This is a genomic window from Mycobacteriales bacterium, from assembly GCA_030697205.1.
Classification (GTDB): Bacteria; Actinomycetota; Actinomycetes; order Mycobacteriales; family SCTD01; genus JAUYQP01.
Window position 1 is genome coordinate 112570 of sequence record JAUYQP010000034.1, and the last position, 56751, is coordinate 169320.

At 70.6% G+C, this 56751-nt stretch carries 62 protein-coding genes (2 of these 62 cut by a window edge); 24 read left to right on the plus strand and 38 right to left on the minus strand.

The features are described from left to right. Both Q8R60_11220 and Q8R60_11225 read right to left on the minus strand, forming a co-directional pair. Positions 1-155 carry the 5' end (the start) of a glycosyltransferase family 2 protein gene (locus Q8R60_11220; protein MDP3713038.1) on the minus strand. The gene continues 673 nt to the left of window position 1, outside the view, so only the first 155 of its 828 coding nucleotides appear in the window; the start codon lies at positions 153-155; its stop codon lies beyond the left edge, outside the window. Next, a complete protein-coding gene (locus Q8R60_11225; GenBank protein MDP3713039.1) occupies positions 152-724 on the minus strand; it encodes a WcaF family extracellular polysaccharide biosynthesis acetyltransferase in 573 nt (190 codons plus the stop codon). Before Q8R60_11225 ends, Q8R60_11220 begins: the two co-directional genes overlap by 4 nt. 746 nt (positions 725-1470) lie before the next feature. Here Q8R60_11225 and Q8R60_11230 point away from each other — a divergent pair. The 5 genes from Q8R60_11230 (at position 1471) to Q8R60_11250 (ending at position 6230) form a co-directional block, all read left to right on the plus strand. After that, on the plus strand, positions 1471-3075 hold the full coding sequence (locus Q8R60_11230) for a polysaccharide biosynthesis tyrosine autokinase (protein ID MDP3713040.1): 1605 nt from the start codon (positions 1471-1473) through the stop codon (positions 3073-3075). 35 nt (positions 3076-3110) lie between these two features. Continuing rightward, positions 3111-4070: a GDP-L-fucose synthase gene (locus Q8R60_11235; GenBank protein ID MDP3713041.1), complete on the plus strand. Its 960-nt coding sequence runs from the start codon at positions 3111-3113 to the stop codon at positions 4068-4070. 59 nt (positions 4071-4129) lie between these two features. Beyond that, positions 4130-4402 (plus strand): hypothetical protein, encoded by a 273-nt coding sequence (locus tag Q8R60_11240; GenBank protein MDP3713042.1) that lies wholly within the window; start codon positions 4130-4132, stop codon positions 4400-4402. A gap of 234 nt (positions 4403-4636) precedes the next feature. Then, positions 4637-5185, plus strand: coding sequence for a GDSL-type esterase/lipase family protein (locus Q8R60_11245; protein ID MDP3713043.1), 549 nt, complete (start codon positions 4637-4639; stop codon positions 5183-5185). Positions 5186-5240: 55 nt separating this feature from the next. Further along, on the plus strand, positions 5241-6230 hold the full coding sequence (locus tag Q8R60_11250; GenBank protein ID MDP3713044.1) for a GDP-mannose 4,6-dehydratase: 990 nt from the start codon (positions 5241-5243) through the stop codon (positions 6228-6230). A gap of 225 nt (positions 6231-6455) precedes the next feature. Here Q8R60_11250 and Q8R60_11255 read toward each other — a convergent pair whose 3' ends face one another. From Q8R60_11255 to Q8R60_11285, 7 genes are all read right to left on the minus strand, one after another. Further along, a complete protein-coding gene (locus tag Q8R60_11255) occupies positions 6456-7295 on the minus strand; it encodes a WecB/TagA/CpsF family glycosyltransferase (GenBank protein MDP3713045.1) in 840 nt (279 codons plus the stop codon). Between the two features lie 24 nt (positions 7296-7319). Further along, positions 7320-7868, minus strand: coding sequence for an NUDIX hydrolase (locus Q8R60_11260; protein ID MDP3713046.1), 549 nt, complete (start codon positions 7866-7868; stop codon positions 7320-7322). Between the two features lie 73 nt (positions 7869-7941). After that, complete coding sequence (gene rfbH, locus Q8R60_11265; protein ID MDP3713047.1) at positions 7942-9276, minus strand: lipopolysaccharide biosynthesis protein RfbH; 1335 nt, start codon at positions 9274-9276, stop codon at positions 7942-7944. 49 nt (positions 9277-9325) lie between these two features. Next, the gene (locus tag Q8R60_11270) at positions 9326-10165 is read right to left on the minus strand and encodes an NAD(P)-dependent oxidoreductase (GenBank protein ID MDP3713048.1); all 840 of its coding nucleotides are present in this window, start codon (positions 10163-10165) and stop codon (positions 9326-9328) included. Further along, the gene (locus Q8R60_11275; GenBank protein MDP3713049.1) at positions 10165-10983 is read right to left on the minus strand and encodes an aldolase/citrate lyase family protein; all 819 of its coding nucleotides are present in this window, start codon (positions 10981-10983) and stop codon (positions 10165-10167) included. Before Q8R60_11275 ends, Q8R60_11270 begins: the two co-directional genes overlap by 1 nt. After that, positions 10980-11675 (minus strand): HAD family hydrolase, encoded by a 696-nt coding sequence (locus Q8R60_11280; protein ID MDP3713050.1) that lies wholly within the window; start codon positions 11673-11675, stop codon positions 10980-10982. The genes Q8R60_11275 and Q8R60_11280 overlap by 4 nt, the downstream gene beginning before the upstream one ends. Next, the gene (locus tag Q8R60_11285; protein MDP3713051.1) at positions 11672-13453 is read right to left on the minus strand and encodes a thiamine pyrophosphate-binding protein; all 1782 of its coding nucleotides are present in this window, start codon (positions 13451-13453) and stop codon (positions 11672-11674) included. The genes Q8R60_11280 and Q8R60_11285 overlap by 4 nt, the downstream gene beginning before the upstream one ends. A 108-nt stretch (positions 13454-13561) precedes the next feature. Here Q8R60_11285 and Q8R60_11290 point away from each other — a divergent pair, with 108 nt between their 5' ends. Then, positions 13562-14902 carry a lipopolysaccharide biosynthesis protein gene (locus Q8R60_11290; protein ID MDP3713052.1) on the plus strand — a complete coding sequence of 447 codons (1341 nt, stop codon included), beginning with the start codon at positions 13562-13564 and terminating at the stop codon, positions 14900-14902. Further along, the gene (locus Q8R60_11295; protein MDP3713053.1) at positions 14899-15921 is read left to right on the plus strand and encodes a glycosyltransferase family A protein; all 1023 of its coding nucleotides are present in this window, start codon (positions 14899-14901) and stop codon (positions 15919-15921) included. Before Q8R60_11290 ends, Q8R60_11295 begins: the two co-directional genes overlap by 4 nt. Here the strand turns inward: Q8R60_11295 and Q8R60_11300 are convergent. From Q8R60_11300 to rfbF, 6 genes are all read right to left on the minus strand, one after another. Continuing rightward, positions 15889-16833: a class I SAM-dependent methyltransferase gene (locus tag Q8R60_11300; protein MDP3713054.1), complete on the minus strand. Its 945-nt coding sequence runs from the start codon at positions 16831-16833 to the stop codon at positions 15889-15891. The genes Q8R60_11295 and Q8R60_11300 overlap by 33 nt on opposite strands. After that, positions 16830-18056 carry a glycosyltransferase family 87 protein gene (locus Q8R60_11305; protein ID MDP3713055.1) on the minus strand — a complete coding sequence of 409 codons (1227 nt, stop codon included), beginning with the start codon at positions 18054-18056 and terminating at the stop codon, positions 16830-16832. Before Q8R60_11305 ends, Q8R60_11300 begins: the two co-directional genes overlap by 4 nt. Before the next feature lie 146 nt (positions 18057-18202). Further along, positions 18203-18634 carry a GtrA family protein gene (locus Q8R60_11310; GenBank protein MDP3713056.1) on the minus strand — a complete coding sequence of 144 codons (432 nt, stop codon included), beginning with the start codon at positions 18632-18634 and terminating at the stop codon, positions 18203-18205. Between the two features lie 2 nt (positions 18635-18636). Next, the gene (locus tag Q8R60_11315; GenBank protein ID MDP3713057.1) at positions 18637-19584 is read right to left on the minus strand and encodes a glycosyltransferase family 2 protein; all 948 of its coding nucleotides are present in this window, start codon (positions 19582-19584) and stop codon (positions 18637-18639) included. Further along, positions 19581-20561 (minus strand): GDP-mannose 4,6-dehydratase, encoded by a 981-nt coding sequence (locus tag Q8R60_11320; protein ID MDP3713058.1) that lies wholly within the window; start codon positions 20559-20561, stop codon positions 19581-19583. Before Q8R60_11320 ends, Q8R60_11315 begins: the two co-directional genes overlap by 4 nt. Continuing rightward, positions 20558-21340, minus strand: a complete 783-nt coding sequence (gene rfbF, locus Q8R60_11325) for a glucose-1-phosphate cytidylyltransferase (GenBank protein ID MDP3713059.1) — start codon at positions 21338-21340, stop codon at positions 20558-20560. The genes Q8R60_11320 and rfbF overlap by 4 nt, the downstream gene beginning before the upstream one ends. 134 nt (positions 21341-21474) lie before the next feature. Between rfbF and Q8R60_11330 the strand changes: the two genes are divergently transcribed. Further along, a complete protein-coding gene (locus Q8R60_11330; GenBank protein MDP3713060.1) occupies positions 21475-22665 on the plus strand; it encodes a glycosyltransferase in 1191 nt (396 codons plus the stop codon). After that, entirely contained in the window at positions 22647-23519 is an 873-nt protein-coding gene (locus Q8R60_11335) for a glycosyltransferase (protein ID MDP3713061.1), read from the plus strand. The genes Q8R60_11330 and Q8R60_11335 overlap by 19 nt, the downstream gene beginning before the upstream one ends. A gap of 7 nt (positions 23520-23526) precedes the next feature. Here Q8R60_11335 and Q8R60_11340 read toward each other — a convergent pair whose 3' ends face one another. Further along, positions 23527-24996: an O-antigen ligase family protein gene (locus tag Q8R60_11340; GenBank protein MDP3713062.1), complete on the minus strand. Its 1470-nt coding sequence runs from the start codon at positions 24994-24996 to the stop codon at positions 23527-23529. A gap of 17 nt (positions 24997-25013) precedes the next feature. Between Q8R60_11340 and Q8R60_11345 the strand changes: the two genes are divergently transcribed. Then, entirely contained in the window at positions 25014-25577 is a 564-nt protein-coding gene (locus Q8R60_11345; protein ID MDP3713063.1) for a hypothetical protein, read from the plus strand. Positions 25578-25587: 10 nt separating this feature from the next. On the opposite strand, the gene Q8R60_11350 is transcribed toward Q8R60_11345, so the two are convergent. The 9 genes from Q8R60_11350 to rfbA form a co-directional block, all read right to left on the minus strand. Next, positions 25588-27063, minus strand: coding sequence for a sugar transferase (locus Q8R60_11350; protein MDP3713064.1), 1476 nt, complete (start codon positions 27061-27063; stop codon positions 25588-25590). A 17-nt stretch (positions 27064-27080) separates the two neighbouring features. Then, entirely contained in the window at positions 27081-27602 is a 522-nt protein-coding gene (locus tag Q8R60_11355) for a hypothetical protein (protein ID MDP3713065.1), read from the minus strand. A 96-nt stretch (positions 27603-27698) separates the two neighbouring features. Further along, positions 27699-29513 (minus strand): DUF4012 domain-containing protein, encoded by a 1815-nt coding sequence (locus tag Q8R60_11360; protein ID MDP3713066.1) that lies wholly within the window; start codon positions 29511-29513, stop codon positions 27699-27701. Positions 29514-29583: 70 nt separating this feature from the next. Further along, positions 29584-29994 carry a hypothetical protein gene (locus tag Q8R60_11365; protein ID MDP3713067.1) on the minus strand — a complete coding sequence of 137 codons (411 nt, stop codon included), beginning with the start codon at positions 29992-29994 and terminating at the stop codon, positions 29584-29586. 162 nt (positions 29995-30156) lie between these two features. Next, on the minus strand, positions 30157-30561 hold the full coding sequence (locus Q8R60_11370) for a hypothetical protein (protein MDP3713068.1): 405 nt from the start codon (positions 30559-30561) through the stop codon (positions 30157-30159). Positions 30562-30703: 142 nt separating this feature from the next. Then, positions 30704-31183 carry an FABP family protein gene (locus tag Q8R60_11375; GenBank protein ID MDP3713069.1) on the minus strand — a complete coding sequence of 160 codons (480 nt, stop codon included), beginning with the start codon at positions 31181-31183 and terminating at the stop codon, positions 30704-30706. Positions 31184-31358: 175 nt separating this feature from the next. Then, positions 31359-32561 (minus strand): DUF4143 domain-containing protein, encoded by a 1203-nt coding sequence (locus Q8R60_11380; protein MDP3713070.1) that lies wholly within the window; start codon positions 32559-32561, stop codon positions 31359-31361. Positions 32562-32770: 209 nt separating this feature from the next. Further along, positions 32771-34045 carry an ATP-binding protein gene (locus Q8R60_11385; protein MDP3713071.1) on the minus strand — a complete coding sequence of 425 codons (1275 nt, stop codon included), beginning with the start codon at positions 34043-34045 and terminating at the stop codon, positions 32771-32773. A 146-nt stretch (positions 34046-34191) separates the two neighbouring features. After that, a complete protein-coding gene (gene rfbA, locus Q8R60_11390; GenBank protein ID MDP3713072.1) occupies positions 34192-35070 on the minus strand; it encodes a glucose-1-phosphate thymidylyltransferase RfbA in 879 nt (292 codons plus the stop codon). Positions 35071-35266: 196 nt separating this feature from the next. Between rfbA and Q8R60_11395 the strand changes: the two genes are divergently transcribed. Next, entirely contained in the window at positions 35267-35533 is a 267-nt protein-coding gene (locus tag Q8R60_11395; GenBank protein ID MDP3713073.1) for a helix-turn-helix transcriptional regulator, read from the plus strand. Next, positions 35530-37200 (plus strand): type II toxin-antitoxin system HipA family toxin, encoded by a 1671-nt coding sequence (locus tag Q8R60_11400; protein ID MDP3713074.1) that lies wholly within the window; start codon positions 35530-35532, stop codon positions 37198-37200. Before Q8R60_11395 ends, Q8R60_11400 begins: the two co-directional genes overlap by 4 nt. An 18-nt stretch (positions 37201-37218) precedes the next feature. Here the strand turns inward: Q8R60_11400 and Q8R60_11405 are convergent, their stop codons facing one another. Next, positions 37219-38352: an acyl-CoA dehydrogenase family protein gene (locus Q8R60_11405; GenBank protein MDP3713075.1), complete on the minus strand. Its 1134-nt coding sequence runs from the start codon at positions 38350-38352 to the stop codon at positions 37219-37221. Between the two features lie 202 nt (positions 38353-38554). Further along, a complete protein-coding gene (locus Q8R60_11410; GenBank protein MDP3713076.1) occupies positions 38555-39391 on the minus strand; it encodes a PHB depolymerase family esterase in 837 nt (278 codons plus the stop codon). Between the two features lie 511 nt (positions 39392-39902). On the opposite strand from Q8R60_11410, the gene Q8R60_11415 reads away from it, so the two are divergent. Continuing rightward, positions 39903-40217, plus strand: coding sequence for a hypothetical protein (locus tag Q8R60_11415; protein MDP3713077.1), 315 nt, complete (start codon positions 39903-39905; stop codon positions 40215-40217). On the opposite strand, the gene Q8R60_11420 is transcribed toward Q8R60_11415, so the two are convergent. Then, entirely contained in the window at positions 40174-41229 is a 1056-nt protein-coding gene (locus Q8R60_11420; protein MDP3713078.1) for a hypothetical protein, read from the minus strand. The genes Q8R60_11415 and Q8R60_11420 overlap by 44 nt on opposite strands. Further along, complete coding sequence (locus Q8R60_11425) at positions 41219-41782, minus strand: hypothetical protein (protein MDP3713079.1); 564 nt, start codon at positions 41780-41782, stop codon at positions 41219-41221. The genes Q8R60_11420 and Q8R60_11425 overlap by 11 nt, the downstream gene beginning before the upstream one ends. A 514-nt stretch (positions 41783-42296) precedes the next feature. Between Q8R60_11425 and Q8R60_11430 the strand changes: the two genes are divergently transcribed. The 9 genes from Q8R60_11430 to Q8R60_11470 all read left to right on the plus strand — a co-directional run bounded on the left by Q8R60_11430 (position 42297) and on the right by Q8R60_11470 (position 50116). Next, positions 42297-43349 (plus strand): hypothetical protein, encoded by a 1053-nt coding sequence (locus Q8R60_11430; GenBank protein MDP3713080.1) that lies wholly within the window; start codon positions 42297-42299, stop codon positions 43347-43349. Further along, positions 43342-43791, plus strand: a complete 450-nt coding sequence (locus tag Q8R60_11435; protein ID MDP3713081.1) for a hypothetical protein — start codon at positions 43342-43344, stop codon at positions 43789-43791. The genes Q8R60_11430 and Q8R60_11435 overlap by 8 nt, the downstream gene beginning before the upstream one ends. Next, entirely contained in the window at positions 43788-44219 is a 432-nt protein-coding gene (locus Q8R60_11440) for a hypothetical protein (GenBank protein ID MDP3713082.1), read from the plus strand. The genes Q8R60_11435 and Q8R60_11440 overlap by 4 nt, the downstream gene beginning before the upstream one ends. A 4-nt stretch (positions 44220-44223) precedes the next feature. Continuing rightward, on the plus strand, positions 44224-45015 hold the full coding sequence (gene cpaB, locus Q8R60_11445; protein MDP3713083.1) for a Flp pilus assembly protein CpaB: 792 nt from the start codon (positions 44224-44226) through the stop codon (positions 45013-45015). Further along, on the plus strand, positions 45012-46298 hold the full coding sequence (locus Q8R60_11450; GenBank protein ID MDP3713084.1) for an AAA family ATPase: 1287 nt from the start codon (positions 45012-45014) through the stop codon (positions 46296-46298). Before cpaB ends, Q8R60_11450 begins: the two co-directional genes overlap by 4 nt. After that, on the plus strand, positions 46295-47839 hold the full coding sequence (locus tag Q8R60_11455; protein MDP3713085.1) for a CpaF family protein: 1545 nt from the start codon (positions 46295-46297) through the stop codon (positions 47837-47839). Before Q8R60_11450 ends, Q8R60_11455 begins: the two co-directional genes overlap by 4 nt. Then, positions 47836-48795 carry a type II secretion system F family protein gene (locus Q8R60_11460; GenBank protein ID MDP3713086.1) on the plus strand — a complete coding sequence of 320 codons (960 nt, stop codon included), beginning with the start codon at positions 47836-47838 and terminating at the stop codon, positions 48793-48795. Before Q8R60_11455 ends, Q8R60_11460 begins: the two co-directional genes overlap by 4 nt. 1 nt (position 48796) lies before the next feature. Next, complete coding sequence (locus tag Q8R60_11465; GenBank protein MDP3713087.1) at positions 48797-49696, plus strand: type II secretion system F family protein; 900 nt, start codon at positions 48797-48799, stop codon at positions 49694-49696. 207 nt (positions 49697-49903) lie between these two features. Then, positions 49904-50116 (plus strand): Flp family type IVb pilin, encoded by a 213-nt coding sequence (locus Q8R60_11470; GenBank protein MDP3713088.1) that lies wholly within the window; start codon positions 49904-49906, stop codon positions 50114-50116. Between the two features lie 112 nt (positions 50117-50228). Here the strand turns inward: Q8R60_11470 and Q8R60_11475 are convergent, their stop codons facing one another. From Q8R60_11475 to Q8R60_11505, 7 genes are all read right to left on the minus strand, one after another. Next, the gene (locus tag Q8R60_11475; protein ID MDP3713089.1) at positions 50229-50678 is read right to left on the minus strand and encodes a hypothetical protein; all 450 of its coding nucleotides are present in this window, start codon (positions 50676-50678) and stop codon (positions 50229-50231) included. Beyond that, entirely contained in the window at positions 50675-51331 is a 657-nt protein-coding gene (locus tag Q8R60_11480; GenBank protein ID MDP3713090.1) for a signal peptidase I, read from the minus strand. Before Q8R60_11480 ends, Q8R60_11475 begins: the two co-directional genes overlap by 4 nt. Positions 51332-51413: 82 nt before the next feature. Beyond that, positions 51414-51989 carry a TasA family protein gene (locus Q8R60_11485; protein MDP3713091.1) on the minus strand — a complete coding sequence of 192 codons (576 nt, stop codon included), beginning with the start codon at positions 51987-51989 and terminating at the stop codon, positions 51414-51416. 317 nt (positions 51990-52306) lie between these two features. Next, complete coding sequence (locus Q8R60_11490) at positions 52307-52579, minus strand: DUF1416 domain-containing protein (protein ID MDP3713092.1); 273 nt, start codon at positions 52577-52579, stop codon at positions 52307-52309. 28 nt (positions 52580-52607) lie between these two features. Continuing rightward, positions 52608-53450, minus strand: a complete 843-nt coding sequence (locus Q8R60_11495) for a sulfurtransferase (GenBank protein ID MDP3713093.1) — start codon at positions 53448-53450, stop codon at positions 52608-52610. Continuing rightward, positions 53447-53878, minus strand: a complete 432-nt coding sequence (locus tag Q8R60_11500) for a DUF4395 domain-containing protein (GenBank protein ID MDP3713094.1) — start codon at positions 53876-53878, stop codon at positions 53447-53449. The genes Q8R60_11495 and Q8R60_11500 overlap by 4 nt, the downstream gene beginning before the upstream one ends. Before the next feature lie 108 nt (positions 53879-53986). Beyond that, on the minus strand, positions 53987-54409 hold the full coding sequence (locus Q8R60_11505; protein MDP3713095.1) for a thioredoxin family protein: 423 nt from the start codon (positions 54407-54409) through the stop codon (positions 53987-53989). Between the two features lie 56 nt (positions 54410-54465). Between Q8R60_11505 and Q8R60_11510 the strand changes: the two genes are divergently transcribed. Both Q8R60_11510 and Q8R60_11515 read left to right on the plus strand, forming a co-directional pair. Further along, positions 54466-55434, plus strand: coding sequence for a hypothetical protein (locus Q8R60_11510; GenBank protein ID MDP3713096.1), 969 nt, complete (start codon positions 54466-54468; stop codon positions 55432-55434). A 240-nt stretch (positions 55435-55674) separates the two neighbouring features. Further along, on the plus strand, positions 55675-56373 hold the full coding sequence (locus tag Q8R60_11515; GenBank protein MDP3713097.1) for a DUF2993 domain-containing protein: 699 nt from the start codon (positions 55675-55677) through the stop codon (positions 56371-56373). Here the strand turns inward: Q8R60_11515 and Q8R60_11520 are convergent. Both Q8R60_11520 and Q8R60_11525 read right to left on the minus strand, forming a co-directional pair. Next, positions 56370-56645 carry a MoaD/ThiS family protein gene (locus Q8R60_11520; protein ID MDP3713098.1) on the minus strand — a complete coding sequence of 92 codons (276 nt, stop codon included), beginning with the start codon at positions 56643-56645 and terminating at the stop codon, positions 56370-56372. The two genes, Q8R60_11515 and Q8R60_11520, sit on opposite strands and share 4 nt — an antisense overlap. Continuing rightward, positions 56642-56751 carry the 3' end of an alpha/beta fold hydrolase gene (locus tag Q8R60_11525; protein ID MDP3713099.1) on the minus strand. 646 nt of this gene lie beyond the right edge of the window, so the window shows 110 of its 756 coding nt (coding positions 647-756); its start codon lies off the right edge, out of view; it ends in the stop codon at positions 56642-56644. Before Q8R60_11525 ends, Q8R60_11520 begins: the two co-directional genes overlap by 4 nt.

Below are 56751 nucleotides of genomic sequence, written 5' to 3' on the forward strand. Positions count from 1 at the left end.
GCTCCGTGCCCGCGAGCAATATCCTCGGTGCGATCCTTGCTACCGCTGTCGACCACGACGATCTGATCGAAGTCTGCGACGCTTTGTAAGGTCCGCGCGATCACGGGCTCCTCATTCTTGGTCAAGATCAACACGGCAGCGCGGATCTTGCTCATCTCTCCCCCTTCCGTCCATGCACTGAATTCTCCATTTGGCGGGTGACTACGGCGTTGGTTGGTACGTCCCTGCCCACTGTGCATCCGGCTGTCACGACAGCCCCGGGCCCTATCCTTACCCCCGGCAGAACTGTCGAGCGAGCGGCGACCCAAGAGGCGTCACCAAGGGTAATGGGCGCATTGCGGTACTCGAAGGTGGCAGATGTCCAATTGTGCGAGCCTGCGCAGAGGAAGGCCTCCTGCGAAACACAAACCCGCCTACCCAGCGTTACTGGTTCAAGATTCAAGATCCATACACCTTCGCCGAGCCAGGAGTGGTCCCCAACCTCCAGCTTCCATGGCCAAAGCACTTTCACCCTGTGTCGAATAAACACCCCCGTACCGATCTTCGCCCCGAAGGCCCTTAACAGGAGGACTCGGAGCCGCGCCGGGCACCACCATTTCTGCACAATCAAATTGGAGCAAGCGAACCAAAGGGCCTGCAGTGCAACCGGGCGCCCCTTGTCGTAACCCGCTCCCGTAAAATCCTCGAGACGCTGCTCTCGCACCACTCCGCCTTTAGCCGTCATCGCGTCCCTTCAGGTAAACTCGCGCCATTTTGTTCAGAGTCCCGTCGACGCAAGCGGCGCTCGGCGGAATGTGCCCTTTAACAGGAGTTGACATCGCCACCGAGCGCCTCTCGCTTCGAACGACGTGCTTGCCTTCAGCGTGCCACAGGCGTGGTGACCAACACTAAGCGTCCGCGCTCTCCGAGCTTCCTCTGTTGCTGGCGGCGCCGAACGTTCCGCGGCCCGGACCAGGGCGCGCCCGGAGCCGACCCGATGCGCTGCAGGCCGATAAGGCCAAAGCTGCCGCACCCACCGGGCGGGGCTGCGGCGCCACGGCAATCAAGTTCGTCATCTCCGTTCAGAAGACCAGGTCACAACCGTTAGGCCGATGCGGCGAACGACCGGTCAAGGAACGACCGCACTCTCCACAAGAACTGCGGTGTCATAGATCGCGGCTTCAAACTGTTCGAGGCAGTGGCCCAGGCTCGCTGGCCCTACGACCGTCTCGCCCTGCCAGAACTCGGCGGCGCTGGTCTGCGGGCGCTCATCAACTGGGTCACCCGACTTAAGCGCCACGGACTGTTGGACACCTGCGAAGCATCCACCGCGTCGCGTCGCGCCGCGAACGGCGTCGCAGTCGTGAGGCGCGGTCGGCCCCTCACGTCCCGCTCGGGCATGATGAGAGTGGTCGCTTCAACAGGCGTGGCAGCCGACTGGTCGACCATAGAGTGGTTCGACCAGAGACCCACGCGGCAGTAAGGAACCAGTTGAGTATCCGCGACTACCTGCGCGTCCTGCGCGTGCGCTGGCGACTGGTTGTGCTCTGCGCGCTGTTGACCCTGTTCGCCAGCGCAGTGGCGACCTTCGGGGCGACGCCGATGTATCAGGCAAAGGCTCAGGTGTTCGTGAGCACGACCTCCGGGGCCTCGGACACCGTGTCGGGTCTCAATCAGGGCGGGCAGTTCGCTCAGCAACGGGTGAAGTCCTACGCGGACATCGTCGATAGTCCGATGGTCACCGAGGCTGTCATCCGTGAGCTCGGCCTCACCACGACGCCGCGCAGCCTGGCCAAGCAGATCGCGGCCAGTGCACCGCTGGACACCGTGCTGATCAACATCAACGTCACCGACGAGGTCCCCCGCGACGCGCAGCGCATCGCCAACGCGGTGGCGGAGCAGTTCACCCGCGTCGCCACCACGCTCGAGACCCCGACGGGATCCACGACCTCGCCCGTGAAGGTCAGCGTCGTCCGGCGGGCCGACCTTCCCGAGGCACCCGTCTCCCCCCGCCCGAAGCTCAACGTGGCTCTGGGACTGCTGGTCGGTCTGGCCGTGGGCGTAGGCGGCGCTGTGCTCCGTGAGGCGATGGACACGAGCCTCAAGGGAGTCGAGGAGGTGCAGGACACCCTCCACCTGCCGACCTTGGGCCTCATCGGCTTCGACCCAGAGGCGTCCAAGCGGCCACTCATCGTGCACGTGGACCCGCAGTCGACCCGCGCCGAGGCGTTCCGGCAGCTGCGGACCAACCTGCAGTTCGTCGACGTGGACCGGCCCGCCACGTCGATCGTCGTCACGAGCTCGCTACCGCAGGAAGGCAAGTCCACGACCGCCTGCAACCTGGCCATCGCGCTGGCGCAGGCGGGGCTGCGCGTCATCCTCGTCGAGGCTGACTTGCGTCGGCCGCGGCTGGCCTCCTACCTCGGCATGGAGGGGGCAGTGGGGCTGACTGACGTGCTCGTGGGCCGCGCCGAGCTCGATGACGTGCTGCAGCCGTGGGGGGCCACCGGCAGCCTCAGGGTCCTCGCCAGCGGCCCGACGCCGCCCAACCCGAGCGAGCTGCTGGGATCCGCTCACATGCGGGACCTGGTCACACGCCTCGAGGCGCAGTCCGACCTGGTGCTGATCGACGCGCCGCCGCTGCTGCCGGTCACCGACGCCGCCGTCGTCGCGACCCTCACCAGCGGCTGCATCCTCGTCATCCGCGCAGGCAAGACGACCAAGGAGCAGGCGAGGCGGGCCGTCGAGATCCTGCAGGCCGTGGATGCGCACCTCTACGGCGTGGTCCTCAACATGGTGCCGACCAGCGGTCCTGGGGCCTACCGCTACGGCTACTACGGCTACGGCTACGCATCCGCGACCACCGCGAAGGACACTCCTTCGACTCGTGCTGTGCCAGCCCGACCGTTGCCGGAGCCGGCTCCCGTGCCGCCGAGCCCCCAAGCGCGAGTCGCCACCGAGACCGTCCTCCCGCACTCCGGCACCACGATCGTCGAGCCTCCCACCGCACCGTCGTTCTCGTGGCCGGCGACGTTCGCGCTCCCGGCCCCGGCGGAGCCGCCGCCTTCCACCGACGAGCCACGTCGCTTCGAGTAGTCCGACGCGCCGCACGACCCACCTAGACTGTCGGCGTGACCGCGACTCCCCTCGATGAGCAGGCCCGCATCTACGTCGCCGGCCACCGAGGGCTTGTCGGCGGCGCCGTTGCGAGGCTGTTGCAGGAGCGTGGCCACGAGGTCATCGGACGGACGAGCGCGGAGCTCGACCTGCGTGACCGGGCCTGCGTCGAGTCGTTCTTTGGCGAGGTCCGGCCCACCCACGTCGTGCTCGCCGCGGCGAAGGTCGGCGGGATCCTGGCCAACTCCACGGCGCCGGCCGACTTCCTGTCGGACAACCTGCGGATCCAGCTCAACGTCATGGACGCGGCGCACGCCTCCGGCGTACAGGATCTTGTCTTCTTGGGGTCGAGCTGCATCTACCCCAAGCTCGCGCCGCAGCCGATCCACGAGGACTCGCTGCTGACAGGGGCGCTCGAGCCGACGAACGACGCCTACGCGATCGCCAAGATCGCCGGCATCATGCAGGTGCAGTCGATACGGCGGCAGCACGGGCGACCCTGGATCAGCGCCATGCCGACCAACCTCTACGGACCCGGCGACAACTTCGACCTGGAGAAGTCGCACGTCCTGCCCGCGATGATCCGCCGCATGCACGAGGCGAAGGAGTCGGGCGCCCCCTCGGTCACGCTCTGGGGCACCGGCTCGCCGCGGCGCGAGTTCCTCCACGTCGACGACCTCGCGGAGGCGGTGGTGTTCCTCATGGAGCACTACGACGACCCGCAGACGATCAACGTCGGCACCGGGGTCGACGTGACGATCAAGGAGCTGGCCGAGCTGGTGCAGCGGGTCGTGGGCTACAGCGGTGAGCTGGCCTGGGACACCTCCAAGCCCGACGGCACCCCCCGCAAGCTGCTCGACGTCAGCCGGCTCGAGACACTGGGCTGGAAGGCCTCGATCGAGCTCGAGGACGGCGTGCGGTCGACGTACGCCTGGTTCCTCGAGCACGTCGCTGACGGGACGCTGCGGCGCTGAACACGCTGGCCTCCGATCGCGCCGGCATCCTCGCCTTCGGGCTGATGTGCGGCGTGCTGATGGCTGGCGCTGTCCTGCTGGTGCTCGTGCCGCTGCGGCGCCCAGAGCGGCTCGTCGTCGCGGCCCAGGTGCTCGTCACGGCGTTGACCTGGCTGGTGATGAACCGGAGCTTCGAGGGGCAGATCCTCGCCGAGCCCTTTCCCGGCAACGGACTGACCCTGGCCGACCTGCTCGCGCTGCCCTCCGCACTGCTCGCCGGAGCACTGGCGTGGTCGGCTCGCACCGCGCCGGCCCCTCGTCGCAGCTCGGCGACGCACCTTCGGCGGACATAGCCGACCGCTGCGGCCCGCGTGTGGCTGCGACGTTTGCGGGCCTGCATCCGGCAGACTCCCGGTGTGCACCTGAGACTGCGTGATGTCGCCCTGGTCCTCGCAGGGATCGCCACAGTCGGTCTCTGCATCCACGTGGCAACTCGGATACCCCCGACGCCCCAGGGTGCGACCCTGGCGGCGTCCAGCGTCGCGTCACCCCCGCCCCTGGCCGAGACGGTGATCGACGAGGTCGTCGTGATCGGGGACGACGTCGCCGCGGTCACGGGGCACGGTTTCCCGCTCCAGCTGGCCAACCGGACCGGCTGGCAGATCACGACCGACGCCGTGGACGGCTCGGGCTACGTCGCCCTCGGCGCCTCCGGTGCTCCCGGCCTGGCGGCCCGGGCCGCCGCTGCCGCAGCCCGCCGCCCTGACCTGGTGATCCTGGCGGTCGGGCTCAACGACGCCCGGGACTTCGTCGGCGACCAGGCGCTGCGCGATGCGGCCCGCGACGCCTTCGCCGAGCTCACGAGCCAGCCGACGCTCGTCATCGGGCCCTTCTGGCCCGGGACGGCCTCCCGACAGGCCGCTGCTGTGGACGACCTCCTCGCCGCAGAGGCTGCCGCGGCCGGCCTCACCTATGTGAGCCCGACGGACGAGCGCTGGTTCTCCGGCGTCGCGAGTGACCCCCGGGCGTCCCTGCGCGTCTTCCTGGACGACGACCTCGTGCGTCCGAGCGCAGTCGGGTCGAAGGTGCTGACCGACCGGATCCAGGAGCACCTGGACACCTTGGCATCAGGCTGAGCACGCTCCCTGTGCGCGGTCCGGATCGCCGCCTCTGCGAACTAGGGTGGGGCGTGTGACGCGGGCACTGATCACGGGGATCTCAGGCCAGGACGGCACCTACCTCGCAGAACTGCTCGCGGCCCGCGGCTACGAGGTGAGCGGGCTCGTCCGCAGGACGTACGCGCCCGAGAACGACGTGGTGCGGCACCTCGTGCCCGGCGTTCGCCTGCTTGAGGGCAACTTGTGCGACACCCGCAGCTTGATCGGCGTCCTCGACGCCGTGCAGCCTGACGAGGTCTACAACCTCGCGGCCTTCTCGGAGGTGGGGCGCTCCTGGGAGCAGGCCGAGCTGGCTGGTGACGTCAGCGGGCTCGGGGTGCTCCGGCTCCTCGACGCCCTGCGGGTCCACACCAGCGGCGAGATGGCTCGCGTGCGCGTCTACCAGGCCTCCAGCTCGGAGATGTTCGGCCTCGCTCGCGAGACGCCGCAGACCGAGATGACGGCCTTCCACCCGCGCTCGCCCTACGGCACCGCCAAGGCCTTCGCCCACCACACCGCCGTCAACTACCGCGAGAGCTATGGCGCCTTCACCGCGTGCGGCATCCTCTACAACCACGAGAGCCCGCGGCGGCGTCCGAACTTCGTCACGCGCAAGATCTCGCTCGGCGTCGCGGCGATCTCGCTCGGCCAGGCCGACCACCTCACGCTCGGCAACCTCGACGTGCGACGCGACTGGGGGCACGCCGCGGACTACGTCGACGCGATGTGGCGGATGCTGCAGCACGACGAGCCCGGCGACTACGTCATCGCGACAGGCACCACCCACAGCCTGCGCGAGCTCCTCTCCTGCGCGTTCGCCTGCATCGGGGTGGACGACTGGACTCCCCATGTCCGGCAGGACCCCTCGCTGCTCCGCCCCGCCGACGTCAGCGTGCTCACCGGGGACCCGACGAAGGCGCGCGAGGTCCTCGGGTGGACACCCACCCGGGACTTCGACGCCATCGTGCGGGAGATGGTCGAGCACGACGTCGCCTACCTGCGACGCACGGCCGACCTCGGCTGACCCCTGTGACAGCGCGCCCGCCGGGCGGCGACGCCCGCATCTAGGTCGCCCGCCATCGCGGCCTGGTCCGCAGCGCCGTGACCCGCGGGGGACGGGTTCGCCGCGGCGTGAGCTCCTGCACGTCGACGACCTGGCCGAGGCGGTCGGCTAGAAGGCCACGAGCGCACTGGAAGACGGCGTGCGGTCGACAAACGCCTTACATAGAGCCCTATTCGCAGCTCCGACTCACGCCCCGCGATCTGCGCCGGCCCGCAACTCGCGCACGGCAAAGCCGAGGAACTGGGCGTTGCCGATGAGGTAGCGCCGCCAGAGGCGGCGGGGCTCGCTCGCGAGGCGATGAACCCATTCGAACCCCGTGCCGCGAAGCCGCTCAGGCGCCTCGCGCTTGAGGCCGGCGAGGAAGTCGAACGCCGCGCCTACGCCGATCAGGACGGCATCGACGTGGTCCACAAGATGCGCGATCGCGTAGTCCTGCTTAGGGGTGCCCAAACCGACCCAGACGACATCGGCTCCGCTATCGCGGATCTGCTGCCCCCAGGCAGCGAGCCGATCCTTGTCGAGCGCCGCAAACGGCGGCGCGAGCGAGCCGACGATGTGCACTTCGGGGTTCAGCGCACGCGCCGCCGCCTCCAGACGAGGGAGCACCACATCGTCACCACCAAGGAAGAAGTGACGCAGGCCTGGCTGCAAGAGCATCTGACGCATCAGGCTCGGGCCGCGGACAGGGCCGGGGTTGGGCAACTTGGTCTGCCAGTAGCCGAACCAGCCGACCGGGACCCCGTCAGGCAGGTTGTAGGCCCGGTGCTGCAGCGCTGCGACGTAGTCGGTGTCCTTGCTCGCGAGGGTCAACGTGTAGGCGTTGCAGAGGTGGACAGCCACGCCGTCACGCGCCCTCGCGCGCTCCGACAGGACATCGACTGCTCTGCCGCGGTCAACGAGCTGCACCTCGACACCGGCGAAGCGGCACGCGGTGACGTCGACCGTGCTCAGCGCCCCTCCTCGTTGACACAGGTCGGACTGGGCCGCCGACCGTGGTTCGCCACTGTAACGCTCGATCCTGCTCACCGGACGACGCTGGCGCAGCGTCGATCACACCGCCTTGCGGGCACCCCAGGGAGCGTCGTGGGGGCGCAGCGCGGCACCACCACCCGCGCGGACGGCGTGCGCGGCGAGCAGCCCAGCCACAGTGATGGAGTTCTCGATGGCACCCGCCAGCACCTGACTGACGGCCTCGTCGAGCGGCAGCCACCCCGTTTCGAGCTCTTGCTCCTCGTGGACGAGCCGTGGGCGCTCGGCGACGGGGACGTCCACCAGGTCTCGGGCGAGCAGCACGCGGACGGTCTCGTCGGCCATGCCAGGGCTGGTGAGCAGGTCGGTGAGGGCATGCCAGCTGCCGGCCGTGTAGCCGCCTTCCTCGAGCAGCTCGCGCTGGCCCGCCTCGAGGGCCGACTCGGTCGTGCTATCGAGCAGGCCGGCCGGGATCTCCCAGAGCCGGCGGCCCACCGGGTGACGGTACTGCCGGACCAAGAGCACGCGATCGTCGGTATCGAGCGCGACGATCGCCACTGCCCCGGGCAGCTCGACGACATCGCGCTGCGACGTCACACCGCCCGGCATCGCCACCTGGTCGGACCTCACACGCAGGACCCGCCCGTCGAAGACCCGCTCGGAACGAACGACGGCGTACCCGTGCTCCGGACCCTGGGTCACATCAGCCCAGGGAGGCGGTCGCGAGCGCGGGGTCCGCCACGAACGCGCGGATGCACTGCACGACGTAGTCGAGCATCTCGTCGGTGAGCCCCGGGTAGACACCGACCCAGAAGGTCTGGTCGGTGACGATGTCGGCATTGGTCATGTCGCCGACGACCCGGCACTCGATGTTCGCGTAGGCCGGCTGCCGCAGCAGGTTGCCGCCGAAGAGCTGGCGGGTACCGATCTTCTTCGCGTCGAGGTACTGCACCATGTCGTGGCGCGAGAAGTGGCTGCCCGGCTGGATGGTGATGGCGAAGCCGAACCAGCTCGGCTCGCTGTGGGGGGTGGCCCTCGGCATGATGAGGCAGTCGAGGTCCTCGAGCCCATCATGCAGCGTCTGCCAGTTGCGGTTGCGTGCCTTGACGAAGCCCTCGAGCTTGGGCATCTGCGCGAGGCCCACGGCAGCCTGCATGTCGCTGGCCTTGAGGTTGTAGCCGATGTGGCTGTAGGTGTACTTGTGGTCGTAGCCGAAGGGCAGCGTGCCCAGCTGCCACTGGAAGCGCTTGCCGCAGGTGTCGTCGCACCCGGTCTCGCACCAGCAGTCGCGACCCCAGTCACGGAAACTCTCGACCAGCCGCTTGAGCTTGGCGCGCTTGATCATGACCGCGCCGCCCTCGCCCATGGTGATGTGGTGGGCAGGGTAGAAGCTCACCGTCGACAGGTCACCGAAGGTCCCGGTGAGCTTGCCCTTGTAGCGGGCACCGAGGGCGTCGCAGTTGTCCTCGACGACCCACAGGCCGTGCTCCTTGGCGAGCTTGGTGACGGCCGCGACGTCGAACGGGTTACCGAGCGTGTGGGCCATCATGATGGCCTTCGTCTTGGGCGAGATGGCATCGGCAAGGCGCTCGGACTGCACGTCGTAGGTGCCGAGCTCGATGTCGAGGAACACCGGCACGAGGCGGTTCTGGATGATCGGGTTGACCGTGGTCGGGAAGCCGGCCGCGACCGTGATCACCTCGTCGCCCGGCTTGAGCCGGCGGTCACCGAGCTGCGGCGAGGTCAGGGCCGACAGGGCCACGAGGTTGGCCGAGGAGCCCGAGTTGACGATGAAGGTGTCGCGCACGCCGAGGTAGTCGGTGAAGACCTTCTCGAAAGCGGTGGAGAAGCGGCCTGCGGTGAGCCAGAAGTCGAGGCCCGAGTCGACGAGGTAGCTCATCTCGTCGCCGTCGAAGACCTTGCCCGAGACGGGGACGGGGGACTCCCCCGGCACGAAGGTGCGCTCGGGGAAGGCTTCGCTGTGATACTCCCGGGTCAGCTGGAGGATCTGCTCACGGAGCTCGGCGGCGCGGGTCAATGGAGGTTCCTGTTCAGAGTCGCTGATCGGCCGGTCGGGGATAATTGTCTCAGACAGCGGTCGCGACGGCCTCACGCGCGTAGGCAGCGGTGCGCTCGACCTGCGCCCGCAGGTCCCTCGGCTCCACGCCGAGCGCCGCGCACGAGCGTAGCCACGGCTCCGGGTCGGCGGCGTAGCGGTCGTCGGGCAGCGTCGGGTCGAGCTGGGGCCGCACGATCGGTGAGGTCAGTCCCAGGCACGAGTGGACTGCCTCGGCGACATCAGCGGCTTCGACCTCCTCGGTCCCTGCCGTGCCCACGCAGACGTCGGTGCCGGCTGCGGCCACGGCCCAGGCAGCGAGGTCGGTCACGTCGACGTAGCTGCGGATCACCCGACGGTTGCTCCGCAGCTGCAACGGCTGTCCGCTGAGCCCCTGCTGCACGAGGTCGGTGAGCAGGAACACCTCGGGCTTGGTCGCATAGGGCCCACCGACGTTGTAGACCCGTGCGACGGCACACCGTCCGCCTGACGCATCACGCAAGACGTGCTCGTCGAGGCGCTTGAGTGCCGCATACGGGTTGTCGCGCATCCCGCCGGGCTGCTCGGCAGCTCCCGTACTGGCGTAGAACAGCGCCGGCTGGTGGCGGGCCACGGACTGCAGCACGATGTCGGTGATGGCGACGTTGGCCGCGACGTAGCGTTCCCAGGAGCCGTCGGCGAGGTGATCGCGCGTCACATAGGCATAGTGCAAGAGGACGTCGTGTGGCACGTCCGGCAGATCTTCGAGTGCGAGCACGCCCTCACGGGCGCGCGAACCGAAGCAGACGACGTCGTCGCCGCGCTCCCGCAGGAGTGCGGCGGCAGCCCTCCCGAGCCAGCCCGTCGCACCTGTGACGGCGTAGCGGACCACTACTCGCGAAGCGACGGCGGGAGGAGCCCGCCCCAGCGACCCTCGAGGGCCGACACGCGCTTGTGGTCCTCGCGCTGCAGCGCGCTGTAGTAGTCGCGCTTGTTGGTCAGCCAGAGCAGCTCGAACTGGATGGCCTCGAGGAAGCCGTCCTCGACCTGCGCCACGCCCAAGGCGTCCGCGGAGAAGATGACCTTGCGAGTCTCAAAGCGGGTCAGCTTGACCTTCGCGATCTCGCGCAGGGCGGGGATCGAGTCCACCGACACACCGCCGCCGACCACGAGGTCAAGACCGTTGTCCGCACACAGCTCGGCAATACCGAGGACGTGCTCGGTGACGCGCGGGTCGTTGATGCCGTCGCTGTCGAGACCGAGCGATCCCGCGAAGTCGCTGCGCCCGAAGACGATGCCGGCCACGCCAGCCGCGCCCGGGCGGCGAGCGAGCTCGACCATCGCCTCACGGTTCTCGTAGCCCGTGATCGTTTCGACGTTGAACAGGAACTGGGTGTCGATTGCCTCGTCGACCGAGTACGCCTTGTTCTTCGCCGCGATGTACTTCGACAGGGCGAAGGGGGTCTCGACCATCGGTGCGATGATGTAGTTGACGCCGATCTGCTTGGCCTCGAACAGGTCGCGCAGTGCCTCGCAACCGCCGATCTTGACCGCGAGGCCCATGTCGGCCGAGTGCGCGATCTCGACGAGCCGCAGGAGCTCGTCCATGCGGGTGCCCTCGGCCTCGAACTCGGCCTTGACGGAGAGCCAGCCGTACTTCTCACGGCCCTTGATGAGGATGTCACGCATCTTGCGCTCGGTGGAGTTCACCCGGACAGGTTAGCCGTGTCTGCCCCAGTTGGTGAGGCCTCCCCGAAGACGAGCGCCGCGAGCTGGGTGCTGTCACCGCAGAGCAAGGCACCTGGGACTTGGCGAAGGCCTGCTCCGCCGTAGCCGTAGGCCGCGCCGATGAACGACGTGCCCGAGTGCGTCGCAGCCTCGAGGTCCTCGACGGTGTCGCCGACGAAGAGCACTTCGGCCGGCACCCAGGCTCGCTGGCCGACGAGCCAGGCCAGCGCGGCGTCCTTGTCCGGGTGCGTGGGCGGCGAGTCGGGGCTCACCGCGGACGACACCCACCGGTCGAGGCCGTGCAGCGCGAGGATTGCCGCTGTCGGCGTGGACGGCTTGTTGGTGACGACGTGGCAGGTCGTCCCGGCGGCGACCAGGGCATCGAGGAGGTCGACCACCCCGGGGTAGACCGTGCAGCGGCGCCAGCCCTCGTCGTCGTACAGCCGCCGGAAGGCCCGACCCACCTCGACGACGACCTCGGGGCCTGCCTGCGGGAGGCAGCGTTCGAACAGTGCGGGGACCCGCGCGCCGATGTGGTCGGCGAACCCGACCAGGTCGTGGCCCGGGGCGGCGACGAGCGCTGCTTCGCGCGCCGCCCACTCGATGCCCGGCCGGGAGTCGACCAGCGTGCCGTCGAGATCGAAACCGACGGCCGTCCAGCGTGGGCCCGTCACGCGGGCAGGTGCGGCAGGACCGCCCGGTGAACGTCGTCAGGGAGCTCCGGCGAGTACAGGTGCAGCGGGTTGGACTCCATGCTCCCCTCCGCGGTCACCCGGCTGGTGATCTTCGGGAAGTAGGTCTGCTCCGGGTCGACCGGCACGACGAACAGCGCCGGCCCGGGGGCGTCGAAGAGCTCCAGGAAGCCGGGATCGGTCGTCCAGTCGACCGGGAGCACGTAGCTCGGGATGCCGAACGACGACGCGAGCGCCTGCCAGTCGGGGAAGCCCAGTCCCGTGGCGGTGTCACACCCGAGGTAGGAGCCGCCGAAGTAGTTGCGTTGCGTCATGCGGATCGAGGCGTAGCCCTGGTTGGACAGCACGAAGGTCTTCACCGCCAGGCCGTTGACCGCGACGGTCCCGAGCTCCTGGAGGTTCTGCGCGAAGCCGCCGTCACCCTCGGTGTGGATCACCCGACGTCCCGGGTGGGCAATGGCGACGCCGATCGCACCGGAGAGGCCGTAACCCATGCTCGCCAGGGACTTGTCGCTGATGATCACCTGGCCAGCGCGCTGCAGGAACGACTGGTAGAAGACGGTGAAGGCCCCACCACTGGAGCAGGGGACCACGGCGTCGGAAGGCAGCGCGAGCGACGACAGGTCCAGGTAGAAGTCGTAGGGGTCGATGAAGCCGTCAGCGTGCTTGTTGCCCTCCTCGGACAGCGGCAGGCGCTTGCGTACGTCGTCGGCGAAGGCGAGCCAGCCGTCGGTGTCCAGCGGGTCGCCCGACACGAGTCCGCGCAGTACCGCGTCAGCGTCGGCCTCGATGCCGAGGTCGACCCGCGGGTGGCCTTTGCTCAGCTCCAGTGGGTCGATGTCGACCTGGACGACCGTCGCGAGCGGAGCGAAGCCCTGCCAGTTGAAGCCGGTCTGCTGCAGCCCGAGGCGCGTCCCGAGTGCCACCACGAGGTCGGACTGCTGCAGCAGCACGTTGGCTGAGCGCATACCCCAGGTGTTGGGTCGTCCGAGGTAGGTGCGCGCGTCGGCGTCGACGCGGTCCGCACCGTTGTAGGTCGTCATGAGCGGCACACCGCGTTCGACCAGACGGGGTACGCACTCGGCCGCGGCAGCCCGCGACACGCCACCGCCGAGGAGCACGACCGGCCGTTCGGCGGCGTCGAGCAGCCGCTGCACCTCCTGCACCTGCGCGTCGCTGGGCGTGGCGCGTGCAGGCCGGTCGGCGCGACCGTCGTCGAGATCGGCGGGCCGCACTGGCGCGCCCTGCGCGTCGAGGCAGAGCTCGATGAAGACCGGGCCCGGACGCGGCCCGGTGCCGGCCAGCACGATCTCCTCGAAGACCCGGCGCGACACGGGGCGCTCGACGCGCTCGCTGCGGACCGTGATCGGGGCAAGAATGCTGACGCCGTCGATCTCCTGGATCCCGCGCTGGCGCAGGCCGTCGGTGGCGAGGTCCGAGCTCTTGACCTGCCCGCCCAGCACGAGGAGCTCCCGGCTCTCCGCGAAGGCGCCCGCTACCGCGGTCACGATGTTGGTCAGGCCCGGCCCGGCTGTGACGAGGGCGAACGCGCGCCCCCGCTCGGCGGACTCGTTGAAGTACTCGACCGCCACACCGGCGGCCACCTCGTGCACGGTCGCCACGCAGGTGAAGCGAGTCCGACAGGAGTCGAGCATGTGCATGCTGTTGCCACCGGCCAGGAAGAAGCAGTGGGTGTAACCCAGCTCGACGAGCCAGTCGGCGAGCACATCGGCGTACTTCACGGGGTCGGCGTGCTTCACGGAACTCGGTCTCCTGCCAGTCTCTGGCCGCCGTCGAGGGGGCAGCCGACTCGTCCGTCGAGCCTAGGGGAGGCGGGAGCGGCGCCCGGCCCCGTGCAAGACTCGAGCGTGAGCCGACCCGTCACCGCCTCGACGGCACACGGTGCGCTGACACCGACGGGGAGAGGTCTCGCACTCGGTTCGCTGGCGCTGCTGGCAGCGCGCGGCGTGTCCCTCGTCGGCGGCGTCGTGGGGCTCGGGGTGATCTCGCGCGCACTGCCCGAGGAGGACTTCGGGCTGTGGGTCGTCGTCAGCACCTTGGCGGTCCTCGGCGGGGTCGTCGACGGCGGGCTGACGCAGGCCATGCGCAACAGGCTCTCCCGCCTGGCAAGCCTCGACGAGCGCGACCACGAGGCGGAGCGGCAGCTCTTCGGGACTGTGCTGCGGGTCATGGGTGTCCTGGCGCTGCTGCTCGCAGGGCTCGTCGTCGTGACGTCCGCAACGGTGCCCTGGGGCCAGCTGGTGGGTGCCCAGGGGGGCGACGACGACGCCCGGACCCTTGTGGTCGTGGTGCTCTGCGCCTACCTCCTCGGGGTGCCGCTCGGGCTCGGGTCGGCCGGTTTCGTCGCCTACCACCAGTCCAGCGCCAAGGGACTCGCCGAGGGCGCGCAGGCCCTTGCTCTGCTGCTCGCCACGTTGGTGTGCGCGGGTTCCGGACTGCTGGCGCTTGCGGGCGGGTACTTCCTCGTGCTCGACGGGTCCCTGTTCATCGTCCTGCTGCTGTTCGTGCGCAGCCGGGGTTGGCGGTGGCGGCAGCTCCGCGGCCGGACGTCACGGTCCGAGTTGCGGAGCCTCGTCCGCGAGGGGTCCGGCTTCTGGCTGCTCGCGGCGGCCTCGATCGTCGTCTTCTCCCTCAACCCGCTGGTCGCCGCGCACGTTCTCGGTGTCACCGAGGCCGGCGAGCTGGGGGCGACTCAGCGGCTGTTCCTGTTCCTCATCACCCTGCACTTCACCGTGCTCACCCCCCTGTGGTCGGCCTATGCGGCAGCGGCCGAGCGAGGTGAGTGGGAGTGGATAGCGCGGGCGACGCGACGCTCGCTGGCAGCGACCGTCCTCCTCGTGATCGTAGGCGGCGGGCTTCTTCTGGTGACCGCAGAACCGTTGCTGCGGCTCTGGCTCGGGCGGACCGTCACCGACGGACCGCTGGTCCTCGCGCTCGTCGCGTGGTTCGGTGTCTACGCGCTCACGAACTGCTTGTCGGTGGTGCTCAACGGGACCGGGCTGGTGGGACAGCAGGCGGCCTTCGCAGCCGGCGCGGCGGTGCTCACCTGGCCGGTCTGCGCCTGGCTGGGACAGCGTCACGGTCCCTCGGGGATCGTCTGGGGAACGGTGCTGGTCGTACTCCCCGGGACCCTTGCCAATGCCGTGCGGGTGAGGCGGCTCCTGGACGTGAAGGTGGAACGCTCATGACACCCACCCCGCCGCTGCTGTCGATCGTCGTCCCGACCTTCAACCGCGCGCGATTCCTGGAAGAGGCGCTCGGCGAGCTGACCGCGCAGTGGGCCGCGCTGGCAGCGGACGACCGGGCAGCCGTCGACGTGGTCGTGGTGGACAACGGCAGCGAAGACACGACACCGGAGGTGACGGCGCGCTTCGCTCGCGCGGGCGCCCTTCGAGTCGTGCGACGCCCGGTCAACATCGGCCCGTCGAACACGTGGCGCTGCACGGAGTACGCCGAGGGCGACTTCGTCCTCATCCACTCCGACGACGACGTGCTGCTTCCCGACGGCCTGAGCACGATCGTCACGGCCCTGCGGTCGCACCCCGACGTCGACGCGCTGTCGCCCAACATCCGCGACTTCGCCACAGAGCTGTTCGACGGTTCCGTGGCGTTCGCCCGCTCGGCCGACGCACGCCGCTCGGCCGCGGACCTCCACGTCGAGCTGGGCTCGCTGATCACCTACATCTCCGCGCTCGTCTACCGACGCTCGCTCGTGGCCGACCTCCCCTACGAAGAGGTCTACGAGACCTACCTCCCCCACTCCTATGGCTTCGTCGACATCCTGAGCCTCGGGACGACGTTTCTCGCGCTGGCCCGCCCGTGCATCGGCTACCGCAACGACAACGCCGGGCCCTACGACTACGTCCACGTCTTCCTGGACCAGTACTTCCGACTGCTGGCGCGCGCCCAGTCCCGAGGCCTCCCAGCGGACGACGTGGCCGAGATCCGACGGGCCCACCTCCGGCGGCACGTCGTCCCGATGCTTGTCCGGGTCAAGGCCCAAGGCGCCTTCGGTGAGGCGTTCGTCGACTGGCCCGCGGCCCGCCGTCGACTCCGTGAGCACTACAGCGGCAGCGACCGGGCGCTCTGCGAGCTGCTGGCGCTGCTCACCCGCACACCCGCGCCTGTCGTCCGTGGCGTGCTGGCTGCTCGTAAGGCGCTGAGGCCCCGCGGCTCAGAGCCCGTCGCGGCGCGCGAGCATCCCTAGGGCCAGTGAGTCGGTGAAGCCGCCGCCGTGGGTGTACTCGAGGCGAGCGACCTCCGTCCAACCGGCTCGCTGGAGCAGGACCGCCAGGGAGTGGGGCGTGAAGTAGGTCAGGTGCTCATGCAGGCGGGGGAAAGTGCCTGGAACCCACCGCCCACGAGCCGCGACCCGCAGCGGGGTACTCAGCAGGTCAGCGGTACGGATGCGCTTGTCGCCCCTGTTGAGGAAGCGCACCCACCGACCGTGCAGCGGCTTGGCCCACTCCGGGGGTATGCCCGGACGGTCGAGAGGCACCTCGACGTAGAGGTGGCCACCGGGGACGACTGAGGCACCCAGCTCGTCGAGCAGCGACGCCGGGTCGGTCACGTGCTCGAGGACATGGGCCAGCACCAGCAGGTCCACGGGTCCGGGTAGGTCCTCGAGCCGCGCGACACGAGTCACGCCCGCCACCGGCTGGACGTCCGACAGCTCGAGGACCCACTTCTTCGCGGTCGGAAGGTCCGGCAGGAACTGTCCGGCGTCGCCGCCGAAGTCGAGCAACGTCGATACCTCGGAGCCGAGATGCGCGGCGAGGAACTCCCCCACGCGTTCGCGGCGGCGGCGAATGACGGCCTCGTCGCTGCCGATGCGGGCATTGAGCGCAGCTGTGTAGAGCGGTTCGAAGCGCTGCCGGTGGGCCTGGTAGGCGGCGCTGCGGTACTCGCTGTAGAGCACGCGAGTCTCACTGTCGGTGTAGCGCCTGTCGAAGAACGACAGCCCGCACTCGCGGCACCGCAGCAGCCAGGGGTCCGTGACGTCGGGGCCGGGGGCGTCGTGCCGCTCACCCACGTAGGACTTGATGAACGGCGCGAGCACGGACTCCGTGCGCTCGAGGTCGTCGCTCCCACAGGCGAGGCAGTGCGTGACAGTCCTCATACGGCAGCCGGCTCCGGCCGCGCGACGGCGGACGCGGCCACCGCCTCGCGGGCAGCGGCGGTGCGGCGGGCGCGCCAGGCCGCAACCATGACGAGGACGGCGATCATCGTGATCAGCGGCGGGTTGATGAAAGGACCCACACTGACGTCGTTGTAGACGATCGGCAGCGACTTCGGCACGAGGACGAGAGCGAACAGCACCGTGAAGGCCCGCGCTGGCCACTGGACCTCGGACTCGTCGCGGATCAGGAGCAGCAGCGGAACGATGAAGAAGCACAGACGGTAGTCATAGGAGGCACTCATGCACACCGTCGCCATGGTGGCCAGGAGGAACGACGCCTGCCACAGCTTCATCCGCACGAACACGATGAACGCGCCGAGCAGCGCGGCGAAGGCCAAGGAGAGCGCAGCGGCGACGTAGCGCGCCTCGTCAGGCAGGACGCCGAGTCCGACGTAGCCGTTGGTCATGCTGATCAGCGACGCGGTGTGCTGGACGAAGTGAGAGCTCGTCCCTCCGGTCTGGGCCGCGAAGCTCTTGAGCGAGTCGATGAACAGCAGAGCCTCTTCGACCGGCCCGTTCTCGAACACGCTCAGGGCGGTCACGGTGACGACGGCCCCAGTGGCCACCCACACCGCGAGCTCGCGCCACTGCCTGTCCCGGATGAACAGCGCGCCGTAGACCGCCGGATACACCTTGATCGCAGCGGCGAGCGCGAGCAGCACAGGCCGTTGGAACCACCAGCGCTGCCGCAGCAGGAGGGCGGACGCGACGAAGACGAGCGCGAACCCGTCCACGTTGCCACGGTCGACGAGGAACAGGAACGGGTAGGTGAGGGCACCGAGCACCACGGCGGCCAGTACCCTGGCTGATCCTTGCCCTGGCAGTACGGCGTAGGCGATGGCGACCATGGCGGCCGCCAGTAGTCCGAGGAAGACCGCTGCCGCGACGTCGTAGGGCAGCCAGGTGAAGGGCCGCAGGACGAAGTGGACCAGTGGCGGGTAGTTGCTCGCCCGCAGGGGGTCCGCGGAGTCGTAGGGGGAGTCGAGCTTGGTGATCGACCACATCTGGTAGAAGTCGCCGAACAGGTGCCGGCCGGCCCCGGCGCTCTCCGCCGCACCCGGGAAGCGGTCGTCGGGCCGGTAGAAGGGAGTGCTGTAGGGATAGCCCTTCTGCAGGTAGGCCCCCGCCATGTAGTGCACGAAGGCGACGACGGCAAAGCTCACAGCCAGGATCAGCACTGCCAGGTCGCGTCGCTGCAGCGGCGACGACCCCGCGGTCGCAGCGGCGCGCCCGAGCCGCGCTGCGCGTCGGGCTGCGGCAAGCGGACGTGGCCGACCCCGGCGTGCCGGCGATCCAGGACGACGATCGGTCATCGCGGCGGCTCCTGGCGCGGCGACGACGCGCCCGTTGCTCGACGGAACGAGATTCGACTGTGTGCGAGGTACAGCACGCACGCTCCGATCGTCAGGGCCAGGGCCTGCGCGAGCAGGACTGGCAGGAAGAGCAGTTCCACGAGCAGTGGGAGAAGCGCTGCGTTGAGCAGCAACCCGGAGCTGCTCACGCCCAGGAACCGCATCGCGTCGGTGAAGAGGTACCCACTCACCCGGAAGACGAGCAGGCGCTGGGTGAAGAAGGAGAACACGACAGATACACCGTAACTGCCCAGCAAGACGGCGAGGTAGGGCCACCGGTCGCCGAGGAGCACCTCGATCCAGGCGAAGACCGCATAGCCAAAGGCCGTGTTGGCCACGCCGATGGCCAGGAAACGCAGTCGCTCCTCCCGCCACAGCCGCTCGAACACGGCTAGGTGATCCACTCACGGACGACGTAGTTGGGCCGCTGCTTGACCTCTTCGTAGATGAGGCCGACGTACTCACTGAGGACGCCGATCATCGTGAACAGGACTCCGAACAGCAGCAGCGTGAAGCCGACGATCGTGCCGAAGCCTGCGAACGGCACCCCGAAGGCGAAGAACCGGAAGGCGAGCACTGCCAGGGTGAGGAACGACAGCGCCGAGACCACGAAACCCGACACGGTGATGATGCGCAGCGGGATGTAGCTGTGAGCGAAGATGCCCTTGAAGGCCAGGTCGATGACCTTGAGGGAGTAGGCCTTGGACTCACCACCGAAGCGCGGGGGACGCTCGTGCGGTATGCCGACCGAGCGGTAGCCGACCCAGGCGAACAGCCCACGCACGAAGCGGTTGCGCTCCTGCATGCTGTTGACGGACTCGTAGACCTTGCGGTCCACGAGTCGGAAGTCGCTGGCGTTGCGCGGGATGCGTCCGTCGGTGAGTTTCCCGGCGAGCCAGTAGAACGCCTTGGAGTTGAGCGTGCGGATCGGGCCGGTGCCCTCGCGCTTGCTCACGACCATGTAGACGTTCTCGAAACCTTCCTCCCACTTGCGCAGGAACTCCGGAATGAGCTCAGGCGGGTCCTGGAGGTCCGCCGTCATGACGACCGCGGCGTCACCGGTGATGTGGTTGAGACCGGCCGTCAGGCCGCCGTCCATCCGGAAGTTGCGGGCAAGCTGAAGGACCTTGAACCGCGGGTCGGCATCGTGGATGCGGACAAGCTTCGCGTAGGTGTCGTCGGTGGAGCCGTTCTCGACGATGACCGCCTCGAAGTCGTAGCCGGGCTCGCTGTCGAACACCAGCGCGAGCCGACGAGCGAGCTCATCGACGCAGTCGCTCTCGTTGTAGGCCGGGACGACGACGCTGATGAGCTTGCGAACGGGCGCTCCCTGGGTCACGTGCGCGACTGGAGCAGCTGGCGGTACCACGAGACGGTCTCGGTCAACCCGCGCTCGAGGCCCCACGCCACGGACCACCCCAAGGCGGATCGGGCCTTGGCCGCATCGAGGTACTGGTCCTTGATCTCGTCCTTGGCCTGCCCGAGGACCAGCGGGGCCACCGCCTCGCCGACCGTGGCATGGCAGACGGCTGCGTAGATGTCCATGACCGACAGCGGCTTCTCGTCGCTGAAGTTGAAGGCTTCACCAGGCGCCACGGTGCCGTCGAGGGCCTGGGCCGTGACGAGGTAGGCGTCGACGACGTCTTCGACGTAGAGGTAGTCACGCAGGAAGGTGCCGTCGGAGCGCAGGACCGGCTGCTCTCCCCGCAGCAGCGCCCGGATCGTTCCCGGCACGATGCGGCTCCAGTTCAGGTCACCGCCGCCGTAGATGTTGCCGCACCGGGCGATCGCCACTGGCGTGCCGTAGGTCACTGCGTAGCTGGTGCTGACCAGGTCGGTGCACGACTTGGAGACCTCGTAGGGCGCCGTGCCCCGGAGCGGCATGTCCTCGCGGTAGGGCAGGTCCGGCACGGAGCCGTAGGCCTTGTCGCTGCTCGCGACGACGACACGACGCACAAGGCCCGGGTGCACCCGGGCGGTCTCCAGCACGTTCCAGGTGCCGGCGACGTTGGCCTGCAACGTCTGCATCGGTGACCGGTAGGCGGTGCCGACGATGGTCTGCGCACCCAGGTGCAGGATCGTGTCGACGTCGTGCTCGTTGACCGATCGCTCGACCGCGTCGTAGTCCTCCAGTCGACCGTTGACGACGGTGGTGCGATTGATGGTGCCGCTGCGCAACAGTTCGCTCTGCGGGTCGGCGTCCCGGACGAGGCAGACGACGTGAGCCCCTTCGTCGACGAGCCGCCTGACGGCCCACGAGCCCACCATGCCCGTGGCGCCGGTGACGAGCACCCGCTTGTCCGACCAGTAGGTCACGACCACACCTTCCAGGGAGCGTCGCCGCGATCCCACATCTCGTTGAGCATGGTGGACTCGCGGTAGGTGTCCATCGGCTGCCACCAGCCGGAGTGCTGGTAGGCCACGAGCTCGCGGCGCGCAGCGAGCTCGGCCAACGGCTCCTGCTCAAGCACCATTTCGTCACCACCGTCCAGGACGTCGAAGACGGACTGCTCGAAGACGAAGAACCCGGCGCTCACCCAGTCGTGCACCTGCGGCTTCTCGCGGAAGCTCTGCACGACGGAGTCGCCGTCGAGGTCGACCAGGCCGAAGCGTGACAGCGGCTGCACAGTCGTGATCGTCGCCGCCTTGCCGTGCGCCCGATGGAACGCCAGTAGGTCGGTGAGGTCGACGTCGGCGAGCCCGTCACCGTAGGTGACCATGAACGGACCGTCGCCCTCGACGTAGCGCCTGATCCGGGCGACGCGTCCGCCGGTCATCGTGGCCGCCCCCGTGTCTGCGACCGTCACGGTCCAATCGGCTTCGAGGTGCTGGTCGTGGAAGACCAGCTCGTGCGACTTGCCGAGGGTGATGGTGAAGTCGTTGTTGCGGGCCTCGTAGGAGAGGAAGTACTCCTTGATGATCTCGCTCTTGTAGCCGGCGCACACGACGAACTCGTTGATCCCGTGGCTGGAGAACATCTTCATGATGTGCCACAGAACAGGCTTGCCGCCCACCTCGACCATCGGTTTCGGGCGGAACTCGGTCTCCTCGCGCATGCGTGTGCCCAGCCCACCGGCCAGCAGAACTGCCTTCATCCTGACCTCCGTGGAATGCGACGCGCAGCCTGACGCCTGACAACTTGAAGGCCGTACTATATAGACGCATCGTCCTCCGCCGAGGGCCCGGACCGCGCACGAGAGGCTTTCCACCGCGTGCTAACGGTCCGACCGTGAGGGTCTTGATCGCGCACAACGCGTACCGCTCAGAGAACCCGTCCGGTGAGAACCGGGTCGTGGAAAGCGACGCCGAGATGCTCCGCGCCCGCGGTCACTACGTGGTGACCTACGTGCGCTCCAGCGACGAGCTCGACGCCTGGGGCCCCGTCGCGCGGGCCGGCCTCCCGTTGCGAGCCTTCCGGTCGACCGATGCCGACGACCACGTGCTCGACGTGGTGCGCCGCGAGTCGATCGATGTCGTCCACGTCCACAACCCCTACCCGCTGGTGGGGCTCGGCTTCGTCGGCGAGCTGCGCCGGCGGGGGGTCCCCACCGTTCAGACCGTGCACAACTTCCGGCACGTGTGCATGAAGGGCACGTTCTTCCGCGACGGCCGCCCCTGCACGGACTGCGTCGGCTCGCGCGCTCGCGCTGCCGGCGTACTGCACGGCTGCTACCGCGACTCCCGGGCCCAGAGCGTCGTGATGGCGGCGACGCTCGCCCGCCACGACCGCGTGTGGGACGAGGTGTCCCGCTTCCTCGCGGTCAGCCCGTTCGTGGCCGAACACCTCGTCCGCTTTGGGATCCCCGCGTCGCGGGTCGTCTACAAGCCCAACGCCGTCGTCGAGCCGCCGCACGCCGCCACGACGACCCGGGCCGGCCTGCTGTTCGTCGGGCGGCTCCAGCAGGAGAAGGGCTACGACGTCCTCCTCGATGCCTGGGAACTCGCCGGCCTCGGCTCCCGGACGACACTGACGCTCGCGGGCGGTGGGCCGGACCTCGACGCGGTCCGCCGCCGGGCATCAGGGATGACCAGTGTGCAGGTGCTCGGTGACCTCGTGCCGGAGGAGGTCTCGGCGCTCATGGCGGAGACGGAGGCGCTGATCGTCCCCTCTCGCTGGTTCGAGGGCTTCCCACGCGTCATCGTCGAGGCTTTCGCGCTCGGGACCCCGGTGCTCGCGAGCGCGCTAGGGTCGCTTGCAGCGGTCGTGACACCCGAGGTCGGTTGGCTCGCACCGCCGGACACGCCCAGCCTCGCGGCAGCCCTGCACGTCGTCGTCGGCGACCCCGAGCAGGCCCGGCGTCGCGGGCAGGCGGCCCGCGCCCTCTACGAGCTCAGCTATGTCCCCGAGGTCGTGACCGCCCAGCTCGAGGGCGTCTACGCCGACGCCTGCCGCGAGCTCTCGTGCGGGCCGACCGCATGAAGCTCTCGGTGCTCACGCCGTCCTACGACTACGCGCACTACCTCGAGGACGCGCTGACGTCGGTGGACCGGCAGCACGGCGCGTCGGTGGAGCACGTCGTGATCGACGACGGGTCACACGACGACAGCGTCGAGGTCCTTCGGCGCTGGCCCAGGGAGCTGGTGTGGCGCGCGAAGCCCAACGCTGGCCTGAGCGCCACCCTCAACGACTGCCTGGCGGACGCGAGCGGTGACGTGGTGGGCTGGCTCAACGCCGATGACTACTACCTGCCGGGCGCTCTGGAAAGGGCGCTGGCCATCTTCCGGGCGCAACCGCGGACCGACGTCGTCTTCGGCGACAGCGTCTTCGTGGACGCGGCGGGCCGGGTCACACGGCTGCTCGGCCAGCACCCCTTCCAGCGCCGGCTGCTCACCCGGCTCCCCTCGCCGCCGCTGTCACCGGTCGCGCTCTTCATCCGTCGCAGCGCGCTGCCTGCACGGCCCTTCGACGAGGGCATGCGGGTGCTGATGGACTGGGACCTCTACTTCCAGCTCGCAGACCGAGGCGCCCGGTTCCACTACGAGCCACGCTGCTTCGGTGCCTTCCGTCGACACGAGGCTCAGGCGAGCGGTGAGCCGATGGGCGACGACCACCCGGAGTGGGTGCGGCTGACGAGCAGGCACGGGATGCGCCGCGGCAACGCCGGTCGGCTGGACCGGCTCGCCGGCAACGCCGCGCACGCAGCTCTCAAGCTGGTCGCAGGGTCCTACCGCCGGCAGCTCACGACCAACGGGCTCCGAGGCCGGGACACCCGGTGGTTCGCCACGCAGGAGGGCGCCGACACTGCCGCCAGCCTGTTGGGGATGTACCGGTAACGAGCCGTCAGTCGTTGTCGCGCTGAGGTGCTCCTGCCGTGACGACGAAGGTCGACGGGCTCAGTCTGGTCCAGACCAAGGGCACCGCGGGGCGCATCTCGGGTGGCGGACCTGGCCGCGGATCCAGGGGCTCGCGCAGCTCCTCGACCACCTTTGCTGTCAGCTTGTGTGGCGCCTCGGGACCGGCGCGCTGAACGAGCAGCGCACCGACGGCCCAGAAGAAGGGCACCGCGCCGAACGGCGACTCGAGGATGACCCCGACCAGGCTCGCGACCAGCAGACTGCCAACCGTGAAGACCAGCAGCAGGTCGACGTCGCGGACGCGCCTCCCGCGCCGCAGGAGCTGGCGCGCGGCGGCGGCCAGCGCGGCGAGGGTCCACGCGAGAAGGCCGACGCCGACCAGGCCGAGGCGCGCGTAGGTGTTGAGCACGTAGTTGTGGGGGGCCCGCACATCCTTGAACGTTGTGCCTTCGAAACGCTCGTCACCGCCCGATGCCCCGAGGAAGTCGGTCCCGAAGCCCACCCCGGCCACAACGCGGGACGGGGACGACTGCATGTAGCGGAGGACGTCGGTCCACGCCTCGACGCGCGCGTCAGTGGTCCCGCTCGCTGCGTTGCCGCTGAACTCGGCGTCGCCGCTTAGCCGCCCGTAGATCGCGGTCCGTGGCACCAGGACGAGTGCCAGCACGAGAAGGACGGCCGCCGAGGGGAGCACGACGGTGCGAGGCAGCCGCAGCAGGCTGCGCCTACGGTCGGCGAACAGAATGCCCAGCACGACGATGAGGGCAAGGACCGCGGCGCGGTTGGCGACCTGCAGCACGAGCAGCGAGGACCAGACGCCGCACGCCGCCGCGAGCGCGCCTTGCCACGAGCGGAAGGCGACGAGGGCACGCGCGAGAAAGACGCCAGCGGTGATCGCCAGCACCGCCCCGTCGAAGTCCGCGCGGATCTCGAAGATGCGGACCTTTCCGCCGAGCAGCGGCATGCTCGCGGTCAGCGCCCCGACGTACTTCGACACTGTGACCCAGCCGAGGTGCGCGAGCAGCGCAGCTCTCAGCACCTGCGACGTCCGACCCCAGTCGACCTCCCGGCCCGCGAGGAAGGGGAACAGGGCCACGCAGGCGTAGAGGTACGGCGCCACATCGCGCAGCCCGCTTCGGTCGGGCAACCCCCCGGCCGCCAGACGGAGCAGACACCAAGCGAGCAGAGCACCGAGCGGGAGCAGAGGGCGCCACCCGCTCCGGAGCACCGCCCAGCGGGCGCGCAGCCAGGCGCGATGCTGGCTCAAGAGCCACACGACGGTGCCGACGAGCAGGACGTCGGTGATGTAGACCGCCCGGGAAGGCAGACCGAAGTAGCTCCCCCAACGGCCACACGTGAGCAGGAAGGCGACGACTACGGTGCCCGGGACCAGGCGCAGCGCAGCAGCGTCCTGGGCGTCCGAGGATCGTCGGGCGCTGTCGATGGCGGCGGGCACGGCTCCAGGGTAGGCGGATGGCCTTCAGCCGCTCGACATCGAGGCGTCATTCAGCTTTGGTAGAATTGACCGTGTCTTCCTCCCGCTTTACCCGACCCCTGGCCACTTTCGGCCTGTCCCTCGCCATCACGCTGACCGCCTCAGCGTGTGTGTCCTCGACGGACGACGACGACCGCACTCCGGCCCCCGCCGCAGGACCGCTGGCGGGAGTGCCCGACCTCAACAGCAACCAGCGCGGCGACCTCTCCCGCCGCCTCGCCGCCATCGACAAGAACCTCGTGGCGGACCTTGACCTCGCGGTGACGCGGGCCCGCTACGTCTGCAAGCAGATCCTCGAGGGGCAGCTCTCGGCCGAGAAGCTAGACGCTTTCGCCATCCAGCAGTACCTGGGAGGGGAGGTCTCGGGGATCACGCCGGATGGCGCCTCTTCTATCGTTGCAGCGACCAAAGCTGCCTTCTGCCCGGATCCCAACGCCGCCCCCGCGCCGTCCGCAGGGCTGAACGAGCCCTCCGTGTCTCCGTCTCAGACTCAGACTTCGGTGACGCCCACTCGGCCTTCTGCTCAGCCTTCTGCGTCCTAGGGCCAGATCGCTAGTAGGCTCCTGACCCGCGTATTACGGCAAACATCGTCTTCCACAGGATCATGAAGTCGAGCGCGACCGACCAGTTCTCGACGTAGTAGAGGTCAAGGCGCACGGCCTCGTCCCACTCCAGGTCGGCGCGGCCGCTGACCTGCCACAGGCCGGTCATGCCCGGCTTGACGAGAAGCCTGCGGTGCACGTGGTCGGCGTACTGGTCGACCTCGGTCTGCAGCGGCGGCCGGGGGCCGACGAGGGACATCGAACCGAGCACGACGTTGAAGAGCTGGGGGAGCTCGTCGAGGGAGTACTTGCGGATCGTGATGCCGATCCGGGTGAGCCGTGGGTCCTGCTTCATCTTGAACAGCGGGCCGTCGTGCTCGTTGTGGGCGGCCAGGTCCGCGAGCATCCGGTCGGCGTCGACGCGCATGCTTCGGAACTTCCAGATGCGGAAGGACCGGCCGTCGCGACCGACCCGCTCCTGGCGGTAGAAGACCGGGCCGCCGTCCTCCCGCTTGATGAGGGCCGCGATCACCACGAGGACCGGTGCGAGGAGCAGGACGAGCACGAGCGCTGCAACGAGGTCGATGAGGTCCTTGACGAGCTTGCGGACGCCGCCAAAGGTCGGCTCCTCGACGTGGAGCAATGGCAGGCCCGCGACCGGCCGCACGTGGATGCGCGGCCCGGCGACGTCGGTGAGCGCCGGCGAGAGCGCCAGGTCGACCCCGGTGCCCTCGAGGTCCCAGGCGAGCTCGCGGAGCTCGCGGGTCGACAGCGCGCTGGTGCCTGCCACCGCGACGGTGTCGGCCTGCACGCTGGCCAGCCTGCCGGCGAGATCGCGCGCGGCCCCCAGAAGGGGAATGGTTTCACCGGCCACCTCGACCGGGCGGGTCTCGTAGTCGGGCAGGCAGGCGGCCACGACGCGCATCCCGGTGTAGCGCTCGCGCACGATGCGGGCGGCGAGCGCGGAAACCTCCTCGTGGGAGCCGACCAGGACCGCCCGGTGCTGGGCGTAACCGCGCAGGCGGAGCGCGACGATGACCTTGCGAGCGGCGTAGCGCCCCAGAACGAGCAGGACGAGGCCGAGCGGTAGCGCCACGGCGACGAACCCACGCGACAGGTCGACCTTGAAGACGAAGACCGTGGTGCTGACCAGCGCGGTGAAGCGCACGGTCGCGTTGACGACCCGCTTGAACTCCTCGGACCCGTTGCCGAGGAAGCGGGCCTCGTAGGCCCGGCTCGCGGCGAGCATGAGGATCCACGCGGGCGCGAAGATCGCGGCGACCTCGGTGTAGCCGAGGCCGGTGGTGGTCCCCACCGCGACGTCGCCCTCGGGACCGCCGAACCTGACCAGCAGCGCCGTCAGCGCCGCCACTGTCACCAGCAGGGCGTCCACGACGATGAGGCTGGAGCTGTAGGCGGCCTCCCAGGCCGGACGGCCGACCGGACGCCCGACGTCGGTGAGGGGCACTGCCGGAGCCGTCGTCACGCTGCGACCCGCGTCGCTCAGGCGGAGCGCGGGCTGCGGCTGCGCGGGCGCTGGCGGGCCACGAAGACGACGGCGGCGCCGCCGACGACGAGCCCGAGGCCGCCCAGCAGGGCCGGCAGGGCGTCGGCACCGCTGGTGGGCAGCGCACCGCCCTGGGCCTCCGCACCCGCTGCGACGACGGTGACCGTGGCGCTGACGACCCGGACGCGGCCGCTGGTCTCGAGGCCGCTCGCGGCGAGCACGCGCTCCCCGACGCCGGTCAGTGGCACGTCGACGCTGAAGCCGCCCTCGCTGTCAGCGGTGGTCGTGCCTGTCTGGACGCCGTCGACCGACATCCTGAGCAGCGCACCAGGAGCGAAGCCGCCCCCGGAGAACGTCACGGCCTGGCCGTCGGCGACCTCAGCGGACGACAGCTCGCCGGCGACGACGCGCACGCCCGCCGGGGGGTAGACCCCGTCGACGGCCTGGCTGGGTGAGGCGAGCGTGAGCATCGCGAGCAGAGCCGTCACGAGGACGGTCAGCAGCGAGCGGGCACGCACGTCTACTCCTATCGGGTGAAGCGGGGAAGATCCTGAGGCTATCAGCGCACGGACCGCCTCGTGGGGGCCGAGACGGGCGTGCAGCAGACACTCACCTCAACGGCATACCGGGGCAATCGTCGTGCGCTTAAGCGCGCGGGCGAGCGGCTGCTCGGGGATGCGCACCTCCCCGGCGGTCACCGGCTCGTCGACCTCGACGGCGAAGGTGCGGGGCTTGCCGGGCTCGAGGTCGAGGTAGACCTGCCAGACCGGCAGGCCGGCCTCCATGCCCGGCTCGAGCAGGACGTCGGTCTTGCCGAACTGCGCCGAGACCGGCTTGCCGTCGACGGTGGCGGCGATCAGCTTGGCTCCGCGGGTCGCGTAGACCATCACCCCGAGGCGGTTGACCCGCGACTGCGTGATGGTCTCGTCCTCGATGCGGATCGTGAGGTAGGGCGGCAACGGGGTGGCCGGGACCTGGCTGGTGAGGGTCGTCGTGATGACGGCGCGGCGCCGGTCCTTGCTGCAGGACCCGGCGGCGTAGGTGACCTCGCGGTCGAGGAAGTAGTCGAGCTTGCCGCCGGTCGCGTTGAAGACGACCGGGTAGGCGACCGGCGCCTCGCCGCGCGGGAGGCTGCCGTCGGTCCCGGTGCGCGCGAGCACGCCGGCGAGGGCAGCGTCCTGGCTCGCCATCCGGAGGTGGCCGGAGCGGACCGCCGTCGACAGGCCCCGCAGCAGCGCCGTGCTGTCCCCTCCGCCCGCGGTGAGCTTGCGGACCGCCGCTGCGGCCACCAGGTCGAGCTGCTCCTTGCGGGCGTCCTGCGGGCTGTTCGGGCTGGCCAGCCCGGCGTACTGCCCGATCGCGAGGTAGTCCTCGAGCTGGTCGGCGGGGATCTGACGCCCGCCGCCGAGATCGACCGGGCCGCTGCCCGCGAGGATGGCCTGCAGCGCCTTCGCATCGATCATCACGACCCCGTCGAGGGCGGCACCGCCCTGGGCCTTCCAGCGGGCCTCGACGACCTTCGCGACCACGGGCAGGTCGGGGCTGACGTTGACGTTCTGCCAGATCGAGAGCGAGGCCTGCGCCTCGTAGCGGTCGATCCAGTCCTTCGGCACACCGGCAGGAGCCGGGATCCGGCCGTTCTTCAGCCCGCTGTTGCTGCCCTGGGAGACCACGTCGAGCTTGCCGGCGCGGGCGACGACCTCGGCGTAGCCGCCGGGCAGCCCGCCGGTGCCGCGGCTCTCCGACGTCTGCTGCACCAGCAGGAGATAGCGGCGCGGCTTGTCCTTGCCGAGCAGCGCGGGGGAGATCTCCAGGGCGGCGCTCGCGCCCTCCAGAGACGAGCGCAGCTCGGCACTCGCCTCGGCGAGCTCGGTGCGGGCGTCGGCGACCTGCGCGAGCAGCGCGGAGGTGTCGAGGTCCTGCACCCGATCGTCGACCTTGGCCGCCTCGGTCGCGCTGGCGCGCACGCCCGGGGTGACGCTCTCGAGCAGAGCGATGTCGATGCTGCCGTCGGCCCGCCGGGCCTTACCGGGGTCGAGGCCTTCCGCGCCAGCCAGAGCGGCCGGCAGGACGTCGGCGGCGATGTCGTCGGCAGCGACGGCGAGGCCCCGGGCGACCTGCAGGTTGTTGCCAAGCACCGGGATGGCTGCCGCGAGGCGCCAGACGGGGTCACCGGTGAGGTCGCGGGCCTTGCCGGTGCTCGCAGACGCGGACGCGATCGCGGCGCGCGCCGCGTCGATCTCGCGGTCGAGCAGGGCCGACCGGGCCGCCTCGAGCTGAGCCCGGGCGTCGTCGAGCTGCGACTTGGCCTTGACGGCCCGCAGGCCGATCCACGCGCCCGCGGCGAGCCCCAGCACGACCAGCGTCACAAGGACCCAGGGCCAGCGCCGGCGGCGTCGTACGCCTGTGTCCTGGTCTGTGACGGTCATCGCCTCACCTTAGCCAGCAACGCAGCAGGGCCCCCTCCGAGGAGGGGGCCCTGCTGTGAACGACCGAGGACTAGCGGGTCTGGATCAGACCGCCGACGCTCTGCGCGACGCGGGCGTTGCCGCGAAGGTGGTCGGTGAAGTAGCGGAAGTCGTCACGCGCGATGTAGCGCTGGACGACGAGACCGCGGGAGTTGCCGGTGGTGGCACGCGACAGGTTGAACACGGTCTTGCCGCGACCGCGGGTGTACCAGCCGATGCGCTCGCCGGGGCCGCACTCGAGGTTGCCGCGGACGAGACGGGTGCCGAGGTCGATCGCAGCACCCTTCTTCACCAGGGCGTAGGACGGGCTGATGCGCAGCTTCCACGCCTGACCGGGCGGGTAGACGGCGGTGCAGTCGGACGCCTGGGCAGGCGTGGCCGAGATGCCGATGGCGAGCGGAGCGGCGATGGCCGCGACCGCGAGAGCGGTGAGCTTCTTCATGAGACCCCTTTGGTACTGACTACGTGTGGACTGAAGGCATCCAATCAGATGATCGGTGCCCTGCGCGACCCCCCTCGCAAAAGGAGAGGAAGCGCTGGCTTGTGAGCAACCTACCCGAAGGTGAGGTCGATCACAGACCCTTTGCGGGATTGCAACCCAGTGTTAACCGACTTGCACGAGCCCGATGGAGCTGCGAGCACCCACGGTGAAGGCGCTCGAGTTGTAGTTGGCGAAGTAGCGGAAGTCCCGCTTCGGGGCCAGGCGGTAGGCCCACCCACCGTTGTCGTTGGTGCCCTGGCGCGACTGCAGGAAGAACGACGTCTTGTTCTTCAGGCGGAAGTAGACGCCGATGCGGCGGTCGCCACAGTCGCCGCCGTTGCGCGTGAGGCTGCCGCCGAGCTCGATGACCGAGCCGGGCTTGACCTTGGCGTAGGCGGGGAAGGCGACGAGCCGGTAGCTGCCCGACGGCGGGTAGTTGCAGTCGGCGGCCGAGGCGGGCGCGGCGAGCGCGAGCAGCGGCGCAGTCAGGACTGCGGCGCCGAGCACGGACGCGAGGCGGGACTTCACTGGATCTCCCGGATCATGGGTGAGGTGGTGCTGGTGTGACGAACGAGCCGCCATAGAACCGATGATCAACCGGTTGCGCAAGGCCGGTGATCCCGGTCTGTCCCATGGTGTCCGGTTTCGCTTCGTCGGGTAACGCTGCTCGTCAGTCTCGGGACAGCCGGGCCGACAGGTGACTCGAGAGCGCGGTGCCCTCGGCCGCCATGTCGATGGCGTACATCAGCTCGTCCTCGACCATCCCGTAGAGCCGCTTGAGCGCCTTGACCTCGCGGGCAGTCTCGGTGCGGGCCACGACGTCGGTGACGATCTCGATGCGGCGGGCGAAGACGTTGCCGACGTAGACCTCGACGATGCCGGTCGGGTGGGCGAGCAGGACCTCGAGGGAGAGGTCGGTCGGGCCGGGGCGCCACCAGCCGCACTCGCTCGCGGCCGGGCGCAGGCGCTCGCCGTCGGGGCCGGTGAGCCAGGTCTGGCTCTCGTAGTGCAGGAACGGCCGGCCGTCGTGGCTGAAGCGGATCCGCTGCTCGTAGGGGAAGTCCTCCATGCCGGAGTAGCCGCCGATGCCGGTGCCGCTCCACTCGCCGATGAGGAAGGAGATCGGCTCGAGCCGGGGGTGCAGGTCCATGCTCTCCAGCGTAGGGATCGCGGGGAGTCGGGATCGCCCGACATCACGCTGAGCCCTCCGCGATGTTGGCCGATCCCGACATCGGCCACGGTGATCGCCCTGGAGGCCGGCCGCAACCAGTCGCTCTCGCGCGCGGTCGAGGCTCTCGGCCTGCTCGGCTACGACCTGGTCGTCGTCATACGCCCTTGCGTGGCCCCCAGATGGCGGCGATGGGGAGCGCGAAGACCCTCTCCCCGAGTGCGCCGACCGCCGAACCGGTGTGCAGGACGGCTCCGCAGAGGAAGCGGTCACCGAGCTCATCGCGCAGCCACGCCAGATGCTGCCCGTCACGACGCGTCGGCGCGGCCGTCGCCTTGACCTCGAGGGCGACGACTGTGCCCGCCGTGCCCTCGACGAGCAGGTCGACCTCGTGACGACCGTTCTTCTCGCGCAGGTGGTGCAGCCGCGGGCGTCGGTCGCTCAGAGCCACCTCGGGGCGGAGTTGCGCTGCGACGAAGGTGTCCAGGAGCCGACCCAGCAGGTCGCCGTCCCCCAGCACCGCCGGCACGTCCAGGTGCAGAGCCGCGCCGATCAGCGCTGGGTCGACGACGTAGCGCTTCCCACCCTTGACCAGCCTCGACAGCCGGTTGCTCAGCCACGCTGGTGCCTCCTCCGCGACGTGCAGGCCGGCCAGCAGGTCGTCGTACGCCACGGCCGTCCTGCGGTCGATGCCTGCCGCCTCGTACAAGGTCCTGTGGTCAGCGACGCCCGCGCTGCTCAGCGCAAGTGCTTCGAAGTAGCGTCGGAGCCGAACCGTCGATCGGCTCCCGAGCAGGGCGGCGTCCCGCGTGAGCAGTTGTTCGAGGTAGCCGTCGAGCCACGCCCGTCGAGCCGGCCCTGGCGACCGCAGCGCAGCCTCCGGGAATCCGCCACCGAGGGCCAGCTCGACGTAGCCGATCAGGTCCGGCAGCGGATCCGGCAGCGCCAGCGCGTCGATCTCGCCGCGGGCCAGCACGTCGAGGAATCCCTCGCCGGCGACGTTGCCTTGCTGCTCGCGCACGGTCAGCCCGTACATGGCCAGGCGCGTCACACGACCCGTACCGGGCCAGGTCCGCGCACCGAAGTCGGCCCGCACACTTCCGGTGAGCAGGAACCGCCCAGGACGCGCGTCGTCGTCGACGGCGCGCTTGACCGCGCCCAGCACGTCCGGCACCGACTGCCACTCGTCCAGGAGGACGGGCTCGCGGAACGCCGCGAGGGCCGCATCGGGGTCGGCGGCAAAGGCGACCGCTTCAGCCGGGCGGTCCAGACGGACGACGCTGGCGACGTGGCGTCGAGCGGTCGTCGTCTTCCCGGTCGCGCGCGGCCCGACCACCATGGTCGCCGGCAACTCGCTCATGAGCCACGACAGCGTCGTGTCGGCCAAGCGCGGTAGGTACGTCCCGTCGGAGCTCACACCTGAGGATACCGCTTTGGACCACTTCCAAATACCGTTTCAGACCACAGTCCATTCCCGATATGGACCAGACCTTTCCCGACTCAGGCGCCGCGGACCGTCCGCACAGCGGTCGAGCACGTCCAGCGGATGGCGGCAGCCTGGGGCGAGGCCTACAGCCTGACCGGAGTCCAGAGCCGGTCGACCGGCAGCACGTGGAGCCGGTCCTCCGGGGTGAAGGACCGGGTCCCCGTCGTGAGGACGACGCCGGCGACGAGCCGCGTGCCCAGCGCGTCTCGGAGCTTGCGAAGCCCGCGCATGTCGCGGGCGGCGACGCGCTCGGCCGCCTTGGCCTCGAAGGCGAGGACCGCGCCGTCCTCGAACTCGACCACGAAGTCCACCTCGTCCCCGTCGTGCGTGCGCCAGTGACCGCAGGTCACGGCTTCACCCAGCCAGGAGACCTGCTTGCGCAGCTCCCCGACCACGAACGACTCCAGGAGGTGGCCGAACTCGGTCAGATGGGTCGGCTCGAGGCTGGCCAGCTTGGCCGGCGTCAGCCGCAGCAGGCGGGCGGCGAGCCCTGAGTCGACGACGTGGACCTTGGGTCGTGACCCGGCGCGAGCCCGCAGCGTCTTGCCCCAGGCGGGCAAGCGCGCGACGAGGAAGAGGTCCTCGAGCAACCGGGTGTAGTCCTCGACGGCCTTGCGCTCGATCCCGAGGCCGGCGCCGACCTCGGCGAGGTTGAGCAGCTGCCCGGTCTGGCCGGCAAGTCGGCCGAGCAGCTCGTGGAGCGCCTGTCGCTGGCGGATCCGGACGAGCTCGACAGCATCGCGCTCGATCGACTGCGTGACGTAGTCGTCGAACCAGCGGTCACGGGCAGACGGGGACCGCCGGAGAGCGAGCGGGAAGCCGCCCGCCACCACGCGGGCGATGTAGTCCTCCCGCGTGGTCACGGAGGTCGGGAGCGCAGCCGTCGTCGCGTCCGGATCGCTGCGGAGCGAGGGGAGGATGTCCTCCTCGACGCCGCCCAGCTCTCCTTGGGACAGCGGCCAGATCGTGAGCGAGTGCAGCCTCCCGGTGAGGGCCTGCGCCGTCCGCGGCAGCGCGTCCTGCCGGGTCGATCCGGTGAGGACTGCGGTCCCGGGTCGCGACCCCTCGCGGTTGAGCCTGGCCTTCAGCGCATCGAGGACCTCCGGCGCGTGCTGGTACTCGTCCAGGCACAGCGGCGTGTGCTCGAGGACAGCCGTCGTGGGGTTCGCGACGACGGCGTCGCGGACGGCCGGCTCGTCGAGGTCGACGACCGGCACGCCACGGCTGTCGGCGAAGCTGCGCAGCACCGTGGACTTGCCCACCGAACGCGGACCGTGCAGGGCGATGACCGGCTCGTCGGAGACGAGCTCAGCCAGGAGCGCCGACACCCTCCTCTGCACCAGCCCCGGCAAGGTCATGCTGAGAAAGTACCACTTTTCGAGGGTGTCGAACCACCAAAACTCGAGGGGTTCTTACCGGAAGAAGTCGAGGCCTGACTGCGTGACAACGGGAGTCGGGCGCGTGTGAGATCGGTAGTACGCCGCGCGCATCGGCGTAGGTCTTGTCAGCCCTTGCTTGCCCCGTCGGCGAGGCGGTCGAGCAGGTAGACGCCGTAGCCGGACTTCGCGAGCGGCTCGGCGAGCGCCCGCAGCCCGGCGTCGTCGATGAAGCCCTGCTCCCAGGCGATCTCCTCGATGCAGCCGATCTTGAGGCCCTGCCGCTCCTCGATGACCTGCATGAACTGCGACGCCTGCATCATCGACGCGAAGGTCCCCGTGTCGAGCCACGCGGTCCCGCGCCCCATCGTCTCGACCTGCAGCGTCCCGGCCTCGAGGTAGCGCTGGTTGACCGTGGTGATCTCGAGCTCGCCCCGGGCGCTCGGCTCGATCTCGGCCGCGATGCGCACCACGTCGTTGTCGTAGAAGTACAACCCCACCACGGCGTACGACGACCGCGGCGTCTCGGGCTTCTCCTCGATCGAGAGCGCCCGGCGCTGGTCGTCGAACTCCACGACGCCGTACCGCTCGGGGTCCGCGACGTGGTAGGCGAAGACGGCCGCGCCCTCGACGTCGGTGTACTTCGCGAGCTGGTCGCCGAAGTCCTGGCCGTAGAAGATGTTGTCGCCGAGCACCAGCGCGACCTTGTCGTCACCGATGAAGTCCGCACCGATGCGGAACGCCTCGGCGAGGCCGTTGGGGGCGGGCTGCACGGCGTACTGGAAGTCGCAACCCAGCGCTGAGCCATCGCCGAGGAGCCGCTGGAAGCTGGCCTGGTCCTCGGGGGTCGTGATGATGAGGATCTCGCGGATGCCCGCCAGCATCAGCGTGGAGAGCGGGTAGTAGACCATCGGCTTGTCGTAGACCGGCATCAGCTGCTTGCTGACGCCCTTGGTGATCGGGTAGAGCCGGGTCCCCGACCCACCCGCCAGCACGATGCCCTTCACGGCAGGACCTCCTCAGTCGCGGGCCAGCCTGCCAGACCTCTCCTGCACCGTGCCGATGTCCAGAACACTTGACGTAGGGGTGACGTCAAACATCTTTTCCCTTGCCGGGAAGTCACGTTCCTTTTACACTTCACCCATGTCAAGGTATGCAGACACTGCCGGCGTCCCGGTGCGTAGCACTGACGACGTCGCCGCAGTGGTGCGCGCGGAGCGCACCGCGCGAGGGTGGACGCAACAGGACCTCGCTGACGCATGTGGCCTGACGCGGCAGTCGATCAACAACGTCGAGCGCCGCAGGTCCGATCTCGCGACATCCTCTCTGCTCACGGTGTTGGCCGCCCTGTCCCTGCAGCTGACGGTGACGCCCGTGTACCGCAACGGTGGCGAGAGGCAGGACAAGGAGCTCACCGACGGCGGCCTCGACGAGCTGCTGGCTCTGCACACGAAGCAGCCTCCGTCGTGACGCTGACGCTCGACCTCCACATGGACGGTCGCGTCATGGGTGTGCTCTCGAAGGACGAAGGTCGGCTCCGCCTCCGCTACGACGACGCCTACCGGGGCGATGCCCGCGCACTCCCGCTCTCGTTGGCGATGCCACTCGCCGGCGGCACCTACGCCGACTCCGTGGTCCAGCCATGGCTCTGGGGGCTGCTGCCGGACAACGACGCCGTGCTCAAGCGCTGGGCCCGCTCGTTCGGCGTGTCGCAGAAGGACGCGTTCGGCCTGCTGACCGAGGTGGGCGAGGACTGCGCCGGGGCGGTGCAGTTCCTCCGCCCCGGATCGGCCGCTGCCCCCACCGCCCAGGTCGCCTGGTTGACCGTCTCAGACGTCGCGGACCGCCTCCGTGAGCTGCGCACCGACCCGACGACCTGGCAGATCCGGGCTGGTCAAGGGCAGTTCAGCCTGGCCGGTGCGCAGGCGAAGATCGCGCTGCACCGGCAGGGTGCCCGTTGGGGAGTGGCAGCGGGCCCGACGCCCACGACACACATCCTCAAGCCCTCGGTGCCAGGGCTCGACGACCACGACGTCAACGAGCACCTGTGCCTCGCCCTCGCCCGCGAGCTGGGGCTCGCGGCAGCACTGAGCCACGTCCTGTCCTTCGACGACGAACGAGCGATCGTCGTCACCCGGTACGACCGCCGGGCCGTGGCGGGGACGGTCCGTCGCGTGCATCAAGAGGACCTGTGCCAGGCACTCGGGAGGCACCCGTCGGAGAGGTACCAGACCGACGGTGGCCCGAGTGCCCGTGAGATCGCTCGGCTGCTGGCCCGGACCGGTGGCAGGCACGCGAAGGACAACGTCGAGCGCTTCGTCGACGCTCTCGTCCTGCACTGGCTCATCGGCGGCACCGACGCGCACGCCAAGAACTACTCGGTCCTCATGCACGCGTCGTCGGTCCGGCTCGCTCCGCTCTACGACGTCGCGAGCGCCCTGCCGTACGACGACCTGGACCGTCACAGGCTCTCGCTTGCCATGAAGGTCGGCCACAACTACTCGCTCGAGTGGGTCGGCCGCAGCGACTGGGTCCAGCTGGCCCACGAGGTCCACCTCGACCCCGACACCCTCGTCCTGCGCGCGATCCACCTCGCACGAAGCCTTCCGTCCGCACTCGAAGGGGTGGTCAGCGGACCCGACATCACGGCACTGGACAGCGCCCTGCCGGCGCGCCTCCTGGACCTCCTGACGCAGCGCGCGGAGCGGTGCTCGAGGGCGTTGACGACCACGGTGATCGGTTCCGCCACCCTGACCGCTGCCTCCCGAATGAGCGCCATTGGGACCGTCGCACCGTCGCGGTCCTGGTCTGCCGACGAGGCGAGGACGCTGCTCGCCGCGCTCACGTCACCGGCGCGCGCCCTCCTCGTCGCCGTGTGTGCCGAGGGCGGCGACGCCCCTGCGGGTCGCCTCAAAGCGGTCCTGGCCACGACCAGCCTCCAGGGACGCACGAGCCCGGTGCCCCGAGCCCTGCAGCGCCTCCAGGCCCGCGGGTCGATCGCCGCCGACCTGCAGAGCCCGATCGAGTCCTACTACGCGGACGTGCCAGGACGGCGACCCGTAGCCGGCATCCGACTTGCGCCCGGAGCGCTGAAGGCTTTCCAGACGGCTCTCGAGCCGCCCACGGCTGCCCTGTGAGGAACGGCGCACCTGCTGTCAGGCCAGCAGCATCCGGCTGATGATCATCTTCTGGATCTCGGTGGTGCCGCCGCCGATGCTCGCGAGCTTGGCGTCGCGCAGGGCGCGCTCGACGGGGAAGTCGCGCAGGTAGCCGTAGCCGCCGTGGATCTGGACGGCCTCGAGCGCGTTGTCGACGCTGAGCTTGCCGATCAGCGCCTTCGCGACCGAGGCCTCGATGGTGTGGGGCAGCCCCTCCTGCTTGAGCCAGGCCGCCTTGTAGACCGCGTTCTTGCAGACCTGGTAGTTGATCTCCATCTCGGCGAGCTTGTGGGCGACCGCCTGGAAGTGAGCGATCGGCTTGCCGAACTGCTCGCGCTGCTTGGCGTAGGTGATGGTCTGGTCGAGCGTGGAGCGCATCCCGCCGACGCAGCCGGCGAGCATGACGGTGCGCTCCCAGTCGAAGCACTCGAAGGCCACCGACCACAGCGCCTCGCCCTCGACGCCCAGCACGTTGCTCTCGTGGACGCGGCAGTCCTGCAGGAAGATCTCGGCGGTCGGGCTCGAGCGGCAGCCCATCTTGTCGAGCTCGCGACCGACGACGAAGCCCGGCGTCGTGGTGTCGACGATGAAGGCGGTCGCGCCCTTGTCGGTCTTGGCGAGCACGGTGCAGACGTCGGCGATCGGGCCGTTGGTGATGAAGATCTTCGAGCCGTTGAGGACGAAGGAGTCACCGTCGCGGACGGCGGTCGTCCGGATCCCCGCGGCGTCGGAGCCGGCCTCGGGCTCGGTCGACGCCCACGCGCCCATGAGGGTGCCGTCGGTGAGGCCGGGCAGCCAGCGCTTCTTCTGCTCCTCGGTGCCGTGCAGCCAGATCGGGACGCTGCCGATCACCCAGTGGGCGCCGAGCGACAGCCCGAAGCCGCCGTCGTGGCCGCCCTCGGCGAGCGCCTCGTTGACCAGGCAGCAGTCGACAATGCTCGCGCCGCTGCCGCCGTGCTCCTCCGGGATCGGCATGCCCGCGACGCCGCTCTTCGCGAGGGTCCGCCACATGTCGGCGTCCCAGCGACCCTCCTTGTCGCGCTCGGCCGCGCCCGGGGCGATGACGTCCTGGGCGAGCTTCTTCATCGAGGCGTACAGGGCCTGCTGCTCGGCGGTGAGGCTGAAGTCCATGGGCGGGACGTTAACGCACGTTCACGGTGCGGGTGCGGGTCGTTCCGGCGTACCTCGGGTTCCCGGGCTGCGCACGGGGCAGAACGGTCGCAGGAGGTGCGAACGATGGCGTCGTACACACAGGTCTACCTCGCGCTCACCGTGCTCGTGATGCTCGCGGGAGTGCTGCTGTTCGACCTCGAGCAGCGCATCACCTGAACGGTCAGCTGCGCTGGCGGGGGTGGTCGCGCAGCCAGTCCCAGACCGCGCCGGTCGCGTCGTAGTACATCGTCTCCCGGGTCATCCAGCCGTGCCCGACCCCGGGAACCACGCGCACCCGCACGTCGCCGGCCAGCGCCTTGAAGGGCTTCAGCGCGGGGCGCACGGCCGGGAAGTCGACCATGAAGGCCGCATTGCGACCACCGGCGAGGGGTACGACGCGGTCGATCTCGCCGTGGACGTCGAGGACGGCGACGGGCGAGCCCGGCGCGCACGGTGACACGACGGTCGCGCCGACCGCCGCGACCGCGGCCACCGTCTCGGAACGCTCGCACGCGTAGCGCAGCGCCATCATCCCGCCGTTGGAGAAGCCGGTCAGGAAGACCCGGCGCGGGTCGATGAGGGTGCGGGAGCGCACCGGGTCGGTGAGGTGGGCCAGCAGCGCGTCGAGGTAGGCCATGTCGTTGGCCTTGGGCCGGCAGCAGCCGCCGGCGTTCCAGGTGCCCTGCACCCCGGAGCCGAACGCGACGACGAAGCCCTGCTCGTCGGCGAGCTCCTCGAACCGGGTGTAGCCGCGCATCTTGCCCGCGGTCTGGTTGGCGCCGTGCAGCGCGATCACGACCGGCGCGGGCCCGAGCAGGCCGTCGGGGACGTGCAGCACGAACGACCGCGCCTCGCCGGCGTGCTCGATGGGGAGCGTGACGGTCTGGGTGTAGCCGGGCAGGCCGAGGCCGAGCGGCGCGCCGCTGGCGGTCGCGGTCTCCGGCGCGAAGCCGGCGCGCGCGGACGCCAGGACGATCAGCCCGAGCAGCAGCCCGAGCACCGGTCGGCGCACGTTCACGTCATCTCCGTCGGCCGGGCCGGGCCCCCACTGGAACACCCCCGCCCGGTGGAGGTGACGACGAGGAGTCTAGAGGTCGCAGACGTCGTGCAGGTGAACTCCGCGCCGCAGTCCCGCTAGCCCCCATCCGCCGGCGCACCCGCACCCCGGATTGGGTGGGTTTCCTCGGCGTGGCGCGGCGGGACACGCCGACAGAAGCCACCCAATCCCACCGTGGGTGGAACGGCGGGTGCGCGGGCGGGCTGGCGCAGCCGAGGACGAGGACGGGGCGCCGGTGCTACTTCTGGCCCTCGTAGAGCTTGTAGACGACGTAGCAGCCGAACCACCCGATGAACAGGAACGCGGCGACCAGGATGCCCGTGTAGACGACCTCGAGCACTGCTCCTCCTCCGCGCGCGTGTGGTGTGCCCCCACGCTAGCGACCCGTGGCGCGGACCGCCCGTCCTGACTACGGGAGATCAGTCACAAAGGGCCATGGTCGGCACCCGTTCGCAGCAGGACGCTGTCCGGCATGTCAGACCGTGACCGGGGCGCGGCGGAGCAGCCCGACCCGTGGCGCCGGGCGCTCGAGGCGGCCTTCGCCCGCTACGAGGACACCCGCGAGCTTGGTGATCATCTCGCGCTGGCCCAGGCGCGGCTCGTGCTCTGCCAGGTCCTGCGCGAGGGCGGCTGGCACGCCCCGGAGGTCGTCGTGGGCCAGATGCTCCGCGACCACGCGCGGGTCGCGGAGCAGGCGACCGGCGTGCACGCGCCTCCCGTCGTACCCCTGCCGCGGCGCGCCGTCAGCCCGGTGCCGGACGAGCAGCCGCACGCTTTCGCGAGGTGAGCAGCGCTGCGACGAGCAGCAGCAGGAGCAGCAGCCCGATCAGCCCGCCCGCGACCGGGATGAGGACCGAGCGGTCCTTGGCCAGCGGCACGTCCTCGGTCTCCACCGGTGGGGCCGAGGTCCCGACCCCGTCCGGGAAGGTGACCCGGGCGCGCTCGCGCCGCTCGACCGCGCCCGCCTTCAGCGTGAGGGTGGCCAGCCACGGCCCACCGGCTATCGCCTTGTCGAGCACGACGGTCACCGGTGACGTCTCGCCGATCCCGACGGTCGTCCCGGTCGTCGCCGGGAACGGGCCGCCGGACAGCCCTCCCGGACCCTCGGTGAGCGACAGCGCCCCGGCCGGGTCGATCGCGCGCGCACCGGTGTTGCGGACCAGCGCGGTGACGATCGGCGTCCCATCGGCCCTTCGCGAGGCCGCCAGCGACTCGATGTCGAAGTCGGTCCTCGCCGCCGCACCACCGGTGACGTCGAGGTAGATCCGGACCCCGACCCGGCTCGCGGTCGGCAGCCCGGTGGCACCCGCCTGCGCCGGGAGCTCGGCGAGCAGCACGCCGTAGCGCTCCCCCGGCTCCGCCGCAGCGGGTACGTCGAAGGCTGCCGTGGCGCGGCGTCGCTCGCCCGGCGGCACGGTCACCGTGGCCGGCCGCACCGTGACCCAGCCAGACAGCTCGTTGCCTTGCCGGCCCTCGGTGACCGTGAAGGCGCCCCCACCGACGGTCGCCGCCCCGGCGTAGAGCTGGACGGTGATCGGCGACCGCGTGCCGTTGCAGACCTGGAACTGCCGCTCGAAGCGGGTCCCCGGTCGGACCGAGTCGACGACGTAGGTCGTCGCGCGCGGGTCGGTTGCGTTGGACGGAGCCTCGGTCAGGCCGATCCCGAGGCCGGGCTGGCACACCCCGACCGGGGTCGGGCCGGGGCCTGGGGCGGCCACGGCCGCCGGGCCCGTCGCGCCCGGGATGGCGAGGACGAGCCCGGTCAGCAGGAGGGCCGAGGTACGGCGGCTACGCGACACTCTGGGTGACGGTACCGGCGTAGGTCAGGGCGCTGGTGCCGCTCGGGATGACGACCTTCATGTAGGGCGTGAACTCGGCCGTGTTCACGCCGTCTCCCGTGTCGGTCACCAGGACCGCTCCGCTCGCCACCGCGTCACCAGCCGTGGTCGCGAGGCGACTGATGGTGTGTCCGCCGAGGACCGAGGTCGCAGCGGCCGGTACGTAGAAGCTCGTCGCCGAGGCGGCGATGGAGGAGCCGCCGTTGGTCAGGTCAGACGACGTGGCACTCACGCTCCACCCGGTCGAGGTGAGCCGCGTGTCGGTCACGGTGGTGAGGCCCAGGCTCACCGTCTGCACGTTGTCGGTGCCGCTGAGGACCGAGGTGAGGTTGGTGGCGGCCGGCGCCACGGCGATGGCGATGGTGCCCGCGTCGACGACGAGAGCGACCGTGGTCTCGCCCGAGCAGACGTTCAGCACGTTGTCGCTGCACGCCGCGGCCGCCGGGGTCGCGGTCATGCCGAGCGTGGCGGCGGCGACGGCGGTGAGGGCAAGAGCGGTGGTCGTCGTGCGCATCTGTGGCTCCGGGGGGGTGGTGTCTCTGCGAGCGGACTCTCTCTGCATCGGGCCCGTTGTCTCCACAGGACATGACGAGTCGTGGCCATCTTGACTAGGCCAGTCGGCCCAACCGCACCCGCGGCGCCCCGGTGATCCGCCCGGAACGCCCGACCAGGTCCGGATACGTCCACCCACCCGGGGTTCCGGCGTACACCTGGTCCTCTCCGACGTCGACGTGGTCATCGCGCGCGCGATGCCGCCGGCGACACGCCCACGACACGAGTTGGACCAACCGGCAGACAGCGGGCACCCCGCCCGTCCACACTCCGGACCGCGGGGCGTGACCGTTCGCCCACAGCGTCGTTGCCACGGACGTCAGCACGGCCCAAGATCGGCGCACCGGGCTCGGGTCTGGGGTGCCGATCTGCCGAGACCGGTACGACAGGCGAGAGGGGGTACGACGATGACGACACCGGACGCGGACCGCACGGCGAGCCGACCGTTCTCCCGACCCCGAGGCGACGCAGGCGCCATGGCGGTCTTCATGTCGCTGCTGCTCGTCATCGTGCTGCTGCCCGCGACGGCCCTGGGGCTCACCAGCTACACGCGGTCCGCGATCCAGGCCGAGAAGGTGCGGGCGGCCGACAGCGGCGCGCTGGCCGGTGCGGCAGCGCTCGTCCTCGTCGACGTGTCCGAGATCCCGGCCAACCCGCTGTCGAGCCTGTCGACCGAGGGCGTGGCCTTCACCAGGGCGACGGCCGCGTGCGACACCGCCGCGGCGTCAGACGACGCGCTCTCGGAGGAGTACGCCAACCCCGTCAGCTGCGTCGCCCGCTACTCCCCGGACACCACCTTCGCCGCCTGCGCGGACAGCATCTTCGACCTCATCCCCACGCCGGTGCCACTCACGGTGACCGTCCCCGGGACAGGGATCACGCTGCCAGGTCTGCCCGGCCCGCTCGGCGGGGGCCCCGGCTCCGGCGGCCTCCCGATCGACGACGGCACGCTGCTGGAGCGCCTGCTCGGCAGCGGACTGACGCTCGACCTGCGCAGCACCACGAAGGCGCTGGTCCCGGCACTGCTGCACAACGGCATCACCACGACGCTGACCTACCAGGTCCGCGGTCCCCTCGACGGCCTGCTCGGCGCGGACGGACCTGACACCGCCACGGCGGTCTCCACGGCCCGCCGCCGCTTCAAGCCCCTGCTCCCGCCGGCGATCGCCCTCGGGCAGCTCACGCTGGTGAGCCCCGAGGACCTCGGCGTCTACACCGTGCTCGGGACCACCCTCGGCATCCTCGAGGAGGTCCTCGACGAGGGGATCACCGCGCTGCCGTTGCCCCTACCGGCCGTCCCCGCGCCGCTGGGCGACCCTGCCGGCCTGCTCCCGGGCGGTTGCCGCGGTGCCCTCGTCGAGGTCGTGCGCGACCTGCGCGACGCCCTGAAGCCCGCCGGCGACGAGGTCGACCTGCTCACCTGCCTCGGCCAGAAGGTGCTGGGCCTCGACGCGCTGGCGCCGCTGCGCAACCTCGACGACCTCTGCGTCGCCAAGCTGTTCCGCGCCCAGTTGGCACCCCGTGCGTGACCGCCGGGCCCGCGACCGGGGAGCGACGTCGGTCGAGTTCGCGCTGATGATGCCCGTGGCCCTCATCCTCATTGCGACGATCACGGTCTTCGCGCTGCACATGACCTACGCCGCGCTCGCCGACCACGCCGCCCGCGTGGGCCTGAAGAAGGCCACGATCCGGACGTCCGCGGGCTACCCGACCCAGGCCGGCGTGGAGACCACCGTCGACGGGCTGTTCGCCAACGACCTGCTGGGCGACCCGACAGAGGTGTCGCTCGTCCGCGAGGGCGCAGCCACGGTGCTGCAGGGCGACCCCGTCACGGTGTCGGTGACCTACACGCTGCCGGCCGTCGCCGCAGCCGCGGGGCTGGTCGCCGGCATCGAGGTGTTCGGGGACTTCTCCGACGCCCTGTTCGACCTCAGCACCGTCACCCGCACCGCACGCGGACGCTCCGAGTGAGGCCCCGCGACGAGGGAGCGGCCGCGGTCGAGCTCGCGCTGCTGCTCGGCGTCCTGCTCACGCTGGTCGGGCTGGTGGGCCCGGTGAGCTATCTCTTCTACGAGCGCGTCCAGCTCGGCCGCACGGCTGGCGACGTCGTCCGCTTCGCCACCAGCCGCGCTGACCAGGTGCGCACCTACCCCGGCGGGACGGTCGCCGTGGGCGCGCTGCCCAGCGCCGGAGCCGTCTCCGCCGAGGCGGGCCGCGCCCACACCGGCCGCAACGCGGCCACAGCGACCCTCGCGTCGTCGACCGACAACAGCTGCCCCAGCACCCGGCGGCGGACGGTGACCGTGACGACCACGGCGAGCCTCGGGCCCTTCATCGGACTGTTCACCCCTAACGACACCAACACGCTGGTGGCCACGGCCACCAGCTGCGAGGAGTAGACGCGTGCGCAAGCTCAACACCACGATCCTGATCGGGCTGATCGTCGCCGGACTCGGCTTCGTCCTCGTCTTCGCCTACGGCAGGAACGTCGACGACCGCATCGCGGACGGCAAGGCGACGGTCGACGTGCTCGTGGCGATGGAGTCCCTCACGTCCGGGACCACCGCCGGTGACCTCGAGAAGAAGGTCGAGAAGCGCGCGATCCCCAACGAGTACCTCGCCCAGGACGCCATCAAGGACCTCGACGAGGTCGAGGGCCTCGTCCTGCTCGGCCCGATCCCGGAGGACGGCCAGCTCACCAAGGCGCAGTTCGGGCAGGCCCGCGACGCGGGGGCGATCAAGCCGAGCGACGGCAAGATCGCGCTCGCGATCGGCGTCGACCTCACCCCCGGTGTCGCGCGCTACATCGCGGCCGGGTCGACCGTCGACGTCTTCGCCACCTACACCAACGGCAGCGGCGCCACGACCCCTGGCCAGCCCGCCCCGGCCGACGACATCGCGGTCAAGCGCACGAAGCTGTTCGTGAGCAACGTCAAGGTGCTCAGCGTCTCCGTCGCCGAGGTGCCCGACGACAACGCCGACAACAACGAGGACAACGCCTCGAGCGCGTCGGCCGCCACGACCGTCGAGGTCGTTGCGGTCCTCGACCTCACCCCGGCGCAGGCCGAGCAGGTCGTCAACGCGCAGACGCTCGGCGAGATCTACCTCGCCCTCAACAGCGTGGACGGCGAGGGCCAGGTCCACAAGACGCCGACGGGCGTCACCCCCGAGCAGGTCGTGACCGCCAACACGTGACGCAGAGCTCCTCCACCGCCGTGGTCACGGTCGCCGTCGTCGACCGGACGGGTGCCCTCCTGGGCCCCGTCCGGTTGGTGGCCGACGGCCTCGACCCGGCACCCCACGTCCTCGACGTCGACAAGCCGGCGGAGTTCTCGCCGGCGGACTTGGGCGCCGACGTGCTCGTCGTGGGCAGCAAAGAGCTCACCGGGGCCGGCCTCAAGCGGATCCAGAGCTGGCACGAGGTCCACCCGCACGCGTCGGTCATCGCGCAGCTCGGTGACGGGGCTCCCACCGCGGCGGTCCTACGCGCCCACGGCGTCACCGCGTGGTTTCGCGGCGACGCCTCGGCCGCGCGTCTCCAGCCGCTGCTGTCGCAGGCGCTCGACGAACTGGTCGAGGCCGTGGACGACAGCGCGGCGGTGCCCTTCGAGGAGCTCGTCGAGGCAGTGCCCCGGGAGGCCATGCTGCTGACCGTCGCGTCGGCGACCGGCGGCTGCGGCAAGACGTTCCTCGCGACCAACACCGCGGCCCACCTGGCCTCAGCGGGCCGCCGGGTGCTGCTCGTCGACTTCGACCTGCAGTTCGGCGAGGTCGCCGCCGCGCTGCAGATCCGCCACGGCTACTCCGTCTACGACGGTCTCTACGACGCCTCCGGCCGCGCGCTCCCGGAGGAGGCACTGGCCGAGCACTTCGACGAGCTGGTCTTTCACTCGCCCCTGGGCTTCGACGTGCTGGCCGCACCCCGCGACCCCGCGCTGGCGGACTACATCACCGCCGACGACGCGGCGCGGGTGCTCGACACCACCATCGAGATGTACGACGTGGTCATCGTCGACACGCCGCCATCGCTCAACGACGTCGTCCTGACCGCCCTCGACCGCTCCGCCCTGATCGCGGTCGTGACCATCCTCGACGTGCCTTCGCTGCGCAACCTCACCAGCTTCCTCGAGATCATGTCCGAGCTCGAGGTAGACGAGGACCGCCTGCGGCTGGTGCTCAACAAGGTCGAGGACGACATCGGCATCAACGTCGGCCAGGCGCAGGACGCCTTCGGCGGGCGCTTCGTCGCAGAGGTCCCCGCGTCGAAGGCCGCGTCGCGGTCGATCAACACCGGCACGGTCGTGCTGCGCTCCGAGCCCCGGACCCCACTCGCCCGCGCCATGGTCCGCACCATCGAGGCACTGTTGCCCGACACGGTCCTGCCCCGTGGCGTCGATGCCGCGGCGCACGCCGACGACTCCAGCGGGAAGACCTCCCGCTTCTCCCGCAACCGAAAGAACACCGGAGGCACCGCGTGAAGCTGTCCGAGCGGCTCAACCGCACCGGCAAGGCCCCCGCCAAGGGCGGGCCGGCCGAGACCGCCGACGCGGTGCTGCCCCCCCAGGCGGCCGCGACCCCCGCAGCCGCGCCCGCCGGTGTCGTCACCACCAAGAAGGCGGCCGAGCCGCCCCCGGTCCGTGCCGCGGTCGGAGGTGCCGCCCCCCGCCGGACCACCGCCTCCGCAACGCCGACCCCGGTGCGCCGGGCCACCCCCGGCCCGGCCAAGCGCGGCGCCGCGGTCGAGCTCACCGGGCTCGACAGCCTGCGGGCCAAGGTCCGCAGCTCGGTGATCGCGGAGCTCGGCCCCAAGCTGGGCGGCGGCACCGTCGACGAGTCGGTCGTGCGGGCGCTGCTCGAGAGGCACCTCAATGAGGCGATGGTCGGGTCACGGGTCACCGTCGGCCCGACCGAGCGAGCGAAGTTCATCGACACAACGCTCGCCGACATGCTCGGGTGGGGTGTGCTCACGCCGCTGATGGCCGACCCCGAGGTCACCGAGATCATGGTCAACGGCCTCGACTCGGTCTACATCGAGCGCGCCGGGGTCATCAGCCGCACCGACGTGCGGTTCCCGACGATGACCGACTACCGCACCGTCATCGACCGGATGCTCGCGGTGGCCGGACGGCGCATCGACGAGGCGTCGCCCATGGCAGACGGCCGGCTCCCTGACGGTTCGCGCATCAACGCCATCATCCCACCGCTCGTCGTCGGCGACCCGGTGCTCACGGTCCGGCGGTTCCCCGAGATCGCCTTCACCATCGAGGACCTGGTCGTGAAGGGGTCGCTCTCCCGCGAGGCCGCCGACTTCCTGCGCCTCGCCATCGAGGGAAAGCTCAACGTCATCGTGTCGGGCGGCACCGGCACCGGCAAGACGACGCTGCTCAACGTGCTGTCCGGCGCGATCCCCGAGCGCGAGCGCGTCATCACGATCGAGGACGCCGCTGAGCTGCGGATGTCGCAGCCGCACGTCGTCTCGCTCGAGGCCCGCCCTGCCAACATCGAGGGCGTCGGCCACGTGTCCATCCGCGACCTCGTCCGCAACGCGCTACGCATGCGCCCCGACCGCATCATCGTCGGGGAGGTCCGCGACGCCGCGGCGCTCGACATGCTCCAGGCCATGAACACCGGCCACGAGGGCTCCATGACCACCGTCCACGCCAACAGCCCGCGCGACGCCCTGTCGCGCGTGGAGACGATGGTCCTCATGGCCGGCATCGAGCTGCCACTGCGGGCGATCCGCGAGCAGGTCTCCTCGGCGATCGACATGATCGTGCAGCTCGACCGCCAGAACGACGGCTCGCGCGTCGTCTCGGCCGTCACCGAGGTGCAGGGCCGCGAGGGCGACACCATCACCCTCCAGGACATCTTCACGCGCACGGGCGAGGGCCCATTGGCCGCGACCGGGCTCCGGCCGCGCTGCATCGAGAAGGTCGAGAACCGCGGTGTGAAGGTGCCGTCCACCCTGTTCCGCAAAACGGCAGCGGCGACCGTCAAGCGGCGGGCGTCCACCCGATGACGGCCCTTCTGCTCGCGCTCCTGGTGTCGGGCGGCATCTTCGTCGCCGTCGTGGCCTCGCGCAGCTCCAGCGAGCTCAAGGTGCGCGACCTCCGCAAGGTCCTCGACACCTACAGCTCCGACGAGGCCGCCGTCGCCCCGCAGGAGGACGACGACCTGCGCAAGGCGCTCGCGCAGACGGGTCGCCTCGCCGAGAGGGCGTTCGGCGACACCGGCGTGTTCTCGCGCATCCGCACGACCCTGGCCAGGTCCGACTGGACGCTCGGTCCTGGCGAGTTCATCGCCGTGTCGATCGCCGCCTCCGCGGCAGGCGTGCTGGTCGGTGCGGTCTCGTCGTCGCCCCCGCTCGCGGTGCTGCTAGGGGTGCTGGGGCTGGTCGGGCCGTTCCTGCTCGTCACGCGCGCGGTCAACAAGCGCCGCGCAGACTTCGAGGAGCAGCTGCCCGACGTGCTCGACCTGCTTGCCGCCTCGCTGGAGTCGGGCGCCGGCATCGCGGCCGCGCTGGAGCTCGTCATCGCAGAGGCACCCGACCCGGCGGCGTCTGAGTTCGCCCGCGTCCTCACCGCCACCCGGCTCGGAGCCACCCTGGTCGACGGGCTCGCCGACATGGCGGAGCGGCTCGGCTCGCGCGACCTCCTCTACACCGTGCAGGCGATCTCGGTGCAGCAGCGCACCGGCGGCAAGCTCGCCGAGGTTCTCGGCATCGTCGCCGACTTCATGCGCGGGCGGGCGGAGCTGCGACGCGAGATCAAGGCGCTCACGGCGGAGGGACGCCTGTCGGCGTACATCCTCGGCGGGCTGCCCTTCGCCATCGCCGGCTTCATCTCGATCGTCAACCCGGACTACCTCGACCCGCTCTACACGACGCTTCCGGGCGTGGTGATGCTGCTCGGAGCGGGGATCCTGATGCTCATCTCGTTCTTCTTCATGGCGCGCATCATCAAGATCGAGGTCTGACGTGCTGCTCCCGCTCCTGCTCGTGACGCTCGGGCTCGGTGTCCTGGCCTTCGGCCTCGCCCAGCAGCGGATGTCGGTGACCGCGATGCCCGACGACGTCGACATCGCGCTCGGCAACGCCGCCCTGCCCGACCCTGACAGCACACCCCGCCCCGGGGTCGTCTACCGCGCCCTCGAGCCGCTGCTGGCCTCCGGCGGGTCTCTCGTACGCCGCGTCTCGCCGGTGCGCCGCATCCAGTTGTCCCGCGACCGCATCGTCTGGGCCGGGCTCGAGGGCTCGTTCACCCTGGAGAAGCTGCTCGGCTACAAGGCCGCCGGCTTCGTCGCCGGCGGGCTGTTCGGCCTCCTCGGCGCCCCGGGGTCCGTGCCGCTCGCCGTGTGGGCGGGCGGTCTCGCAGGGGCAGCGTCCTTCGTGCCAGACGCCGTGCTGTCATCGAGAGCCACTGAGCGGCAGAACCAGATCGCCCGGGCCCTGCCCGAGGCGCTCGACCTGCTCGCCCTCACCGTCGAAGCCGGGCTCGGCTTCGAGCAAGCGATCGAGGTCGTCGTCGACAACACCACCGGTCCGCTGTCGGGCGAGCTGACCCGGCTGCTGCGCGAGATCGAGCTCGGCGTCCCGCGCCGGGACGCCCTGGCCGCCCTCCGCGAGCGCACCGACGTCCCCGAGCTGTCGTCGTTCGTGGTCGCGCTGGTCCAGTCGGACCAGATGGGCATCGCGCTCGCCGACGTCCTGAAGACGCAGGCCGCGCAGGTGCGGCTCAAGCGGCGGCAGCGGGCCCGCGAGCAGGCCGCCAAGACGCCCGTGAAGATCCTGTTCCCCGTCGTGCTCGGCATCTTCCCGGCGCTGTTCGTCGTCACGATCGGCCCCGGTGCCATCAACATCGCCCGGTCGATCCTGTGAGTCGTCACCGGTCAGCGGTCCGCTCGTTGTGTGGGGCGACAGCCGCTGGCCCCCGCTGTCCGACATGTCCCGACCTGGACTAGCCCGAACGGGCCCTGCACCTGCAACCGATCGAGTCCGAGATCCAGAGTGAGGACTGCACCACCCTCTCGTCACACACCGCCGTCGTGCCGGTCCTGGTCCGACAACCACCAGAAGGAGAACACCGTGCTCAGCTTCTACATCACCCTGCAGGGCCTGCTCAGCGACCGCCGCGACGCGCTCGCCGCTCGTGACGACCGCGGTGCGACCGCGGTGGAGTACGGCCTGATGGTCGCCCTCATCGCCGCCGTCATCATCGGTGCCGTCACGGCCCTCGGCACGAACCTCATCGAGAAGTTCGAGGAGGTCGCCGAGGCCGTCGGCATCGCCGGCGACTAGGCACTCACCGGCGAGCCGTCTCCACGGCTCGCCTGCACGACGGCAGGAGGCCCGGGTCCCTAGGGGGACCGGGCCTTCGTGCGTTCGCAGCACGAGGCCCTGGGCCGCGGCCTCAGAGAACGCAGAGCGCGCCCTGGGTCGTGGCCGAGGCCTGACCCGACGGGGCTGTCCAGGACTGGTAGGTGGTCTGGACGTAGTAGGTGTAGGTCGTCGACGACGCGAGGGGTGTGTCGACGTAGCCCGAGGTGGTCCGGTCGGACAGCACCACCAGCTCGACGAAGCTGCCGGCGCCGGTCTTGCGGAAGACCTTGTAGCCCGTCGCGAAGGTGGACGCGGTCGGCGTCCAGGAGAGGTCGACGCTCCGGGTGGTCGCCAGGCAGCTCTGCGTGGCCGTGAGACCCGTCGGCGCGGCGAGCGAGGTCGTCGTGAAGGAGCTCGACGCCGTCGCGCCGGTGAGCCAGGCCGCGGAGACGGGCGCGGCCAGCGCGACCAGGGCGCCTCCGCACAGCACGACCACGCGCGCCAGGACCCTGGCGCGCGTGCGGGCGGACGGTGCGCTCATCGCTCCGGCTGCCTCCGCAACGTCGTGACGACGACGGCGCCGACCAGCAACCCGAGGACGAAGCCGCCCTTGGCACTGGCGAGGAAGGCACTGACCCGGCCCAGCCAGGGCGCGCTGTAGACGACCTCGCCAGCCGTCGTGACGGTGACCGGCAGCGGGTCGTTGTCGGTGTTGGCGTCGCCCTTGAGCGTCAGCTCGGCGGTCGCCCCGCGCTGGACGACGGCCACGACGCGGTGCGTGACGCGGGTGCGGTCGGGGCGCTCGACCGCGACGACGTCACCGACTCCGATCTCGGCGGCGGTGACCTGCCTGGTCAGGACCATCCCGCCGGTGGAGATGGTCGGCTCCATCGAGCCGGACCTCACGACCAGTGGGCGCAGACCGGTCAGCGTCGCGGCCACAGTGAGGCCGGTGACGAGCAGACCCACGACGGCCCCGAGGGTGAGCAGGTGATCGACCCAGCGGCCGCCCGCCCGCTCGCGAGCGGGAGGTGCCGCGACGACGGGACGCTCCGGGAGCTGGCGCGCGCGCGGCTCGTCGGTCCAGCTGCGAGCCGGGTCGTCGGCCAGCGGGGTGCCGACGGACTCGGTCCGCGGTGAGGGGAGGTACGACGAGAGGTCCAGCGGCGCACGGAGGTCGTCGAGCGTGGTCATCGAGGTCTCCTCTCGTCCGGGAACCGCCTCGCCCCGGCTGACCTATCGGCCAGCCGGGGCGGTGAAGCAGGTGGTGCGGTGACTAGCTCTGCGTCGCGGAGAACGTCATCGTCGTGGTCGTCGTGGACGCCTGCAGCGAGTCGCCGGCGCCGGAGGGGAGCTCGACCTTGAAGCAGAGGACCTCACTTGCGGACGACGCCAGCGTGCGGCTGACGAACGACGCGCCGTTGATGGCGCCCTCAGCGAGCACCGTGGTGAGGGACTCGGTGTAGCCGACGCCGGCGACGTCGCAGGCAGCAGCGTTGGCCACGACCTTGGCACCGAGCCGGAGCGTGTCCCGCAGCGCCTTGGAGTCGGCGTTCGTCGACGCGCTGCTCATGCTGTAGCCGAAGCTGAGCGTGCCGGCGTTGTTCATCGTGAGCGGCGCGTAGACGACGTCGCCGGGCTTGAGGTTGCTGCTCTCGAGCGAGGTGAAGGCGTAGGCGTCGTCGGTCTCGGAGCTGACGAGCAGGTCGACGGTGCCGGCGGTGAAGGTCGACGCCGACGTGGCGCTGTCGGTGAAGGTGGCGTACGTCGAGGCCCACACGGCGGTCGAGAGGGTGCCGAGGCTGGCAACGACCTTGAGCTTGCGGGTGAGCTGCATGTCGGGGGACTCCATTCAGATGAGCGAGGGGAGCCGGTGGCCGTCCTAGCAGCCAGCTCGTTCGGTTGCGCACTACTTGATTCGGCTACTCCGGGGGACTAGGAACATGGCTCCTTGTGATGGTTGTGGACTACGCCCGTGGAGCGGCTCCACGTCGGTCGCGTTGCACCGAAGGGCGCATCCGCGACCGGGGCAGACCGGGACATCCGCACCCAGGCCGGGCACGGACAGGCGCGCCCACTGCGCCGTCGTACCCCTCCCTCGTCATGATGAAGGCCCGTCCCGGACGAGCGGGACGGGCCTTCGACGTGCCTTCAACAGGCGGGTGGTGACTAGGCGGGCAGCTCCACCTTGGCCTCGACGGCCTGGCCCTGCAGGGCCGTCACGGCGGTGTCGAACGACGAGCCGGGCGTCAGCGTGCGCAGGGTCCAGTCGCCGTCGGCGGCGTAGAAGCGGAAGTAGCCCGTCGCCGAGGTCTGCACCTCGGCGGTGAACTCGCCGGTCGTGCCGAGCAGCCGCACGTAGGCGCCGGCCACCGCCGAGCCGTCGCGAAGGACGTGGCCGTGCAGGACGGCCTCCTTCGCGCTCACCTCGAGGGCGGGCAGGGTGTCCTGGTCAGGTGCGCCGCACACGTCAGACCGCCTTCGCGGGGTTCTCGACCGGCACGCCGACGAGGCTGCCGTACTCGACCCACGAGCCGTCGTAGTTCTTCACGTCGCTCTTGCCCAGGAGCTGGCTCAGCACGAACCAGGTGTGCGACGAGCGCTCACCGATGCGGCAGTAGGCGATGGTCGCGCGGCTGTCGTCGAAGCCCTCGGCGGCGTAGAGCGCGGTGAGCTCCTCGTCGCTGCGGAACGTGCCGTCGTCGGCCGCGGCCTTGCTCCACGGGATGTTGATGGCCGTGGGGACGTGGCCGGCGCGCTGGCTCTGCTCCTGCGGCAGGTGGGCCGGCGCCTTGATCTTGCCGCTGAACTCGTCGGGGCTGCGCACGTCGACGAGGTTCTTCGACCCGATCGACGCGACGACCTCGTCGCGGAACGCGCGGATGGTGAGGTCAGGCTCCTTCGCGGAGTACGACGTCTCCGGGCGGACGGGCACGTCCTTGACGAGCTCCCGACCGTCGAGCTCCCACTTCTTGCGCCCGCCGTCGAGCAGCTTGACGTCGGCGTGCCCGTAGAGCTTGAAGTACCAGTACGCGTAGGCCGCGAACCAGTTGTTGTTGCCGCCGTAGAGCACGACGGTGTCGTCGTTGGAGATCCCCTTGGCGGACAGCAGCTTCCCGAAGTCGGCAGCGTCGATGACGTCGCGCGCCTCGGCCTGCTGCAGCTCCTTGGTCCAGTCCAGCCGGACAGCGTTCTTGATGTGGCCGCCGTCGTAGGCGGACACGTCCTCGTCGACCTCGACCAGGACGACCTTGGGGTCGTCGAGGTGGGCCTCGGCCCAGTCGGCGTCGACCAGTACGTCGGCGCGGCTCATGCGGTAGCTCCTCTGGTTGTCGTGCGCTTGTAGAGCAGGTAGGCCTCGCAGCCGAGGCAGAGCCCGAAAGCGGCGTTGAGGAAGGCCGCGGACAGCGCCGCGGCGGTGAGGACGAGCCCGAGGGTGGTGGCGCCGGCGAGCAGCGCGACCGCACCGGCCGCAGCGAAGCCGAGGCCCACGGCCTGCGCGAACTGCGGCGGCCGCGCGTCCTCGAACTCGCGCGGAGGCGCCAGCCGGGGCCGGACGACCTTCTTGAAGACCACGCCGTACGGCGCATGCGTGATCCGCCACGCGCCGAGGCCGAAGACGATGGCCTGCGCGAGCAGCAGCCACCCGGACTGGGTGACCAGCACGGTGGCGAGGACAACGGCGGTGACCCACGCGGCGAAGCGCGGGCCCCGCACGTCGATCTGGACGGGGACGGTCATGGGTGTGCCTCTCAGGGCTCCGGACGGAAGGGGATCGTCAGGAGGCGGGACACAGGCAGGTCGCGGTGCGGCAGAAGTCCACCGCGCGTCGCTTGACCAGCACCATGCTCACGAGGGTACTGCCTTGCCGAGCGCGGCGATCACGTCGGGCTTGCGGGGCTGGCCCGCGGCCCGCGTCGTGACCCGTCCGTCGCGGTCGAGCACCAGCGTCGTCGGCGTCTTGAGGATCCCCAGCCGGCGTACGACGTCCAGGTGCTTCTCGGCGTCGACCTCCACGTGGGTGACCCCCGGGACCATCGCGCTGACCTCCTCCAGCGTGCGCCGGGTCGCCCGGCACGGTGCGCAGAAGGCGCTGGAGAACTGCAGCAGCGTCGCAGTCTCGCCCGGCTCGCCACCAAGCTCGCGGACCAGCCCACGCAGGTCCTCCCCGGTGGGCTTCAGGTCGCGCATCCGGCCCTGCCGGCGGCGGTGGACCAGCCCGGCGACAGTGCTGAGCGCGAGCACGGCTGCCAGCGCGACGAGTCCCTCCACGTGAGGCGCAACGGTGTTGCGGCCCCCGGGCTTCCCGCTCTGACAAGATGCGGCCCGTGACGACCGACGGACCCGAGCCCGCAGACGCGCCCGACGTGGTGCGGATCGGTGGCGCGCAGTGGGCCGACGGGACGGTCCCCGACGCCGCGCGCGCGTCCGCGGAGGCGTCGCGGGAGTCGGCCGCGGCTGCCGAGCCCGAGCCGGTCCCGCGGGTGGGTGGTCCGGCGCCGCGCCCGCCGATGCTCGTCCAGGGCCTGCTGTCGGCGGTGCTCGCCGGGGCGCTCGCCCTGGTCGCTGTGCCCGGCTCGGTGCCGCTGCTCCTCGCCCTGCTCGTCGTGCAGCTGCTGCTCGGGCTCGGCTTCCTCGCCGTCGTCGACGCGCCCGCTGCCGGTGGCGCCTTCGCCGTCGTCGCGGTCTCGGTCGTCGTCGCCGACGTCGTCGCGCTCAACGGCGACGGGTCGGTGTCGGGACTGGCCGGCGTCGCCGCCCTCGCGCTGGTCGCGTCGCTGTTCCACCAGCTGGCGCGCCGCGGGCGCTCGCGCGTGACCGAGTCGCTCGCCGACACCCTCGTCGCCGTGGTGCTGCTCACCGGCATGGCCTGCCTGATCGCCCTGCGCGAGCTCGACGGGGGCGCCGAAGCTGTCTCGGTGGCCCTGGCCGGGGCCGCAGGGGCGCTCGCGGCGGGCCGGATCGGCGACCGGGTCGCCCCGCGACCCGCCCTGGCGGTCGGCGCGACCCGCGGCTGGCCCGGCCTGCTGCTGGCGCTCGGCGCCGGGGCGCTGGTCGCCTCGGTGGTCGCGGGGGACGGCGGGTCCGTCGCGGGGCGCGACGGGCTGCTGCTCGGGCTCGTCGTGGCGGTTGCCGCCTCGGCCGCTGACCTCGCCGTCGACCTCGGTGCCGCCGAGCTGCGCGCGGGCTGGCGCGACGCCCGCCGGGTCGCGGCCCTGCGCCCGGTCGGCCTGCTGCTGCCCTTCGCCGCCGTCGGCCCGGTCGCCTTCGTCGCCGGCCGCCTCGTCCTGGTCTGACCGGGACGGGGACCGGGACCGGGACCGGGACCGGGACCGAGCAAGCCTCCCGCGCGCCTTGCTGCACTGCACGCTGACCGCGTGCACTGCACACTCCAGCCGCAGACCACCGCGCCTGCGCACTGCACGCAACGGGCGTGCAGTGCAGCAAGGCGCCTCGCGGGTGTGCCTGCACCGCGCACGAGCAGCGTGCGGTGCAGCGGCGCCCGCGACAGGGGGTTCCGTCGTACGGTCGTGGGCGTGCGCAAGGGGCTGATGGGGTTGGCGGTCGTGGCGGCGGTGCTCGTGGTCGGGGACCGCGTCGCCGTGACGGTGGCGGAGCGGGCGGTCGGCACGCAGCTGATGGCGTCGGCGGAGCTCGAGACCAGGCCGGACGTGGACATCAGCGGCTTCCCGTTCCTCACCCAGGCGCTGAGCGGCCGCTACGGCGAGGTGCACGTCGAGGCGGCGGGCGTGCCGACCGACGGGGTGCGGGTCGCGAAGCTGTCGGTCGACCTCGAGGTGCTCGAGATCGCGCTGTCCGACGCCCTGAGCGGCACGGTCACGCGGGCGCCGGTGGAACGGCTCACGGCTCGGGCGCTCGTGTCCTACGCCGACCTGTCGCGGCAGAGCGGCTCGCGGCGGCGGCTGACCGTCGCCCGGGAGGGCGAGGGCGTCGCGGTCACCGGCAGCGTGGTGGTGCTCGGCCGGCGGCTCAGCGCGACCGCGGTCTCGACGGTGCGGCTGGACGGGGGCGACATCGTCGTGCGGGCACAGCGGTTCCGGGTCGGGGCCGAGCCCGCGGACGACGCGCTCAGCGCTGCGCTCGGCAACCGCCTCGACCTGCGCGTGAAGGTCGGGGCGCTGCCCTACGGCCTGGAGCTGGAGAGCCTCGCGGTCGAGGCGGACGGCATCGCGCTGGCAGCGGCCGGCGGACCGACGGTGCTCACCCCGGGCTAACCGCCCGCGAAGGGCGGGAGCACCTCGACGACGCTGCCCTCCCCGACCGGCACCGATGCCGGGTCGCGGCGACCGACCGGCGCGCCGTCGACCAGCAGCGAGCAGACCGTCAGCACGTCGGCGAAGCGGGCGTCGTGGCGCGCGCGGACCGCGTCGAGGACGTCCACGAGGGAGGTAGCTCCCGCTGCCCCCGGCTCGACGTGCTCCGACGCCACGCCCGCGGCGGCCCGGGCGGCCGCGAAGTAGCGGATCTCGACCGACGGCGCGCTCACGCTCGCACCGCGCGGTCGAGCAGCACAGGGAGGTGCCGGCCGATCCGGTCCAGCAGCGCGGCATCGGTGGCGGACTCCGCGTGGCCGAAGCCTTCCACTTCCCAGA

Bases quoted from the DNA above. Each gene is read 5' to 3' on its own strand.
- Q8R60_11365 (MDP3713067.1), bottom strand. From the start codon at position 29,994: ATGAAGAAGCTCACCGCTCTCGCGGTCGCGGCCATCGCCGCTCCGCTC.
- Q8R60_11345 (MDP3713063.1), top strand. From the start codon at position 25,014: ATGGCCTTCAGCCGCTCGACATCGAGGCGTCATTCAGCTTTGGTAGAA.
- Q8R60_11460 (MDP3713086.1), top strand. From the start codon at position 47,836: ATGACGGCCCTTCTGCTCGCGCTCCTGGTGTCGGGCGGCATCTTCGTC.
- Q8R60_11240 (MDP3713042.1), top strand. From the start codon at position 4,130: ATGGCTGGCGCTGTCCTGCTGGTGCTCGTGCCGCTGCGGCGCCCAGAG.
- Q8R60_11415 (MDP3713077.1), top strand. From the start codon at position 39,903: ATGTCAGACCGTGACCGGGGCGCGGCGGAGCAGCCCGACCCGTGGCGC.
- Q8R60_11295 (MDP3713053.1), top strand. From the start codon at position 14,899: ATGACACCCACCCCGCCGCTGCTGTCGATCGTCGTCCCGACCTTCAAC.
- Q8R60_11360 (MDP3713066.1), bottom strand. From the start codon at position 29,513: ATGACCGTCACAGACCAGGACACAGGCGTACGACGCCGCCGGCGCTGG.
- Q8R60_11485 (MDP3713091.1), bottom strand. From the start codon at position 51,989: ATGGAGTCCCCCGACATGCAGCTCACCCGCAAGCTCAAGGTCGTTGCC.
- Q8R60_11480 (MDP3713090.1), bottom strand. From the start codon at position 51,331: ATGACCACGCTCGACGACCTCCGTGCGCCGCTGGACCTCTCGTCGTAC.
- rfbF (MDP3713059.1), bottom strand. From the start codon at position 21,340: ATGAAGGCAGTTCTGCTGGCCGGTGGGCTGGGCACACGCATGCGCGAG.
- Q8R60_11495 (MDP3713093.1), bottom strand. From the start codon at position 53,450: ATGAGCCGCGCCGACGTACTGGTCGACGCCGACTGGGCCGAGGCCCAC.
- Q8R60_11430 (MDP3713080.1), top strand. From the start codon at position 42,297: ATGGCGGTCTTCATGTCGCTGCTGCTCGTCATCGTGCTGCTGCCCGCG.
- Q8R60_11475 (MDP3713089.1), bottom strand. From the start codon at position 50,678: ATGAGCGCACCGTCCGCCCGCACGCGCGCCAGGGTCCTGGCGCGCGTG.
- Q8R60_11500 (MDP3713094.1), bottom strand. From the start codon at position 53,878: ATGACCGTCCCCGTCCAGATCGACGTGCGGGGCCCGCGCTTCGCCGCG.
- Q8R60_11225 (MDP3713039.1), bottom strand. From the start codon at position 724: ATGACGGCTAAAGGCGGAGTGGTGCGAGAGCAGCGTCTCGAGGATTTT.
- Q8R60_11405 (MDP3713075.1), bottom strand. From the start codon at position 38,352: ATGGACTTCAGCCTCACCGCCGAGCAGCAGGCCCTGTACGCCTCGATG.
- Q8R60_11380 (MDP3713070.1), bottom strand. From the start codon at position 32,561: ATGAGCGAGTTGCCGGCGACCATGGTGGTCGGGCCGCGCGCGACCGGG.
- Q8R60_11385 (MDP3713071.1), bottom strand. From the start codon at position 34,045: ATGACCTTGCCGGGGCTGGTGCAGAGGAGGGTGTCGGCGCTCCTGGCT.
- Q8R60_11300 (MDP3713054.1), bottom strand. From the start codon at position 16,833: ATGAGGACTGTCACGCACTGCCTCGCCTGTGGGAGCGACGACCTCGAG.
- Q8R60_11375 (MDP3713069.1), bottom strand. From the start codon at position 31,183: ATGGACCTGCACCCCCGGCTCGAGCCGATCTCCTTCCTCATCGGCGAG.
- Q8R60_11425 (MDP3713079.1), bottom strand. From the start codon at position 41,782: ATGCGCACGACGACCACCGCTCTTGCCCTCACCGCCGTCGCCGCCGCC.